Consider the following 57,671-nt stretch of genomic DNA (forward strand, 5'->3'; position numbering starts at 1 on the left):
ACGTGGTTGACATGGGCGATGCGCTGTACATAGCCAGATACACGGTGGGACTGGAGGTCGCACCTGATGAATTCGTGGCCGGCATCGTGCCTGCAGGCAGCTGGGACGGCGTCGACATGGCAGATGCACTCTACATAGCGAGGTACACGGTAGGAGCGGAAGTGGCGCCATAACGTAGCCGGCACCGGCCCAAACCAGAACAAGGTGATATTCTCAGGGGAATGTCGCTAGATGGGGAAAAAGATATGCAAATAACAGGAAGATATACAAATAACAGGAAAAAAGACATGCAAACGACAAGAAAAGCCTACGGACTAATGCTCCTGATCTTAATGCTCATGGGCTCACTGACAATTACAGCTGCTCAGGCAACAACAGTTTCCATACCTGAGATAACGACATCAGCGGGCTCTTACGTTACTCTCCCTGTTACCCTCAACGATGTGCAATCCTACGGCACCGGCACCATAAACATCACCTATGACCCCTCAGTGGTTCATGTTACGGGCGTTGCGAATGGACCGGCATCTACGGTGATCTCTTCGAACATCGACAATACCCTAGGCATCGCCAGAATATCTGCCTGGAACATAGCAGGGGTGAGCGGTGACATCATTTTTGCAAACGTCACCTTCAACGCAGTTGGCACTGCTGGCAGCTCAACTCCCCTAAACCTTCATATCACCACGTTAAAAAATACCGGCTATAATAGCATCCCGGCAACGGTGATCAACGGCTCATTTACCCTAGAATCCGCTGGGATTCCCTGGGACGCCTATCTCGTCCCTTCGGATAGCACGGGTGACTACGGTGAGGACACCCCGGTAGAGCTCTGGGTGGACTATGATGACACAGGCTTGACATACGGTGCCCTTGCCTACCAGTTTGACCTTCACTTCGATCCGAACTGCGTGAACGTCACTTCAGCAGACTTCAGCACGAGCCCCTTCGGCTCGCATGTGTTCAACCCCTACGCTCCTGGCGTGGTTCGCGTCCTGGAGAACAATTACCTGACCATGGCCCCGATCTCCTCGGGCACCTACAAGCTGGCAACCTTAACGCTGCACGGTGAATGTTTGGCAGACAGCACCTCGGACCTCTTGTTCGATCCAACCTGGTGCACCGTATCTGACACCGATGGCAATCCCATAGAGAACAGATACACGAACGGCACCTATACCTGCACGGGACCCGAACCAGAAGCCGAACCAGAAGTAGTGATAAATGAATTCAATTCTTACAACACTTCAGGTGATTGGATTGAGCTATACAATAAAGGCACGAGTGAAATCCTCTTGGATGGCTGGTCAATCAATGACAGCGATAGTGAGATGCACTCGTTTGGTGCGAGTGACAGTATTCCTATAGATAGCTATCTGGTCGTTGAAGTTGGTAGCAGGCTCAATCGAGATGGCGATACCATTACACTATTAAATGGTGGTGAAATTATTGATGAGGTTACGTACGGCTCGGGAGCATATGAAGCACCTGCACCCGGTGGAGGTAATTCAACGGGAAGGTATCCAGATGGCGTTGACACGGATAACGATGCCGCGGACTTCATCGAGTTCGGTGCACCAACGCCTGGAGAGCAGAACGTAATTTCAATTTCTGAAGTCACCATCAGCATCGGCACTGTCATAGGGAATGGAAATGCCCAGATTTGCATCGATAACGCATCGAACATCGGTTCCGTGGACATAACCATCACCTACGATCCTTCTGTATGCGTGATTACCGAAGTAACGGATGGTGATTTTGACTTTACCATTCCAAACCTGGAGCAGAATGAAGTGGGCCTGGTACGTATCGGTGCACTTCAGATGGAGAATCCCGGGCTGGAGGGCAGTATTGTCCTTGCCCACCTCGCCTTCCTGAGCACCAGTGCCAGTGGCACATCTGCGCTCAATCTGACCGTTAACGAGCTTACCGATGCCACACCGGAGTGCAACGATATACCATATATCGTGGTAAACGGAACATATCTCGTGTTCTTGAACGGCGATGTCAATGGCGATGGTGAGGTAACGCTCTACGATGCAATGTATCTCTCAAAGCACGTGATTGGTCTCCAGGGATTCGAAAACATCGTTGAAGTAGCTGCAGACGTCAATGGCGATGGTGAAATAACGCTTTCTGATGCCATGTATCTCGCAAAGCATGTGCTCGGCATATCAGGATTCGAAGAGCTCAAGTGATAAAATAAAATAAATCGCACCGACGGCTAAATAGCAAACGGTCATTCATTTATTTTTACCAATAGGGAAGATAAAATGCAGTGTAAAATCAAAACAATTGCAAGGATAACCACGCTTATTTTTATTATTGCATCTGCACTGGCCATGCCCGCAATGGCAACCAGGGTTATAATTAATGATGCTTGTGCGTACCACGACAATAGCACATTCACCTATATCATGCTTGAAAATACCACAAATGTCGGGGTAATCGATTTAAATCTCAGTTACGATCCGTCAACGGTCATCGTAACCGACGTAAACGATAGTGATTTCGACATGGTTATGCTGAATAGCGACAACAACGCCTCGGGCTTCGTCAGGATAGGGGCATTCCAAATGGAGAATCCGGGATTAAATGGTTCTGTAATTGTGGCAAACCTCACACTCAAGGCAGTGGGTGATTCGGGCAACACCAGTCCTCTGAACATCTCTATTAATGAACTCAAAGAACCTCAAGGTAAAAATATCCCTTACGCCATAACCCATGGAACGTTCAATGTTACTCTGCCTGTTGAACCAGCTCCAACCCCGACGCCAACACCTACCCCAACACCAGAACCAGAACCAACAGCAACACCTACACCCACCCCTGCTCCAACATCAAAACCTGGTGGAGGCGGCGGTTTGTCCCCCAAACCAACACCTACTGCAACACCTACCGCAACACCTACCGCAACACCTACTGCAACACCTACTGCAACACCTACCGCAACACCTACCGCAACACCTACCGTAGAACCTACCGCAACACCAGCACCTGTGGCAACGCTGGAACCTGTAACAATACTAGGACCTTTAACAATACCGCCACCTGTGCCAGAAGCAATACTTGAAGGAACACATAAAGAAATCGCAGCTATGCAGGCTGGTGCACAGGTAACGCTAGGAATTGAACAAACGGATATATCCGAGATTACTATTAAAGTCAAGAACGAGGTGAGCGATACCGAACTTAGTGTTCAGGAATTTATCGAGAAGCCAGTGGAATTACCCAATACGCCAAGAGGGGTATCATACAGTTACCTATACGTTGATCATGGGAATATCACGGAGGAGGATATTGATGTTGTGAAAATCCAGTTCAAAGTGGAGAAGTCATGGATAGACGAAAATAACATCGATGAGTTAACGGTTAAACTGAACAGATACTATGATGGGGTGTGGCACCCATTACCGACTGAGAGACTCAGCGAAAGTGACTTACATATCTACTACCAAGCAGAATCACTTGGACTTTCAGTTTTTGGAATAACCGGTGAGAAAAAGGGAACAGTTCCAACCCCAGCTCCAGCGCCTACACTAACACCTACGCTAATACTTACTCCGGCCCCAACAGCACCATCTACACCTGCACCTGCGCCAACGCCGGCGCCCATACCTCAACCTGCTCCTGCTACTGTAAGGCCTGTGCTAACCCCAGCACTCACAACACCGACACCACGTATACCGGGCTTTGAGGCAGCCTTCGCAATCGTTGCGCTCCTGGTGGTCACATATTTGATTAAACGAGAGGACTAAAAATGAAATGGCAAGCACTTTTTGGGATTTCACTGTTTTGCTGTTCTGTTGATATGATATTGGTCACTTGTCCTGTTCAAGCAGCCAGAGAGGTTCATGTGATAAAGTATGCAGCGGATGGAAAGATATTGAAGGAGACAACGGTGAGTTATCAGTGGATGGAGGCAAATTTACTGATACATCCAGCCAATTACCATCACGACATCTAACCCATGCTATCACAAACACCTAAATCTGCATCGCAAATACACGAATAGACCCTAAATAATGTAATTGATGTACGTTGAATCTGATTGATTGGGGGGTCATAGGGATGGACCCTAAGGGTAATATTCTTGATAGCTCACTCTGTGCAGTCTACGATAGTGCATCTCTGCTTGAGATGCAAGCGCATCAAAATAGCAATTGACAAGGTATGCCCTCCTTTTTAAAAGCCTCAGATAGCTCAGCTTTCTTCTGGGTAAAGAAGGTGTGATGCATCGCATATTCTAACTCGTTGCTCTTGTATATCCGATCTGCATAATGGTAGTTCATTTTGTCGATCAGCACATAATCCACTTTTTCACTTAATTGCTCCACGAGTACCTCCGCCTTTGGAAGTATGGGCGCTATCATCGCGAAAACTCTGATACCCGCAGAATGTAGTTTCTCCAATGTTTCAATTCTTTGTTTAATCGGGGGTGCCTTCGGTTCAAAAATTTTTCTAATATTCTCGTCAGCAGTGGTGATTGTTAGTCCCACTTCGATCTCATCGAATTCCCTCAGCAATTCCGAATCACGCAATACAAGAGGGGATTTCGTCTGGATGGTGACAGGCCAACCTCTCTTTAATAAAATTTCGAGACATCTTTTCGTAAGTTCATATTTTCTCTCAAGTGGTTGGTAAGGATCGCAAACCCCACTTATCCAAACCTTTCCAACCCGTTTCTTTTTTACCTCACGCTGCAGCAAACCCGTTGCATTAATTTTTACATCAACAAACCCGCCCCAATCTTCTTCATTGTGACTTGTGAACTTTTTCATAAATCGCGCATAACAGTAAGTGCAGCCATGCTCACAGCCAATGTAAGGATTAATAGCATAATCCAGAACTTTTGATTTCGATAAGATGGTTTTTGCATAAACCTCTTTTACGATCATAATGCCCTCGATGTCCTTGGAATCTCCCCCTTTTCTCGTCCCACCTCCGTGATTGCTTACAAGGTTTTGGCAGTATGTGAAGTTGGCTAACGGGGTGATGTAACGAAGTTGATTAAGCCGTATGTCCGTCTTTAGGTGATATGGTATATTATTTATTTATTTATCCTTCCTTTCTGAACCAGCAGCTGGGATCCGTTGACAGCATATCTCCAGTTTCTTCATAAGATCTTCCACGGCAACCACTGCATTTATCCCTGTAGATGCATTGGCTGCACTCCCCCTCCAATAAGTTTCGATTTCTGAGCTTTAATAGAACCGGGGAATTGTTCCATATCTGTGTGATACTTTCCTCTCTGATGTTCCCAAGCTTTGTCTGAAGAAGCATGCAGGGTATCACGTCCCCATTGGGAAGGATTGTAAGATAACCATGGGGCATTCCTGCTGCGCATCCTCTCCCGTAATATGGGATTCTTTTCAGCAAATCCACTGGGAAATATTTGGGCCGTATGTCTTTCTCCTGCAGCAGTATGGTATACATGGGACAGCCTGGCACCCTTATTATTAGGAGGCAATCTTTTTGCGCTTTTGCCAGCCATTCCATGACTTCTTTTCTTTCGTCTGGTGCTAATACCTCTTCAGGAATCTCCTTTTTGACCCTTGGAACCTGGACCAAGTCAAAGAATTCTGCGGCTGTCGCCCCGGAATCCACAGCCAATTTTAACATATCCGGGATTTCATCCAACGTGCCTCTTCTGATGGTCATGCCAAATTGAAAAGGCAAACCCACTGCTTTACATGCCTTAGCGCCTTCCAGCGCTTTATTGAAAGAGCCCCCATCCCCACGGAACCAATCATGCGTCTGAGTTTTAGCACCGTCAATAGATATCTGCACAGCCATGATGCCTGAAGATTTCAATCGTTCAGCCACCTCTAAGTTGATCAGTGTGCCATTACTGCCGATGACAACTCTTAAACCCTTTAGGGACGCATATCTACCAATATCCCAAAAATCATTCCTACAGAGGGGTTCACCGCCATCGAAGATCAAGAGCTTTATTCCCCAATTTACAATGTCATCTAAAAGTCTTTTTGCATCTGCTGTTGAAAGCTCATCAGGCGCTGAATCTTCGGTAGCATCACTGTAACAATGCTTGCACTTGAGATTACATTTTCTTGTGATAGAGTATGAAATCAGATATGGCGGTGGTGTGATAGTTTCGTGAATTTCGCTATCTATCTCTATCTTACTCTCTTTCATAATGTTTCCTTCTTTATGGTTTATGGCATATTAAATAAGGCATGTCATGTGGTGTGCTTACACTTCCTTTTTAACATTTCGCCTAACGTTTTGAGTACGTTTGGAGTCTCCCTTTGGCGAAGGGCATGCATACGGTTTTTTCATTTTACTGTTGATACTATTTGATAAAAAAAATTTGGTATGGGGGTCTATGGAAGTCCTTTGCAAAAAAGCGTGGGATCCCTTAATATGTTGCACATGGTTAGCTTTATAAGCCAAGCCATAAAAAGTCTTTTGAACATGTTTCAAAGATTGAATAATAGTCAAATCGAGATCATAAAGTTCCTGCGTGAAAATGAAAAGCGCTCTATAAGGGCTATGTCCAAGGCGCTGGGTCAGACATATACAACTACCCGGAGGAACATGATCCAACTTAATGCCCTTGACATTACAGAGCTTGAGACCGTTGGAAAAAGTAAAATCTGTACATTGAACAAAAAGGCAATTTCTTATCCAATCGATGTCGCTGAAGCTTTGGCTTCTAAGCTAGATTATAAAGTGCAGCCTGGACTGGTTGTCGCAGTTGCCAGGGATTGGCTGTTCGGGGATATTTTAATGGTCGCTTTCATGAACGAAGAGGCAGTAATAAAGACATTGGCTGAGGGGAAGGTGCACTACTGGTCCCGGTCTAGGGAGAAGTTGTGGATGAAGGGCGAAACCAGTGGAAACATCCAAATCCTGAAAGATATTTATGTGGACTGCGATGGTGATGCCCTGCTCCTGGGTGTAGAGCAAGAAGGAGTAGCATGTCATACTGGCAATAGGAGCTGTTTTTACAGGATTCTGGATGAGCTATAAACTACTTAAATTGGCACTGACCAGATTAGATTGGAACCAGTGAACTTGATCATAATGGAAAAAGTTTTATGTGTGGGGGGTTTTGCATCTCTCTTTGCTCTTCTTTAAAGCTTCTTTAGACTAATTCTTGTGATATGATGGAATAGATATCATTATAAAAAAATTATAAAAAAATCAGAATCTAACATAAACTACAAAGCTTTTAATTAGGTAGTCCATATCTGTATGGAGGAATGAAGTTGAAAGATGTAACCAAGATATTTGAAAAATCTGGTTCCAGACTTATCAGTGCAGTCTTGGGAAGGGGTGGAGTTGTCTTGGGAACGAAAGTGGAAAACTTTTCCGGCATTCTGGCTGAGGACAAAGTATATGCAGAGAGTCTGGCGAAAAAAGTTGAGAGTCAAACAGGTGTAAAGGGTTACATATCCACAGATGAGCTCCCATCTTATGGAATATCAAGAGCTGAGAAGGAATCAGTGGAAGCAGAATTTGGTGTCAAGGAAAACGATGTCGTCATACTGGTAGTGGATGATAAGGAAAAGGCAAAGAAGGCATTGGATCTCATAGAAAAAGAGATAGCTGCAAAAGTCGGTTGAATTTCTTCTCCCTGAACATTATCCCAAAAATTTCTCCATGAGCCTGCGCTTGGCATCTCGGATTCAATAATAAATACTTTCCATGATTTGCTTTGACCTAGGGGATTCCTTTTTGCGGCGCAAAAATCCTCAGTAGACTTTTTCTATTTAGGGGATCTTCCCATTGCCCCCTCCAAGTAACTAGTAATTTTGATCATGACTTCTCTCTCCATTTCACTCAACTCTTTTTCTGCGTCGATTTTTATGAAGCGTTTGGGATCCTCCTCAGCCAATTTGAGATAGTTGTGTTGCACTTTCTTCAAGAACTCGATTTTCTCGAATTTTGCCTTTTTGCGATTGCAGCGAGCCAGTGCTATGGCAGGATCAGCTAAGAGCAAGAACGTTAGATCCGGTTTTAGGGTCCATCCATCATGAATCTGTTTGATCCATCTAATCGGATCATCAAAGCGATCTGCGAGCAATGCGCCCTGATATGCATATTGGCTGTCTGAGTAACGATCGGAAATGATGATCTTCCCCAGGCTCAATTCTTTTTTAATCATGGCAACGTGCTCTGCGTGGTCTGCGACAAAAAGAAATAGCTCCACTAAGGAATCAGTATCAGAATCTATCGATTTGCGGACCATTTCCCCCACCCATGTTGTGGTCGGCTCTTTCGTGAAAATGATGTCATGATCTTTTCTTAGGAGTCCTGCAACACGCTTGGATAGGGTGCTTTTACCAGAACCGTCGATACCCTCAAAAGTTATCAATCGACCTTTCATCATCTCACAACTCTGCTTGGGAGCAAAAAGCATTTCGGTCTTTAAAGCGCTCCATATGTTTATTTTCATGCATTATAGTACAATGTTAAAAACCTTTAAATAGAAATCAAACTGAGAACGGAGAGGTGAATTTGATGGAAGCTACAAAGATCCTGTTGGATGAAAACGAGATACCAAGGAAATGGTACAATATCCAAGCAGACCTCCCAACGCCGTTGGATCCTGTGTTGAATCCCGGAACAGGCGAACCGATTGGTCCAGAGGATTTGGCACCAATTTTCCCCATGGAGTTGATCAAGCAAGAGGTCAGCACAGCGAGATGGATTCCCATTCCTGAGGAGGTCAGGGAGATCTATCGCTTATGGAGACCTACGCCGTTATATCGGGCCGTGCGCTTAGAGAAAGCCCTGAAAACGCCAGCCAAGATATATTATAAATGGGAGGGGGTCAGCCCCCCTGGAAGCCATAAGCCGAATACTGCTGTCGCTCAAGCCTATTATAATATGAAGGAAGGCGTCGAGAGAATTGCAACCGAGACCGGGGCGGGTCAATGGGGCTCTGCATTGGCTTTTGGGACCTGTCTCTTTGGCCTGGATTGCACGGTCTACATGGTAAAGGCAAGCTATGAACAAAAGCCCTATCGCCGAATACTGATGGAAACATGGGGTGCCGAGGTTTTTTCAAGTCCGACCCAGAGGACGAATTCGGGAAGGGAAATACTGAAAAAAGATCCGAATACGACTGGCAGCCTGGGCATAGCCATAAGCGAGGCCGTAGAGGATGCCGCAACCCATGATAACACCAAATATGCGCTGGGAAGCGTGCTTAACCATGTTATGTTGCACCAAACCGTCGTAGGTCTGGAGACGAAAAAGCAGTTTGAAATAGCAGAGGATTATCCAGATGTCATGTTCGGATGCGTCGGTGGCGGAAGCAATTTTTCTGGAGCCTGCTTCCCCTTTGTCGGTGACAAGCTAGCGGGCAAGAAACCTGGGTTGGAGGTGGTGGCCTGTGAGCCTACTGCATGTCCCACATTAACGAGAGGACCTTATGCCTATGATTTCGGGGATACAGCGAAGCTCACGCCGCTTTTAAAGATGTATACCCTGGGACACGATTTTGTTCCAGCGCCGATACATGCCGGCGGCTTAAGGTATCACGGAGATGCCCCTCTTTTATGTAAACTCGTCAAGGAGAATGTCATGGGTGCTGTTGCCTATAACCAAAATGAGGTGTTCGAGGCTGCATTAACGTTTGCAAGGAACGAGGGTTTCGTAGTGGCACCTGAGACCGCCCATTGCGTAAAAGCCACCATAGACGAAGCGTTGAGGTGTAAGAAAACCGGGGAGGAGAAGACGATTTTCTTCGCCAATTCCGGGCACGGGCACTTCGATTTGGCAGCCTATGACGCTTACCTTGCCGGCAAGTTAGTGGACTATGCTTACCCTGACGAAAAGATAAAGGAGTCTTTGGCTAATCTGCCGAAGGTGTGAGAGGTTACCTTTCAAGGGGATTGTATGTATAATTAGAAGTAGGTAGCCTTGGCTATGGGCTTGTTTGGAATTTTTTATGGAGTTTCAAGGTCTTTCCAAGAATAGGGAGTCGAAAATAGTTAGAGATCATAGGGGCGTTAAGATAGTGGTCTAACAATTAAGACCTCTCACCTACCACATTTTTAACAGAAATCTCAAGAGAAGCAACATATTTAAAAGGGTTGGGACGATGGGGATTATTGGGGAGAGGTCAATTAAAATGAAAAAGGCAGTGACCATTGTGCTTTTTTTGGCGTTGGTTACCTGTGCTTTTTCAGGGTGCGTTGAAAATGAGTTTACACCGACTTCGACACCCACTCCAAGGGCTGAAGTTGGCCCTATACCAACATCAGCTCCTACTACAGTAACGGTGGTGGGTGCAGGCTTGGTTGAAAAGCTAACCTTAGAGCAACTCACTGCTAAAGCGGATTTTATTTTAGTGGGAACAGTCACCAATATTGTCACCCAACGGGATACTGAGGACAAGAGCATTCATATCCTAGTGAGCATTTCTATTGAACAGAGCATCAAGGGAAATTTGGGACAAAGGATTACTATTACCGTTCCAGGAGGAGAATTAGAGGGAGCTAAAGAATTGGTGGAAGATACTCCAAGCTTCCGAGTATCAGAAAGGGTGTTAGTTTTCCTTCATCAAGAAGATGTTGATACCTTTTCTGTTGTTGGTGGCTTCCAAGGAAAGTTCAGCATTTATGGTGGTAACATGGTCAGTGGCAATACGTCGCAGACTGAATTTATTGATCAGATTAAGAATATAATGGCAAAGTAGCTAGGAGAGGCGTTGGAAATTAGGTCCATTGCGCATTTGGGCATAGGTGGTAATAGGTTTACTGTTAACAGTGGTAGGAAGCGCTTCGACACTGGTAGAGCAGTTAAGCCTTGATGAGCTAACAGTTAAGGAAGGCTGACCCCCTCTTAGTCGGCGAGGTCACTGATATTACCTGCTACCAAGAGGTCGAAGGCAATATCTATGCTCTGGTTACCCTCTCTGTGGAACAAACTATTGAAGGGAAAACTCCTGGAAGCGCGGAGTTTGTGGTGGAGACGGATATTCGATAGAACCTACTGTTTGTTCAATATGTGGTGGTACCGGCAAGATAGATCGTGTCACATGCGGAGGAGTCGGCATAGTTATATAGAAACAGGTCCATGTTCAATATGTATGTAGAAACAGGTCCATGTTCAATATGCGGTGGTACTGGCACGGTGGACCTTGAGGAGCCTTCAATCCCCCAAGAATTTCAAGCAGACTACTTCACATGGGTAGCGGGCATCAATAATGTGTAGAGGGAAGAAAAAAATAGAATCATGGCTCTTTATAGTCAAAATAAAAAAGAGAATACAAAACTTAAAAAATTAAATAAAATTATGGCGATTCCGATGAAAAAATGGACAAAAATAGGGGCGATTGTTGGAGGGATTTTTGGGTTGTTGATCGCTGTGGTATTAGTAGCAGGATGCGTTGAGGAGTTACCGAATAATGAAACGGTAATGCCAAGTCCGACATTATCCCCAACGCCGAGTCCAACGCCTACACCGACATTACCCCCAACGCCTCCACCGACATTGCCCCCAACGCCGAGTCCAACGCCTACCTCTACATCGACTAGAACACAATCATCAGTGCCATCTGCGGGACTGGAGGTGATCCTATCTATCTCCAACGCACCTGCGTTGAATGAGACGGCTGAATTAAGATGTACAATAATAACATTTGTTTATGATGCATCTAATGTGACGGCTCAAATCAAATTGCCAGAAGGACTGATTTTAGTGGATGGCAACCTCAATTGGGCTGGAGACATTATTGTGCCAGAAGAGGAGAAACTTAAACATCCACGCCCGAATAGATCTGATCCAGAATATGCTCGTTTGCTTGAAGAATATGAATATCCCGAAGGTAAAGTAGAGCTCAGTGCTGTAGTAAAATCTGTTGAAATTGGAAATTGGACAATTAACGCAATCGCTTGGTATGATGTATTCAATACAGAAGGTATACAATCCGCGCGACGAGGAGGTTCGGATTATGTTTATGTCGCTGTACGGGAAAATACCGCTTGGATAAGTGAAACATTATTCACAACCGAAGGCCCAGCTCCAGCACGTCAATTGAATGTTACTCCACCATTACCATCTGTAGAACCCCCCTCAGAGAACATCATTACGCCTGAACCAGTAAAACCGCCATCTATGCCATTGTTCTCTCAAAAAATAAATTTATCCATCTCCAACGCACCCGCTTTGAATCAGACAGCAGAATTGACGTGTGAGATGCTTATCGAGTCCACAAACACCACGACTGAAATCGAATTACCAGAAGGATTCGAGTTGGTCAGCGGAAATCTCACATGGAAAGATGGAGGAGGCAGCGTTACGGTGAAAGCTGTTAAAACTGGTAATTGGACCGTCACAGCAGCCGCTGAGCATTATGTGGTTACCGAAAATGGCACACTTTGTCATGATTGGGGCAGCGTAGATCGTGTTTACATAGCTGTGCGTGAAGATACTGCTTGGATAAGCGAAACTCCGTTTATAGAGATACCTCCACTGCCACCTGGACCAGTTATTGTAGAGCCTCGGGTGAATGTTACCCCTGAATTTCCACCATTTGTAGACTTCAACGTAACTAAGAAAGTCATTACACCTGTGGCTGTTACTCCACCACCTGGATACAAAAAAGAGCTAAACAAGACAGTCAAACCACCAGTGGCACCTACAGAATCCACATTTGCTTACTCAGAAACAAAAAGACTAAAAAATGAGACAATCAACCTCAGCGCAGTAAAGACACAATCAAACGACCTTATTGACGTTCGACAAAACGCTACCACAGGTGCACGTAGTACAATTGCGATTTTCTCTGAAGATTTCGAGGGGGCGTTCCCGGGTGATAACTGGGCGGTTGGTGATTCAAATCCAGATAGTGGGACAGATTATTGGGACGATACTTCTTATAGGAGTTACGGAGGAAGCTGGAGCGGTTACTGCGCTGACATCGGCGATACTGGAGCTAATCATGAATATGATAACAACATGTACGCTTTTATGATCAGAAATTTTTCCATTGACGCAAGTGATTGGAGTTCAGCCACTCTATCGTATTATACATGGTATAAAACCGAAAATGGTTACGATTATCTTCGTGTAATTGTAACGGGAGATGGAGGCAGTAATTGGGATGAGATAGGCGATGAATTTGATGGTGACGGCGGCAGGTGGGGGTATCATAGTATAAGTGTTCCTGCAGAGTATCTAACTTCTCAATTCAACATAGGATTTCTTTTTTACTCAGACTCCAGTGTTACATACGAAGGTGCTTATGTGGATGACATTGAGTTGGAGGCTGAAGTTCCTGGAGAGCTGACAATAACGGGTCAGTGGTGGTGTTGGATTAGTGAAAACACATTTACAGGAGGTATGAGAGCGGATGTAGAAGTTCCGCTTGTTTGGGGACAAGTCTGGATATGGGATGGTAATAACAATTTCTTGGGTGGTGAGCTTACAGGAACCGATGGAAGATTCAGCATAACAGTAACAAATCCAGGTGCTACCGGTTTCTATGTTCAAACACTTCCAAGTAGTAGTGCTTGTCATGTGATAAAAGAAGATAGCAGTGAGTTTTCAAGTTATACTACGCAGTTGTGGTATCCATTGCCTTCTGACACAACGTGCGACATTGGAGATTGGATAATTTTTGATGCCCTGGACTACAGGAGTGCATGGCGAATTTATGAAACGATTGCGAACGATGCCTACGACCGAGGTGCGTGGGACTTTTTGGTAAACGAAGGTCCTGGATATACACCACCAGAAGTCACAGTTCGTTTTCCCGCAGATGACACGTATTATGATGTATGGGGGTCACACGAGATACGCATTAAGGATGAGAACCACACAAAGGCTCTTGATGCTGTTCAACATGAATATGGGCACTTTATAATGCACATGGTGTATAACCTATATTGGCCCAGTACAAATTACTCTGGCCCACGACACTTCATCAATTTTGTTTCGGAGCCAAATTTTGCATGGATAGAAGGCTGGGCTAATTTCTTTCCCATATCTGTTCAGGTTGAACCTAATTTCGAGTGGGGGGATGGAAATTATGAGAACTTAGAGACACAAACTTGGGGCAGTCCTGGTTGGGATGATGGCGATGGCGTTGAGGGCAGAGTAGCTGGAGTTCTTTATGATATATTCGATTCTGTAGATGATGGCTATGACACATTTACAGATGGATTTCTTAACATCTGGGATGTCGTATATCATCAGACCGATGATAATTTTGCCGAGTTTTATACCGCATGGAGAGATCGAGGCCATGATGTTCCAAATGCCAATGCTGCGATATTTCAGAACACAATAGATTATAATAATCCGCCTTCGTGCACAATAATTTCACCTAGCGGCGGAGGGTGGTATTCGGAAACAATAACGGTGTCTGCTTCAGCATCAGACGACACAGGCGGATATATAGATGGGACCATCTCTCAGGTAGAATTCGAGTATTATGATTGGACGTGGCATAATATTGGAGCAGATATCTCTTCTTCTGGCGGCTGGAGCATTGATTGGGATACTGGCACCCTAACAAACTCTACGGTTTGGGTCATAGCAAAAGCACGGGACAATTTGGGAGAAGAGTCTGGATGGGACTTCTGTGATTACTCTTTTGGTGTTGATAACACGGACCCAGGTGGTTGGCAAGACTTCAATCCTTCCGATTGGACGAATGACCGAACGCCGGACTGTATGGTAGAAGTAGAGGACGATGACTCAGGACTGGATGTATCAACAGCGTATTACAAATACTCAACCGATGGAGGTTCTACGTGGATCGGATGGGTTTCTACAAGCTGCACAGGAAGTGATTATACCACGGATTACGAAACAATAACCGCAACTTCTGTGCCATTCAATCAGGACTCTGAAACAAAAAACAAGATAAAGTTCAAAATAAACGATATGGCTGGTAATATGGGTTACAGTTCTGTGTACACGGTCAAGATAGAAGCGGTTGTTAATGTACCACCAAATGCATCCTTCACATACTCCCCCACTTTTCCAACTACTGCTGACACAATCCAGTTCACTGACACATCAACAGATTCTGATGGCTGGATAGGAGAATGGTTCTGGGACTTCGATGATGGTAATTATTCTACGCTGCAAAACCCAACGCATCAATATGCCGAGAGTGGTACCTACACGGTAAACCTGACGGTAGCGGATGACGATGGTGCAATAGATAGTATGTTGAAAACTATGGATGTTGAAATCTCACCATCTCAGGGCCTCTGTGGCGACGTGAACAACGATGGCGTGGTGAACGTGCTCGCTGCAACCAAGGTGAAGAACCGTGCCGGGAACCCCTCCTATCCCCTGGATAACGAATGGGCCGCAGATGTCAACAGCGACGGCATCATAAACGTGCTCGATGCGACGAAGGTGAAGAACCGTGCCGCAGATCCGAACTATCCCTGGTAAAGGATACAGATGATATATCAGGGGAATGTTGTACATAGTTGATAAAAAAAGAAAGTAACGGGGGAAAAGCCACTCTGTATCTTGAAGGGTTGAGAAGTGCGCTAAAAAGAAGCCGATATTACTGCTTGGTTTATTTTTGGAGAGGCGGGATATAATTGGAGTATTGAAACTTCCGAGCCTACACCTTCCTTGATTTATATTTTTGATATCAGTGCACCACCCATCATCCAACCTATACCTATCCATCGCTGGCATGCACAACGACACCCTCACACCGTCATATAATGTCCATGTCTCTCATAGATACCGGAGACTAAGATACCGGAGACTATCACAACATAACCTTTGACGAACCTTTTATATTAAGGGCAGGCGAAACCTACAACTACACGATCAGGACAGGCTCCTATCCGCAGATAATACATGCAACCAGTAAGGCAGTGACAGGTGGAACGATCACCTGCACACCGTTCACCGATGCAAATGGTGTCACCTATAACGACTGGATTCCTGCGATTAGGTTGTTTTGGTAAAATGCATATAAAAACATTGTAAGATTATGCAAAAACTGCTAAAAGTCAATAATCAATATCCCATCGCATCTCTCATGTCTTGGAGAACTTCCCCCATTGTTCCATGCCATAGGAAAAGATTTTGGAGTGCCGACCCAGCTCTCCTTTTTACGTACTCATCATCGATGAATGTTATATTCAGATAGTCCACCCTCTTTAGAACCAACCCAAAAGGCGGGGCAGGTGCTATGCCTTCCTCATGCTGATCTGGCCTCAGCATGTCTTTAAACCAATCGTAATCCTTGCTGCCATCCCCCACCATGCTAAGTCCTGTCACGATCTTGCGTACCATGTTCCACATAAAACCGTCAGCGGTGATGTCCAGTGTCATGAAGGACCCGTCGATGCGTATCTCAACTCGCTCTATCCTGCGTTTCGTATCCCTTTCATCCTCTTTCGCGTTCGTGGCAAAATTCGCAAAGTCATGCACGCCTATCAATAGTTTGGATGTATCCCTCATTCTCGAAATATCGAGACCTTTGCCGTAAAGCACGTACCTGTACTCTCGACTGATTGCATCTCTTCTGGGATCAAACGTCTTTGGCACTTCTGCCCTGCTCCATGCCCATATGTCAGCTGGCAGCTCATTGGTTATCGCTCTGGGAATTGCCCTATCGGGTGCATTGGTATTGAATGCGACCACCTGCTCCAGTGCATGAACTCCCTTGTCGGTTCTTCCCGCGTAAGAATAGTTTGAATCCTGTGGATCGTCCAGTATCCTCATCGTCTTCAGTGCTTTGAATAATTTTTCCTCGATGGTAGGCACCTCTGGCTGTATCTGAAACCCATGATAGTTGTTTCCTAAATAGGCTAATTTGAGTGCTATTCGCGATGTCATTTGATTCCCACATACTATGCTATGTGTTGTGCCAACATTAAAATATTGAGTGGTTTAATTGATTGTCAATGCCCAAAAAAGTTGTTTTATCTTACTCCGGGGGATTGGATACCTCGATATGCATCCCATTGTTGAAAGAGCGCTATGGATACGACCAGGTAATCACGGTCATCGTAGATGTGGGACAACCACGTTCTGAAATCAAGGAAGCCGAGGAAAAGGCCACGAAACTGAGTGACAAGCACTACACCTTGGATGCGAAGGAGGAATTCGTTCAAGACTACATATTCCCCTTGATCAAAGCCAACGGTGATTATGAGGGATATGTGCTTGGAACTGCCCTGACTCGTCCCTTGATTGCAAAAAAAGTCGTGGATATCGCACACAAGGAGGGGGCAGATGCATTAGCTCATGGCTGCACAGGCAAAGGCAACGATCAGCTTCGCTTTGATGTGGTTTTTAGAGCCACAGACCTGGAATTGGTTGCTCCACTGAGGGACCTGGATCAAACACGAGAGTGGGAGATCGAGTATGCCAGAGAGCATAACATACCTATTCCTGCTACCAAGGCAAAGCCTTGGAGTATTGACGACAACATTTGGAGCAGGAGCATTGAGGGAGGGATGCTTGACGACCCATCTTATGCACAACCGGAGGATATCTTTCAATGGACTACGTCTCCGGAAAAGGCGCCCGATAAAGCAGATGTAATTGAAATCGGATTTGAAAGGGGCATACCGATCTCTCTCAATGGTAAAGAATTGGAGGGCATTGCTCTGATACAAAAACTCAATGAGGTCGGTGGCAGGCATGGTGTCGGTAGGTCGGATATAATGGAGGACCGGGTTTTGGGTCTGAAGATGAGGGAGAGCTATGAGCATCCTGCTGCCACCATTTTGCTTAAAGCACATAGAGACCTAGAGCAGCTTGTTTTGACCCGCTCTGAGTTAAAATTCAAGGCGATTGTGGATGCTGTGTGGGGGGAACAAGCCTATAAGGGATTAGTGGATGATCCTTTGATGGCAGACCTAAATGCGTTTATAGAGAAAACTCAGGAAAGGGTAACGGGCTTTGTCAAGGTGCGTTTATTCAAGGGAAATGCAAGTGTAATCGCACGCAGGTCTCCCAACGCATTAATTTTTGAGGGCCCATTAGATCGGAAAAGTGCAGAGGGCTATTCAAAATTTTACGGCTTCCAAGCCAGGACTTTCAAGAAGATCATGAAACGACTTTGAAACTATGCTTCAACAAGACAGGCATCTTTGTTTGAGAGATAGTAACAATCGCCACGAGGTATGTGCAGGGCATGTTTACCTTGCCCGCAACTGCACCAAAGGCTGCAATTGGAGAGTTTGCGGGGGGCATATTCTCGCCGACAGAAAACTCATTAATAAGGATACGTCTTATTGGTGTTGCTATGGAAAATGATGTGGTCGTCATTGGGGCAGGTCCTGCAGGTCTTACCGCTGGAATTTATGCAGCTAGAAGTGGGCTGAGGACGTTTATACTTGAGAAGGCAACAGCTGGCGGACTAGCAAGTGAAGCCTGGTTAATAGAGAACTATCCTGGATTTGATTCCATAGAAGGCATGAAGCTCATGGATCAGATAAAAAACCACGCCTCGAAATATGTTAGTATCCTGTATGAAGAAGTCAAGAACATTGAGGTAGACAAAAAAATGACTCTTTACACGGATCAGAACGCATATACGGCAGATGCAGTGATACTGGCTACCGGTTCCTTGCATAAAAAACTCGGCATACTAGGCGAGGCAGAATTTCTTGGTAGAGGGGTATCCTATTGTGCTGCATGTGATGGTTTTTTCTTTAGGGGGAAAAAAGTCCTCGTGGTAGGTGGTGGCAATACGGCAGCAAGTGAGGCCATCTACCTCCAGAACCTTGGCTGTGATGTGACTTTGGTGCACCGCCGAGACCAACTCAGGGCTGAGAACTCCCTGCAAAAAAGACTTCTTCGATCTGGTGTGAACGTCATCTGGAACTCAGTAGCAGAGGAAATAAGAGGGAAAGAGCTTGTTAAAAGTGCCCTAATTCGTGATTTGCGAGAAGACGCATTGCACGAGTTGGATGTTGACGGCGTGTTCATACTGGTCGGGGAGTCTCCCAATAATGCATTGGCAAAGGCAGTGGGTTTAAAACTTGATGGGCAGGGCTATATCATCACCGATAAAAAGCAGAGAACGAATCTGCCCAGAGTATACGCTGCGGGTGACGTGACCGGTGGTGTAAGGCAAATCGTTGTAGCCTGTGCTGAGGGAGCGATTGCGGCGTTATCTGCATATGAAGATTTGAGTATGTAAAAAAAATATGACATAAATTTAATAAATAGGTTCATAGATTGAGAAACAATGAAAATTAATAATATACCCTCACTCGTATATTCTATCCTAATTTGCCAACTAGCAGGAATTATCGGCTCATTTTTTACTTTTCCCTCTATTCCAACATGGTATGCTGCCTTAGAAAAACCAAGTTTTAGCCCTCCCAACTGGCTATTCTCTCCTGTTTGGATTGCGCTTTTTCTCTTGATGGGAGTCTCCTTGTACTTGGTATGGATTAGTGGAGCTAAAACAAGATATGTAAAAATGGCACTAACCCTATTTGGAATTCAGCTTGCGCTCAACGTCCTATGGTCCATTATCTTTTTTGGATTAAAATCTCCATTCTATGCCTTTATAGAGATGGCAATCTTGTGGGTTGCCATATTGTTAACCATTTTTCAGTTTTTTAAAATATCAAAAACAGCGGCTTATCTGTTAATACCCTACATTCTCTGGGTTAGCTTTGCAGCAGTGCTTAATTTTTCAATATGGATTATCAATTTATGACCGACCAGCTTTTCTAACGTTTCTACTTTTTATTTTTAGAACTTCTCTTAAATTGGAGTTATCATAAAGCGATTTATTGTTAGCGGTATTCAAAGTTGTTACAGTTCTTTATGTTGCACTCTGCTTTTTTAGAACTCTCTGATTTTTTAGAAGAGAATTTATGTATAACAACAAGGATGTGACATTCTTTAAAATAAGCTCGGTTTCTTCTTTTGTAGTTACTCCTTCATGTGGTCCTCCAATGGAGGCGAAAGAGTATTGAGAAACAATAACTGATTTCAGTTTGTCGCATAAACTCTCGCTTCCATCTACAGTTTTCCATTTACTACTGATTTGCTTGATATATTCAAGGATCTTCCTGCAAGAAGTTTTGGTAGAAGCATACTCTTCCTGCTCAAATAACGAGAGAGCATCCTTTAGAGTTGAAACCTGCTTCTCCAACTGTGGATAAAAAATAGTTCCTTCTAAAATTAAGCCTGCTTCCTCCTCTTTTAATATTCTTTTAACCTCATCCTCAAAAGTGTACGTGCTGCCCTTCAACATAACATTTTCAGCTATTGGAAATTCCCTTCTCGCTCGATCCTTCTCTTCTTTATACTTACAAGCAGTGAAGAGCAAAGTGGATGGCATGGGCAATCCTATAGTTTTTAGTGGATTAGGCTCTAAAACTTCCCCAATAACAGTATTAGTATTGTCGCTTCGAATTAGCTTACATTTGAACTCTTTATTAACTCGTATCGTTCTACCATCCCTATATATGGATGTGAATTTTCCAGTCATGATCTTTCCTTCTAAAAAAGGGAAGTTAGACATCAAATCAGCAGGATTATGAAGTATATACTTGCCGTTCTCATATCTTACTTCAACAGTAAAGAGATAGGGCATAATTAGGACTACGAATGCACCTAAATAAACTTAACCCTTACATTTGGTGTGTAATATTGGTGTGTAGTATTTGCTTAAGCTAGATACGATTCCAAAACGACAAAAATGGAGCTTGTGTGCATCCTAAAATGCTCTTAACTGAACAGCACCAGGTTGGGTTTAATATTTCTTCAACTCGAGCCTCTTTCTCATAAAATTTAGCGAGACCTATTAATCCTCTATTATCTCCGGTGTTTTCCGTCCCATTATCCTTTATACCGTTATACTAGTGTCCTCATCTCATCCAAAGCCTCTCACGATGTCCATGGGCAGAGTAATCATATAACTCAATCCAACATTCAGAGTTTTTCGGTCTTTGTTTTAATAATTGTTTAAATCATTATTGAAGTTTTTGGGGTAGATGACGAGTGTATGTTTATTTAAAAAATAAAAGGTAATTGTAGGGTGAAGTCAAAAAGAGGTTTTATTAAGTTGAATTGATTTTTTGATATGACGTTGGAAAACGAAGCATCCCAAAAAATATTTAAGACATAAGTTATCTTACAACTAAGAAAGAAATAAAGAAATGATAATTTTTTAGGGACTATGTAATCAAGGAGAAAAATTACTTTGAGCGATCAACATTCTTTTACAAGAATCGTACTTTTTATTTTGGTAGTTGCCTCTCTTTTCGCAACAGCATTTATTCTTGGCAACTTGCTGGGCGGCGAGCCGTGGGTTCATACAAGTGGTCCTACCAATGGTGTCATTAATGTCCTAGGGATCGATCCCGCTAATCCGGACATAATCTATGCCGCCGATGCAGACGGCGGCATTTTCAAGACGACCGACAGAGGAAAAACCTGGAATGAAGTCTTTGCAGGCACGCATAATTTCTCTGAGGTGGTAGTCAGTCCCCATGATCCAGAAAACATCTGGAGTGTTGATGGTATGGCTAAAGTTTTTGAAACAACCGACGGTGGTGCTACATGGGACCAGATAATCGACCCTTGTGGGGATGGCTTTCGGTTTGGTTCGGTCTATGCTATTGCACCCGCTCCATCTGATCCTGATACGATTTACGCTCTAAAGAACGGCTTTGGCATTTTCAAGAGCACTGATGGAGGGCATAGCTGGCTTTTCTTGGGTCAATCCGAAGTAGATTATACCTATAGCATTGCGGTACATCCCACCAACCCCGACATCGTATATAGTGGCTACAATTCCAAGCCATCTCAGGACTGGGCAATGATCCGTAAAACAACCGATGGGGGGGACTCATGGCAGACGGCACTTATGGTTCCCCACTCCAAAGGGATTACTTCTGTGGCGATTGACTCCACAGATCCTGACACTGTTTACGCTGGCAGCATAGGTGATTGTGGCGAGATATACAAAAGCAGTGATAGGGGTAATTCTTGGTCAAGGCTTAATGAGAATTTTACCATGTGCACGGTTTGGGGTCAGCCGCAGTTGATAGTTGATCCCAATGACACATCCATTGCGTACGTTGCTACCTGGCTCGGCGGCACATGGAAAACGACAGATGCCGGCGAAACGTGGACATTGCTGAGGGATGCGCCCGTATCATCTACGGCTTTGAGCTTGAATGCCTTGAACAGCAGCATCATCTATTCTGCGGATCGTACCTCTCCAAAACTATGGAAAACGACTGATGCCGGATCGTCGTGGGAAAAAGTGGCCGATTTCACAGGAGATGGGGCTTTTATGGTGAACCGTGTGTTGGCAGAGGGTGACACAATATATGTCGCAACCTTTGGTCCAGATTTGCATGGGGGCAAACTGTATAAATCGATTAGTTCTGGTTCAAACTGGACCGATATCAGCAGCACTCTGCCACGGGCCGTACTCGATGTGGCAGTTGATCAGGCCAATCAGGATATTCTCTATATAACGTTGCACCCCCATGGTGCAAACAAATCAATCGATGGTGGTAAGACATGGATGGAGCTGGAAAATTTTCCGAATATCGGTGCTTATGATATCGAAGTGGACCCTGTTGATCCAACGGTTTTGTATGCTTGTGGTGCTGGTGGTTTTTGGGTACCAGACTGGTGCAGGGAACCGGAGGGTTATACTTTTAACGATGGTTCAGGCGTCTATAAGTCGACTGACTCTGGCCTGACATGGAGCAAGATACTGGAGACCAGCAACGAGTGCAGGGCGATAAGACTTCATCCAAGCGATCATAATGTGTTATTTGCTGCAGCCATGGATGATGGCTTACAGATCAGCACCGATGGAGGCCGTAGCTGGACCAGCTATAATACGGGTCTTGATACCACCGTTCTTACTTCTTGCGCTGTGAGCCAAGACAAAATATACGTTGGCACCCAGGGTTGTGGCGTTTACTCAGGCACAGTCGATAGGGACAATTGGTCAGTAGTTTGGCAACCCGATCTAAGCAATAAGCCAGTGCCAGAAGTCTATAGTTTGCTTATCGGAGTTGATCCGATGAACTCCAATCGCATCTTCGTCGGAGCATATCCCGGCGGATTATATCGTTCTGATGATGGTGGGACAACATTCTATGACAAAAACTTCCTCACCCCCAGCGTCATTTCCGATGATCCTTTTCGACATGGATTTTACACCTTTGCGCTTAATCCAAACAACACCAACGAGGTTTGGTTGGGTACATGGGGCAAAGGGCTATACAAGTCCTATGACGGGATGGACTTCGACATAGGCGCCCATGGAAAGCCTTTCTCAATGAGGTGGTGGGCTATGATGGATGTGAAGGATCTCGGAATCAGCACCAATATAGCGGATATGAAGATATATGGCACTCATATCAATCAAATCGTCATCGATCCCAAACCACCTCACACCGTTTATGTGGCTACGGAAGAGGGCGTATTTAAAACGAGTGATGGTGGTGCTACGTGGATCGACTTCAATAACGGTTTGGACACCCCCCAAATTAGAACAATAGCAATAACTGCTGATGGAAGGTTATTATGCGGCAGCTTGGGATACGAACTTTACTGCTATGATGCGTCGAGCGAGAGATGGGTGCAGATGAATGCTTTGGGCAGCGTAGGGAACGACCTACCGCTTCACCAGCATACGTCGCTGCTGTTCCATCCCACAGAACCCAGTACGATATTCTTTGGCACCTTCCCTGCCGGCATCTACAAGAGTACAGACGGCGGTCAAAGGTGGCGGGAAAGCAACGTCGGTTGGGCCAACGAGGGCATCTTATCCATGGTCTTCCATCCGGAGAATCCCACCGTCATCTATGCCGGAACCTGCAACGGGATAAGTCGCTCAATGGATGGCGGTGAACACTGGCAAACATTGAGTCAGGGATGGTCAGAGGAGCAATGGGTATCTTCGATCGTTTTTGATCCCGTCTATCCAAATGTGGTGTATGCCTGCTCAAAGAACGGGGGGATAAGTCTTGAGGGAGCCCATGGAACGGTAATGAAAAGCACAGATGGAGGCTCCAGTTGGTATTCCATCAACAACGGGTTGAACCTTAATCAGGATTTCTACAAGATTATAGTTGACAAGAACGATCCTTGCACACTTTATCTTGCCACCCAGAAAGAGGGTGTTTTCATCAGCCGTAACGGCGGTGCTTCATGGTTACCTTGGAACGAAGGGTTGACCAACCTCGCAGGCAATAATGTTACTCATCCAATGGTACAATCAGTTGACGGGCGCTATATTTACTTTGGAAGTGCTGGATCGGGTGTGTTTCGGAGAATGAGCGCTAGTGCAGATGCGGATAAAACCTAGAAATTACATCTTTGATTATTTTTATGCCGATTGCGTTGATCACTGTTTTGATTGGGCATTCCTTTTATAAGGAATCTAAAAAATAATTTTTCGCTTCAGATACTTTTGGCTGCTCAGAAACATTTTGGATTTCAATAGTATATTGACATAATTTTAAGAAAAATTACATTTCGCTTGATTTTACCCCGAATGTTGTCGTCAATAATTTCCTGGAGATCTCTCATCTCATGGCTCGGTGTGTTAAATGAAATGCTCACTTCTGGGTAAAAAGTAAAGAAAGCTCTTAAAACAGCCTTTGAATTAGGTTTATGGAGCTCCCAAGAGTTTTATGCTTGGTATGTTATTAACGGCAGAGCAAAAATATAGAATTTTTTTGGTTGATAGCTCCAGCAAACTTTATGGGACTAGAATCTCCTCAACAAACGCATTTTTAACAGAAAAGATTAAGAAAAGATTTATGTTAATTCAAATGGAGGCTTTTTTTAAAACTCCAAAAAGATAAGCCCCCTCGAAGGGTAAGAAAATGAAAAACAAAAAGATTAACCTGATGGTTTTGGTAATTGCAATTACCGCTTTCGCCTGCATGGGCGGCGTGGCAGAAGCTGTGACTTGCTTGCCCGATGGAATAGGAGATAACAATGCTCTTTCCAGTGGACCTTATTACCACCAAATCTATTCGGCCACTTCAACTGATGGGATTAATTGGACTGTGGACGACACCCTGCTTTTTGACCATGCTTCAGTTCCGGGCGCAATCTACTTTGAGAACAAGCTATATCTCTATTACGTCAATGCTGAAGACCCTGAGCATGAGAAATTGAGCGTGGGAATCAGCAAAGACAGGGGGATGACTTTTACCGTCTATGATGTGCACATCAGCGGTTCCAACAGCCCCCATCCAGTGGATCCCAACCCCATTATCGATGGCGGTCAGATCAGGCTAACCTACTTAGGGAATTTCAACCAGGGTGAAACTAACAAAATTGTCACAGCCTTATCGTCTGATGGCATCAACTTTACGGAAGACGGAGTGATTTTCACCGGGTATGTTTACGATCCAGATTTGTTTTATGATGAAGTCGGCGGCGAGTGGGTGCTTCTCCTCAACACTGGGGGCCTGACAAAAGCAACGGCCTCTTCTCCCACGACCACCTTCACGGAAGACACTGGTTTTAACTGGTCTGAAGGTAGCATTTCATCGACACACAAAATCGGGGGCAAATACTACACTTACTACGCCGGGATGGGAGTCTCAGTCGCCGAGTATTCGAACGGGAGTCTCACGAACATCGCCGACGGTATTTTGGGGTTCCAGGGCTTGAACGCCGACCCGACTGTAGCCATCTTTGGCGAAAATGATTACAAGATGTTTTTCAAAACGATGGTTGAAGAAGGTGGCGGCGAGGAAGGCGATTGGATAAAAGAAAGTGGCATCAGACTAGGGGACGGTTCTGTTCCCTACGTTCTCAGGCTTGATAATGGGATGTACAGGATGTATTACAACAATCCTGACGGCATTTTTAGTGCAATCTCAGAGGATGGCATAAACTTCACAAAAGAGCCGGGGGTAAGGCTAACTGGCACAAACATCCCAGGTGATCCTGAATGGCAGGCTCATGGTGCAACGGTAATAGAACTAGATGACGGCTTCTATAGAATGTATTATATAGGCGCCACCGGTGAAGGAGGACCCGGGCATGCGATCCATCGCATTTACAGTGCCATCTCACCTGATGGTTTAAACTTCACCAGAGAGGGCATAAGAATAGAATCTGAGGGCACGATAGACAACGGCTGGGCATCTGTGCCCGAAATCGTGCGCACATTTGATGGAAGATATCATTTATATTATTGCAGTATCGGAGCTGAAAGCATAGCAAGCGCCATATCTGATGATGGTTTAAACTTTACAAGAGAATATGGCCCAGGACTAGGGAATGGAACGGGAGTTTATGGTGCAGATCCCGCGGTATGCAAGTTACCTGACGGCACATATTGGATGTTTTTCACCTCACCCGGGGGACCGATGCCGCCCTGGAATCTGAAGGAAGGCATCTATAGTGCCAGATCGACAGATGGGGTAAATTTCACCAAAGATGCTGGGGTTCGGGTTAGCCCCGGTGGTGTATATGACAGCGTAAATACTTATGACCCAACCGTGATTAGTCTCTCTGATGGGCGCTTTAGGATTTACTACGGTGGAGCATCAGAAGAGGGTGTTGTTACACTTAGCGCTGTCTCACCACCTATAATCTTCGATACAGGCAACGGCACTTATCCAAGTATCTCGGGCACACACAATGGCACGATCACACCATCATATAATGTCAATGTCTCTCATATGTACACATACCCATGTGCAGGAACCGGTGGACACGCAGAATACGTTAAAATATGGAATTCGACATGGAATACGACTGCAACCTGGAACGGTTACAGCGGAGATTATCACAACCTAACCTTTGATGAGCCTTTCGTATTAAGAGCGGGCGAGACATATAACTACACGATCAAAACAGGCTCCTATCCGCAGATAGTACATGCAACCAGTAAAGCCGTCACTGGTGGAACGATCACCTGCACAGAGTTCATAGATGCAAATTGCTGCGTTTATAATAACTGCATTCCTGCGTTTAGGTTAGGGTAAATAAAAAAAGACCAGTCAACGACTAATTAATCCTGGGCTTTAGTGTGTGTGGATGTTATAGCTTCGCCAGTTGCTTCATGGTAATCTCGGCTGCATAAGACCGAGGAGATATAAACTATGGGAAATATTTAACTAAATTTCTCTCAAGGGATGATGGTTTATCGATCCGATGGTGCAATCGATTGATGGAAAATATATTTACTTTGGCAGTGCAGGATCAGGCGTATTTCGGAGAGTTAGCGATAGTGAAGATGCAGATAAAACCTAGATTTTTATTCTGGTTTTCTTTATCGCTGTTTTAATTTTGTTGAATCGAATCTATTTTTACAATTTTTAAATTCCTGCTTTAGCGTTGCTTTTTGTATTTTTCAATCTTTTGTATTTTCAATTTTTGAAATATTTAAAATGTATCTTTTTTACTTTTATTACAATATCTATGGGTAATTTGGCCATTTTCAATGGTTGTTAAACCTCCTTTTGACCATGGTATTTTATGATCAGGTTCATAGTCTTCGTATTTATCTACTTTTTTATTACAAATAGCACAGGTTTTGTCTTTGGATATATGCCATATAAATTGTTTTTGTGTTTCTGTAAATAATCTTCTTTCATCAGTCTTTATAAGCAATGGTTTGATTAATTCTTTAAGAATCTTAGATCTAAATTTACGACTAGACTCTGAATCTGGAGAATTCACAGTTACTTCATAATATTTTACCATTGACGGGTTTGTAGATTCTAGTCTTGCTTCTTTATGAACTTCTATTAGGATTTTTTTTACCTCATTTAAGTCTATGTCAAATCTGTAACCTTCTTTTAAAAATTCAAAAATCACAAAAAATAAGGAATAAAAATCAGCTTTATTACGAAACCTTGTTGTTTTCAAATCATTTTCAGAAAATATTTTAGATATAATATCGTCAATAATTTTTCTTACCGTTTTGTTTAATTCCATTATCTCTAGTTCATCCATTTCCTCATTATCTGCATAATATTTATCTAATTTTTTCTTTTTATCTTGAATACCATACATCATACAACAGAGTAACTCAGAAACATATTCAGCATCAATCATTCTTCTGATTGAAGAAAGAGGGAGTATTTTGTTCTCTAAGAAGAAATCTCCAAATTCATTAGCAATATTATATGCTAATTTTTTGAAATCACCTTCATATAGTGCATTTCTTAATTCTTGGTTATTCAGTTTAACATTATTTTTATTTAATCTTACAAACATTTCCTTGATTTCAGAAGGGTTAGCATTCCTTAATTGTTCACAGGCTAGGGTATATGACCAAAATGTTTCTTGAAGAGGTTTTGGTAAAGTTTTGAAAGTAACGCCTTCTAGTTCATCATCAAACTGTTCTGGAAAGGGGTAGTATTTTTTAGATAATTCAAATGGTTTCCCTTCTTCAGTTTTTCCATCAATAAATTCAAAGATAGCATTAAGTCTCTGCTGACCGTCAACTACATTATAAATAGTCTTCCCTGTTTTAGCATCTACGATGATTTCAACAAAAAATTTTGGCATTGGTAGATTCTTTAAGATGGTATCTATTAGGTACACCTTATGTGGGAAAGGCCATACAAGTCTTCTTTGATACTTGGGTGAAAGTTTGATATTGCCTCTCTGTCTTTGTTCATTAAAGAAACCTATTGTTAGTGAACTTAAGGGACCTACATCCATTTTATAGCCTCCATATTTAGGTAGTATTTATACTTTTAAAGATTTTCTTTGTTATAAAATAATTCCACAATCCAACCTTTTATTAAACGATAATTTGTTTCAATCATCATACGTATAGACGTTGCTAATCCTTCATTAAATATTCTATCCGGCGATAAACCACAGTAACCATAACGTGCCATATTTCTAATTCCATTTAATATTTTATGAATAGCAAAAAATGGTGGCAAAACAGTTTCTGAGTATATATAAAAATTTGGATCATCTTTTTGCATTTTTTCTACTATCTTTGGTAATAAGTCTATAATATTGTGTGTTGGTTTATAGGGAATCTCATATAAATTAAGGAGAGTTTTCAAAGCATTTTCGATTAAGTCATGAAATTTGTCTACTGCTTCGGCATATTTTGATTCGTCTATACATCTTAGTGCGTCCTTATAATTTTTTTCAGCTCTATCAAAACAATTTTTTGCTTCAATATCAAACATAGGAAGGAATATAATCTCGAAATTATTAAATCTTCTCATTTTAATATGTGAACTCCAGAATTACTCATAACAACTATTCACCCCAATTATATATGCGCTTTCCGACTTTTCAACAAAAAGGCCTATTTTTAGGAGATATGATAGCGTGCAGGTAACTGAAGGAAATTGTAAAAAACAAAGCTATAAAAACTTAAAAACTTCCGGCAATTCGCCCACCTTTTTTCTAACTTGGGTGGGCCAACTCTCAACGTCCAGCCCTTTCTGAGCGAGAAAAGCTGCGCCCCATCTTTCCAGTCCTATTCCAGAGCAGCCTGACCAGAGTTCTTCTCCGCTTTGTAGTTTTACGTTGAACCCGTCTGGATACTTGCTCCCATTAACGCTCAGGTTCTGGAATTCTAACCAATCGTTCTTGTAGGGCATGTATGCCTCGTAGTCGATCGTGCCCACTTCTCTGGTCTCTGCTAGGCCCGTTAACCCCTCTTGTGCCATGAACCATGGTGTAACCCACGCCTTTCTGTATTGTATATCCAGTATCTCATCGAACAAATGTTGGTATCGCTCCTGTAATTTCTTAGAGTGCTCAACCACTTGTTCCTGTTTCCCGATCCATATGAGCTCTATACGATGGAATTCATCAACTCTCTCAATACCATGAATGCCGCCGCTCTCATATCTATGGGACGGCCCAGATCGGTCATAGATACATATGGGAAAAATGTCATCAGGTAAGGTTTCTCCCTGTAAAAACACCCAGAATGGGGGACATTGTGCATAACACATTCCCCCTATTGGCTTATCTATCTTCTCTTTGATGATGTCTAAGGGCACTTCTTGCGTGACCTTGTAGTAATCGATAACCTCCTCCCAATATTCCGGATCTCTTGTTTTCGGGGGGCAAACATAATATATCTCCGGGTAGATGCCCTTCGCATGACCAGACCTCTTCCAGACATCCCATGTTACCATCTTTGGAAAAATCATTTCATGGTAGCCCAAGGGTCGAATAATCTCCTCATCTATGATCTCTCCAAAAGCCCTGAAAACTCTTGTCATCTGGGGTCCAAATATCCATTGACCCCTACCTGCGCCATGTTTGACCCACTTGCGTTTCGTCAGCTCTTTGGTCGGATCTTCCTTGAATTTATGGATTCTCTCCTCGCTTTGCCATAGCAGTTCCCAGTGCTCTTTCTTACCATATTTCCGTGATTCAACCTTCTCCTCGATCAGACTGACAATCCTGTCTGGGACCCTGTTCTTTATTTGTTGCTCATCAACATCCAAAGTAAGTAGAATCTCACCTTTTTCATAGCGCATGTCTTTTACAAATGGAATATTCTTTTTGAGAGGCTCTTCAGATGGCATTTGTATGGTAAACCTTTCTATCTCAATGCCTCTGATCCCAATGTGATGCTTTCCCAATAATGCCGTCAAAGCCTTCCTAAGGCGAAGCAGTGCGTCATGCACCCTCACGTATCGATCCGATTGGATTTCGACCGTTATGCCATTCTTATCGATATTCCAGTTGATGACTCTTGCACCTTTTCCAGAAGGCGCGCCCTTTGTTAGAATGCCCTCGTTTGCTTTGACCATCAGATCGGCCATATCGTCTTCTGCCTTCGTGCCGTCATCACTCAACTTGAAATATCCAATCAGATGAAATTTCATCTCATCCACTGTCATCCCTTGTCATCTCCTCAGCAATCTTCAGGTTCAATAGATAATCGTCAACGGTTGCGATTAACGTTCCGATTCCATCGATCTCAAACTCTGTGATGATCTCCCCATTTTTACAGGTGGTGCGCATATTCAGAGTATTGTCTGGTCTGATGGAATCCATAATTATATGGCATCTTTTATGAGATGTAACGATTTTACCTAGACATTTACAGTCAATCATTCACTTTCACCTTTACCACCCAATTGCTCTGTTATGCAGGCATCTACATCCTTTATAAATTTTGACTCAACACCAAGGGGAATGGCTGCACCAGATGCTATGTTATGTCCTCCTCCAACTCCGCCAACCTTTTTTGCCGCTTCGGACATCACAACCGATAAATCCAGTCCTTTCTGCAAAAGTTTTCTTGTTCCTCGGGCGGAGATTTTTATCTTGCCTTTGTCCTCGGTCATTACAAGTATGGGTTTATCTGGTGCTAGATACCTAATGATCGTGCTTGCTAATGCTCCTACGATATCCTTGTCGGATGAATTAACGTATCGAACGCTGGCTCCTTCTTTTATATCCGGCTCTATCTTTTTCATTTCCAGGATAATTCTTTTTTGGTACTCTAAACATAGTTGATGTGCCTTCTCCTTGGCTCCTGCATCTCTCAAACATAATGCTACGGCAAGTCCTGTTTTTCCCAGCTTACCAGCTGCATTAGTCACCCTCACAAATAGTGAGGCATCTGATAAGACTTCATAATTCAGTTTGTAGGATTCACCTATCAAAGACTCAATGACATCTACCGATGCTTTTTTCATAAGTTTTAGCATCAATGCAGATATAAAGCGTTGCAACTCTTCTGGAGAAAGGTCGCCTAGTTTTCCACCGATGCCCAACTCATTTAGAAATCTCTGGATTTTATCAGCATCGCCGGTAATGTCTATGTATGGATCGATCGAATACATGAACAACTCTGCAAAGTCTCCATCACCGAGCGTTAAGCCATGGGTGGTGGTAACGATATTATGCTGTAGGGCCTCGTCTAGAATGTCTTTGTTCGCTCCGATCATTGTCTGGCAATCTCCAAGTGCTCCTACGATCGCAAGGCCAGAGAGGTCGATATTGTCGCCAAGATACTTTGCAACTGCATAGGTGGCTCCAGAGGCTGAAAGCTCAAAAGAGCCATCTATTCCGACTATGTGTGGGTTTAATTGTAGGTGCTCTGTATCGGTTTCAGTGGGTATGTGGTGGTCAATTATGATGGCATCATGGGGGATCAAATCTGGCTGCCCGCTCCCCATGTCGCAAAAAACTGTCGCAGTGTCATCCAACGTTCTGATAAACGCCTCATCTAGGTGACTTATGATGCTGACATGAAACTTGATATCCCTTCTGTACAGGGCGTTGCAGATTATACCTGCCGAAGTTATGCCATCGGCATCGTTATGCGATATGACCCGCACATAATCCTGCTTGGCAAGCATTTCTGCCGCCATTTCTGCCGTCTCTGATAGCCGTTCAATCATCTTTCATCTCGAGATCAGCATTTCAGCCGTTTTTAGGTCATAAATCCAATCTTTGGGGAGCTCCCCCTTATTTTTATAATACCTAACCAGTCGCCTGATTTTCGATTCCATAAGCTGAAGCGCCCTTTTGTTGTGAACGTCCTTCAGATTTAGATCGAGATGTTTTTTTAATTCCAGAGCCTTTGTGATCAAATTCTGTAGGTCCTCTGGAACCTTTGGTCCTACGTTTTTTTCCTTGAGTATTTGGGTTATCTTCTTTTCCGTTGCAAGTTTCACGTCTGGGACCCCATACTTATCTCTTAGGATCAACCCGATCTCAGAAGATGACATGCCCTGTCCTCTTAGCTCAACAACTATCTGTTCGATATCCTTCGCCTTTAGTTCCAACCATTCAGGTGCCTTACTGCTAGTTTGTTTTTTCTTCATGAAAATCCTCCATTATACATCCTCCTATGCATTAAATATCTTTGCAAAACCACTCTGCAAATTTCCTCAGTGCAACACATCTGTGCGATACTTCGTTCTTCTCTTCGGTGGACATCTGGGCAAACGTCTTGTTTTGATAAAGAAAGATCGGATCGTAGCCAAAACCCATCTTTCCACGAGGCTCATTAGATATCTCTCCTTCCACGGAACCACTAAAAGTGATCACCTCTTTGTCAGGTTCACAGAATCCAATCACAGATCTGAACTGAGCATTGCGATCTTCTACACCTCTCATCAACTTCAATATGCCTTCATTGCCAATGCATTTGAAAGTGAACGACGAATATGGTCCGGGAAAACCCTTCAGGGCAGAGATAAACATCCCAGCATCCTCCACCATAACCGGCCTTTTCAAATGCATGGCAGCATCCCTTGCGCCATATTTTGCAATGCTCTCCAAATCATCAGATTGGATCTCAGGGTATTCATAATGGATTTGCTGGACCCCTATGCCCAACTTCTCAAGCATCGCTTTTGCCTCTCTAACCTTTCCAGCGTTTCCGGTTACAAAATAAACGGTCTTCATAGTCTTTCGGTCCTGTATCTGCCCCTTGATTCTATCGCTTTTACGCGTTGAATGATCTCTTTAGCGCCATCAAACGTCTTTTCATATCCCTCGATGAACGCATTTATCAGCGCTTCATGCTCATCATGAGTGCTTTCGAATGTTTGGAAGAGCACATGCACGTCCACGCCTCGTGCCTCAGTGCTGTGGTCAAAGTATGCCAGTCCAAAGTCGATCAGGTAAATCCTTCCTTGCGAAAGAATCATGTTTGAAGTGGTCAGGTCGCCATGAACGATGCCTGAGGTGTGGAGCCTCCCTACCAGTTCGCCGATTCTCTTGCATAGGCCTACATCAAGTACATGTTTGAGCTGTGCCCCCTCCAGATATTCCATCCTTATATCATAATCGGTGACGTCATAGATGATGGGTGTCGGAATACCTGCTCTGCGAGCCTCTGAGATCAGTTTTGCCTCTGACTTCGTGCGATCTCTTCGAAGCTGCTCGTCTACTTCTTTGATCCTATAGCGCTTGGGCATTCGCTGTTTTAATATATGCCCGTCACATGATCTGACGATTGCCTCGGCGCCACTCGTCTTTAGATTCATTCAGTTTCATTAAAGTATCGCTTGCGTAGCGTATATATTTTCTGTTTTGGACTTATTGACATTGACTTCTTAGTTCTGCAGTTCATTCAGGTAGATATGATCTAAAAACAGAAAATAATGGCAGTCTCTAACTTGTGACATGAATCTGTCTAAAAGGGTTGTTAAACACTCTAATTGATCTTGAAGTAGCGTAGAAGTCGCGAAAGACATTGAAAATATGTTACACGCACATACGAGAAACACTCTTAGTATTTGGCACTGAGATACAGCAGTATGGCTAATGCTCCGCACGTAAATAAGTTCGGCAACATGGCAAATGGTCCAAGGCCAGAGGCACGAAAACCAAAAATTTGATGCACTAAGGGATTGGAGCTAAGCGCATAGAAAAGTAAGACCATTGAAAATATCATTAATCCGATTGTGAACTCTGACTTTATCTTCCTGTATATGCCGATATATGTGACCAGTAGGAAGATTAAAATTGTCACATTGATCGATGAAATAACCGTGTTAAGTGTATAATATAACTCCATATCCCTTATAGGGGGTGGTGGGGGGCCTCGCCTAGTTTCCAGTAAAGGAGAATGGGGTGAATACGTGGTGGCCCATAATGCTGTCAGTAAAGCCACTGCTACCAATGTTACCAGCATTAACGAAATCTTCGCATTTTTGTTCATATGGTGTCTCATTTGTTTTCCTCCCTTTTTTCTTTTTTCCACATTTTTACCATAATCTCTTCAAATAGGGTGTAATTATCCTCCATTTCTTGGGACAAGAAATACGTCAGACCATACCTGTCTCCTACGGACGTGATTATCCCGTTCTTCTGAAGGATTTGGAGATGATGCCTTATCGTTCTATAATCCATTTTAAGCAGATGCGCCAATTGATTGGCGTTTTGCGGAGTCTCCTTTAAAGCCTTAATCATGTGGGCACGGGTGATACCACCTCTTGTACCTGCAATTAGCCATCCCAGCAAATGCTTCAATGTGCTCACACGATCGGGCATCTATACTTCTCCAGACGATTAAAGTAAGGATTTTTCATTTCGCTTATCAGTTTAGATTATGGGGTATAAATAAGTCCTTCCTATTCTTGTTTTTCACGACCAATGATTAAACATTTTCTGATTGAATTGTGGTTAGAATTGGGCATAATCCTGAAAAATTCTTTAATATGTATGATGCTATAGGTAAGCCCAAGCTAATAAAAAGAGGGATATTAGGGAGCAAACTGAATGTCTGAGCCCATGATCCAAACCCAAGACCTGACAAAAATCTATGGAGACCTTACAGCAGTCGACCATCTGAACATGACAGTTGATGAGGGGGAAATCTTCGGTTTTTTGGGTCCAAATGGTTCTGGAAAGACGACTACCATCCTTCTGCTCCTGGGACTATCAACGCCTGCATCTGGAACCGCAATGGTAGGTGGCTATGATGTGGTCAAGAACTCCAGGGAAGTGCGGAAGATTGCGGGAAGTCTTCCGGAATTTGCAGGTTACTACGAAAACCTAACTGCCAAGCAGTACCTGGACTACATCGGGCAGCTAAATGATCTACCCCTAATCGAAAGAGAGAGAAGGACAACAGATCTCCTGGCTGAAGTGGGCCTAACGAAGTGGGGGGACGGGAAGGTAGAGACTTTCTCTCGTGGAATGAAACAACGCCTCGGCATAGCTCAAGCATTGATGAAAGACCCAAAGGTCGTTTTCCTCGACGAGCCAACCATTGGTTTGGATCCTGAGGGGATAAAGGAGATACGTGACCTCATCTTTCGCTTGAACAAAGAGCGTGGCTTAACTGTATTTTTATCATCGCACTTGTTGCATGAGGTCCAGGTGACATGTAGCAGAGTAGGCATTATACGTCAAGGGAAGTTGGTGGCCACAGACACGATAGAGAACTTCACCAAGGAGCTGGCGGGAAAAGAGGAAAAGAGCATAGAGTTCAAGTTAGTTAATTTGACCCCCAAACTTCTAAAAGAACTGAAAGACATTGATGGGGTAACGTCGGTAACTAAGGAAAATGACAGGCTATATGTGCATATGGCAGAGGATAATACCGAAGAGGTTTCTAAAACGATCACGAAGAATGGGGCGATAATTCTACTCATGAAACCCAGAGAATACACGTTGGAGGAAGTTTTCATGAAATACTATCAGGAGGCATAATAGCGATGGCTGGCATATTTACTGTGTATAAGAAGGAGCTTTCAGACCATTTTGGAAGCAAACGCTACTTGATATTATTTGCCGTGATATTGCTTCTCTCTTGTGTATCTGTCTATCAGGGAGCAGACTTTATAAGGAATAACACTGAAGCAGGATTCTTAGCCATATTTTCCGGAGCTCGATCCGGATACTCGTTCGTTCAGTTGATGGTCTTCTTCGGCCCCATATTGGGATTAGCCTTGGGATGCGATGCCATCAATAACGAGAGGACCAGCGGTACCCTCTCGGTGCTTCTCTCCCAGCCGATATTCAGAGATGCAGTCATCAACGGTAAGTTCCTGGCTGGCACTACTGCGTTGGCGATGTTGACGCTGGGCACCATCGGTATAATGTGCGGCTTGGCAATACCTCTCTTAGGCTTTGGGCCAACCTTGGGACAGGCTTTGAGCATCGTTTTCCTATCATTAATTACAATACTCTACCTGGCTTTCTGGCTCAGCTTGGGGGTGCTCTTCTCCGTGCTAACTAAGAAGGTGTCCACATCTACGTTTGCATCTATTGCAACATGGCTCTTCTTCGCGGTTATGCTCTCCATTATTGCTTCGCTCATCGTAAACACGATAGCACCTTTCCCGAGTGGTCAGAGAATGTCCCCTGAAATTCGAGAATCTACTGAATTTCAGGCGTTGATGCAAAAGAGATTCGTCCTACAGGACAGCATCTCAAAGCTGTCCCCCACCTATCTATACAGCGAAGTGGCTTCGCAGATTCTAGGTGAGACACAGGGTAGGGCAGCGTTTGGCTTGAGCTTAGGTGGCCCTCCTTCATTCGGGTCGCCAACGCTGACTCAGAGCGTCGCTGCGAGCTGGCCAAGCATCGCCGCCATAACGTTAGGTCTAGTGGTCTGCTTTGCAGCGTCCTACCTGTTTTTCATGCGCTTAGAGATCAGACCGGGAGGATAAGCGAATACTGAACTGAAAATAAAAGTAATGAGGAGGGGGCTTCGGCGGTTCTTTACTCCATATCTTCCATTCCCCTCGCTTCAGCCTCCTCTTGCATTACCATTGATTAGATGAAAATGTGAATGAATGGGTGATGAGAACAAATGGATGATGAGAACATGAGGAAAAACCACAGTATAAGGAACCACAGTATAAGGAATTTAAGGCACTTAGGGCAGGTAGTTGCTTGCCATCTTATCGTTTTAACGTTATGCTCGGCAATTTTTCCTGTTAGCGTAGTGGGTCTGCAGGAAACAGCTACCGTCGCAGGTAGAGTCGTAGATGAAGATGGTCAAGGGTTAAGTGACATTGAGATCAAAGTGTATTCTTCTGATGGAGCCTATGTCCAGAACAAGCGCACATATTCTAATGGATATTTTTTTGTCTATGGTCTGCCACTCGGCAAATACACCCTTCATTTTTCAGATTTGGATTCAAAGTACGAGTCATATGACATAAGCGTTTCATTGACTAGTGTTGGGCAGACCGACCTCGGAGACCTAGTTTTGCTTAGGGCCCTGAGATCCTCCTCGTCAGCCTTGAGCCGTGTGGAAAGTCCTGGAGACAAAGTGCTCCTTCCCTTCACGGTCAGCAATATAGGCGAGGAATCAGAAGTAGTGGAATTCTTGGTATCCAAGCCAGAGGGCTGGTCAACGAGGGTTTTGGATGCAACCGGCGAGGTTACAAAAGTGTACCTATCATCCGGCTCAAGCCTAAATCTCCAGTTAGAAGCCAGGATTCCTTCAACATCCACAGGAAACAACAGCCTAACGCTCACCTCAGTCGGGAAAACGAACTCAACGTTAAGCTTCACGATATTGGTCAAGCCGCTCGACGAGCCCATAATATCCTGCAGGGTTGTGGACGAAGGGGGCGAAGGGATAGGGGGCGTCAAGGTGGAGGTGTACTCTTCTGACGAATCCTACGTTGAGAGCGGGCAAACAGACTCTAAAGGCTATTTCAGCATTCACCACCTGCAAACCGGCACATACGTAATCCACTTTTCGAAGCTGGGATACGTCGAGGTGACTAAAAGCGTTACTATAGGTGATGACGTAGTCCACCTCGGAGACCTAGTTTTGCTTAGGGCCCTGAGATCCTCCTCGTCAGCCTTGAGCCGTGTGGAAAGTCCTGGAGACAAAGTGCTCCTTCCCTTCACGGTCAGCAATATAGGCGAGGAATCAGAAGTAGTGGAATTCTTGGTATCCAAGCCAGAGGGCTGGTCAACGAGGGTTTTGGATGCAACCGGCGAGGTTACAAAAGTGTACCTATCATCCGGCTCAAGCCTAAATCTCCAGTTAGAAGCCAGGATTCCTTCAACATCCACAGGAAACAACAGCCTAACGCTCACCTCAGTCGGGAAAACGAACTCAACGTTAAGCTTCACGATATTGGTCAAGCCGCTCGACGAGCCCATAATATTTTGTCAATTTCCTGGAAAGGCGGTTGAACCCGGTGAAACTGTCACATTCCAGTTGAGAGTGGAAAATCCCTTCGGCATGGAAATGCGGTTTAGAGTATCTGTTGATTCAGTCCCGCTCAATTGGACAACCTTTGTCAAAAGCGCAGATGGCGAGGCTGTGACAGAAGTGACTTTGGATAGTGGTGAGTTCGCAGACCTCATCCTTGAGGTCACTCCCCCTGTTACTGCGATGTTAGGTGAATATGAAATATCGGTCAAAGCAGAATCCTCTGATTTGAAAGTAATTACCTTCTTACCACTGAATATAAACATAACAAAGGCCGAAGAGGAAATTGAGGTTACCGCAACATTTCTGGAAGTGACTGCTAAGGCGGGCGAGGTCGCGAAATATCCCATAACGATAATCAACTCAGGCAAGACGGATACGCGTCTGTTTCTATCTGTCGTGGAACCTCCTACGGATTGGGAGGTGGCTTTCAAGTCTGACACCGTCGAGGTGTCAAGTCTATACCTAAAGGCGGGAGAATCAGAGAATCTGGTTGTTGAGGTCACTCCGCCCAGCACTGTTAACATTAGTAGTTATTTGGTACCAGTTCAAGTCGAATCAGCGGATGGCACCAGTAGCATTCGGCTGGATTTGAAGGCCAATATCATAGGCTCTTACGATCTAAGTCTGGCGCCTTCTACGCTCCTTACCAGCGCTACTGTCGGAGATACCACCACCTTTACGGCAAAGATTACAAACACAGGGGAAACACCTATGACAACCCTCAAGCTTGATATTGAGGTACCAGAAGGCTGGGATGCATCCGTTACTCCTGCGCAGATAGAGTCGCTTAAACCGCGCGAATCCTTCACCTTCACTATAGTCGTGGAGGTACCGGACGATACCGTTGCTGGGGACTATTTGCTCACCTTGAAGGGTTTAAGTGACCAAGTCGAGTCAGATGAAGTCCAGATAAGGGCGACAGCCTCGGCTTCGACTTCCTGGGGGCTTGCAGGAATAGGGATAATCGCCGTGATATTGGGGGGCCTAATAGTCGTGTTCAAGAAGTTCAGTAGGAGGTGAAGGAAGGAAAGAAAAAAACCGGCAAGGTTTGAAATCGGATGGCAGTGAAATTACAACGGCGACCTTTAAGGTCGTTTTTCTTTGTTATTTCACTCCAATCTAATCGCAGGAATCCAGTCATTATGGGTGACACCGTTTACATCGGTGAACTGTGTGCAGGTGATTATCCCTCCTGTCACTGCCTTGCTGGTCGCATGTATTATCTGCGGATAAGAGCCCGTCCTGATCGTGTAATGGTATGTTTCACCTGCCCTTAATACGAAAGATTCGCTAAAGGTTAGGTTGTGATAATCGCCTGCGTATCCATTCCAGGTTGCAGTCGTATTCCATGTCGAATTCCATATTTTCACGTATTCTGCGTGCCCGCCGGTTCCTGTGCAGGGATATGTATAAATCTTGGATACGGTTATTGTTTGGTTTGGCGTGATTGTGCCATTGTGTATACCTAAGATGCTTGGATATGATCCTTCACCTGTGTCGAAAATAAATTCTCCTATTTCTGAAACCGCTATTATCTTTAGAGTTGTACTCGTTGCTCCGTCATTATCAGTTACTGTTAGACCTACGTAATAATCGCCTGCTGAGGTATAGGAGTGAGTGATGACTGATTCTGTCGTACTTGTGATATTTCCATCGTCGAAGCCCCATTCGTAATTTGTGATGCATCCATCTGGGTCTATTGAATTAGAAGCGTTGAAAGTGATTGTTTGGTTTGTGATTAGATTCTCTGATGAATATGTGAAGGATGCGATTGGTGGGTCATTCACAGAAAATATGGTCACGGTGATATCCTGAGATGCTGATAGGCCGTCAGAATCGGTGAGCGTCAAGGTGACGGTGTCTGAGCCATACGCATTACATACAGGCATGATTGTAAGTACATCACTCTCAAGGGATATAGATACATTAAATAGACTTATATCCACTCCACTGATACTCCAGATGAGATCGGTATCGTTATCCTTCAGATCGAACTCATGAGAGGTGAGGTCGCAGCTATAGGGGGTATCCTCATCAGTATAGGCGGGTGGAATTGTTCCTATGATGAACGGGCTATCGCGTTGAGAACTGCTCATAATATCGACATTGGTGGTCAAATTATAGTTCAGATCGAATGAGTAGCCAGAATTTTGGTTGTAGCCCGTAAGGTCAATGCGGTTCCAGCCAGTTTCAAGGTGAAGAGTAGCTGGGAAAGTATGAGGTGAATCAAAAGCGTAATTGAGGAAGCATCGGGGGACACAATCCCCGCTTGCGGGAATGGTTATGTTCTTCGGACTGCTCACATATACATAGGTCCAAGCATGCCATTGATGATCTTTACTGGCGGATATATGTAAATTCCCGTTGCCCAGCGTATCCCAATTTAAGTTCCCAACTGAGCCGGAACTCTGCGTGTAATTCTGGCTCCACGGCACCTCATACGACCACTCCCCAACCCATCTTCCCCAGCCATCCTCGTAGTCATGTCTCCATGGCCTCAGCCACGGTTCGTTGTCGTGGAACCGGTCATCAGCATTGTATCTAATGTTCCAGAGGTTATCGGCAAAGCCGACGGGGGCGTAGAGGTAGGGATTATAGTCTACAATCCCTTTGCTGGAATCATCAAACCAATCGTATATCATCGCTTGTATTTCCGTTTCATCAGTGGTGCCCCACCAGTTGTTGGTGGCATTGAGATTTGGTGAACCTTGGGGATTGCCGTTGTATAATTCGTAGGTGGCGGTGTTATCAAATATGTTATTTTTGTTAAAGAGTGGATGGCTAGAGATGAAAACTGCATAGGTTGGTGCAGTACCCATTGCTATGTTGCCTATTATAGTGTTGTATTTGAAATCCTGATTGTCCGCATAGCTATAATAGACAGCCGAAGCGTTTAAAGCAGCGTTTCTAATTATAGAATTATTAGAGATGGTGGCTATGCCATAATAGACGTATATTCCACCACCAACTTGTGGCTTCCCATCATATTTACTATGTAATGCATTGTTTTCACTGACAAGATTATTAGAGATGGTGGCTGTGGCCGAGCCGAAGACTATGATTCCACCACCGCCACCGTAAGAGAATCCGCCCGATGAAAGTTGATTATTACTGATGGTATTGTTTAAAATGGTAGTAGTGCCCCCATAAACACTGATTCCACCGCCATCACCTGATACAATATTATTACGAATATTATTATTAGAAACGGTGGCTGTGGCCGAATGGATACCAATTCCACCACCACTGTTACCACTACCATATGGGGCATTTGCTGTATTTTGACTAATAAAATTGTTGGAGATTATGGCTGTGGCCGAATAGACATATATTCCACCGCCACCCAAAGATGCCGTATTGTTATTGATGGTATTATTTAAAATAGTGGCTGTAGCACCACTAAAGACGTATATTCCGCCACCACCATCACTACCGCCATAATAATAATATGATCCGCCTAATGCCGTGTTATCACTAATAGTGTTATCATAGATTATGGCTGTGCAGCCACAGACACTTATTCCCCCACCACCTCCACCATAACCATGATAGGATGCCTTGTTATTACTGATTGTGTTATTGGAAATGGTGGCTATACCACCAGTTACACCGATTCCGCCACCAGATGATAAGGCAATATTATTTATAATAGTATTATTTGTAATCTTAAGATTCTCTGATAGACTCCATGCATAAATCCCTGCTGCATTATTGTTTCTTATCGTACAATAGTTGATAAACGGATGGGCATTATTCATCCTCACTGCTCCATTATTATCAACACTCACACCACCTGCGTACTCAACAACGCAGTATTCTAAGATAGACCCCTGCCCATCATCGTAGTCAGTGCTTGAATCGCTGAACAGAACATAGCCCCAATCTCCTGCAACAGGCGTCGTTTGGTTTGAGGTAAATGTAATCATATTGTCACTCGTTCCCTGTGCAATTAGTGTGCCATCTATCTGAAGGGCAAAACCGCTGTCAAATTTCACTGTAACTCCTGGTTCAATAGTCAATGTAACGCCATCATTAACTAAAACGCCACCAACAACAATGTACGGGCTGTTTGCCAGCGTCCAGGTAGTATCGAAACTTATCATACCGCTGACACAGGTTGGATCACTTGATACGGTTATCGTTTTATTTGTGGAATTCGTTGCTCTAGAAGCAGAAGATACGTCTGTGGTTACTACTTTATTCGATGATTCTGATGCTATAGACGGTATTGCCACTGTAACAAAAGGTAGTGTAACATTCCCCATGCCATCTGGGGCATCATCCATTAGGTTCACTGGATTATTCGCTGCGATAGCTATACCATTAAGTGAACTGCCCACAACAGCCAAAATTATAAACAAAGCATAAAGCTTTGTGATTTTGTTTTTCATCTGCCTCACCCTTTAAAAGGGATTATATTTTTTTTGGCCTTATGGGGCATATTCATCCGAAACAATATAAAAATCTTTTCCTAAATACTGTAGCTGCAAGGCCATAGTTGCTTAGATTTGGCAATATTGTTGAAGTTTGGCAGTATTTTTGAGAGTTCCAACCGAAAATTCTACAGTACAGTCGTGTTGTGATTATCCCAACAACTAAAGACAAGCGCATAATGAACTAATTTTAAGAGTCACAATTAGCTAAAAATAGAAACTAATTTTTGATTTTATTTAGCATTAAGTAATCATGCTTCATTTTGTTTTAGACCGCAAGATACTATTATATGAGATGAGCAAAAAACATATGACATCACATTACTCTTGTTGGAGGAAGTCAAAGTTTGAAACAACCCAGTGTTAATATCGGCATTGTGGGGCATGTGGACCATGGTAAAACCACTCTAGTTAGCGCTTTATCTGGTGTTTGGACTGATCGGCATAGTGAGGAACTCAAGAGAGGTATATCGATACGTTTGGGATATGCAGATATCACCTTTCGAAAGTGCCCCAACTGCGAGGAGCCCAAATGTTATTCCATAGAAAAAAAGTGTCCGCATTGCGGTTCGGATACCAATGAGATTCGAACGGTGTCCTTCGTTGACTCTCCTGGTCATGAAACATTGATGGCAACCATGCTAAGTGGTGCTGCGATCATGGACGGCGCTGTACTGGTCATTGCAGCGAGTGAGCCCTGTCCACAGCCACAGACCAAGGAGCATCTGATGGCATTGGACATAATTGAGGTTAAAAATGTCGTAATTGCTCAAAACAAGATTGATATAGTGTCAAGAGAGGACGTTCTCAAGCATTATCATCAAATAAAAAAGTTTGTGAAGGGCACGGTGGCCGAAAATGCACCCATAGTGCCCATCTCAGCGCAGCACAAGGCGAACATCGATGTTCTGATTAAAGTGATCGAAGAAACGATTCCGACACCGGTTCATGATTTAAACAAACCAGCCCACATGTCCATCGCCAGATCATTTGACGTAAACAAGCCAGGGGTTACGCCAAATAAAATCATGGGGGGAATCATAGGAGGGGTACTAAATCAGGGCTTGCTGAGGGTTGGAGATCAAATAGAGATTAAGCCTGGTAGGAAGGTAGACTTTGAGGGCAAGATAAGCTGGGTTCCGATTAGGACCCAGATAACGAAAATAATGGCCGGGGGGCAAAGTGTCAAGGAGGCCATACCTGGAGGATTATTGGGCGTTGGAACGAAGCTGGATCCATCTATGACCAAAAGCGATGCGCTTGTAGGGCAAGTAGCAGGTCACTTAGACTCACTTCCCCCGGTTTGGGAGGAGTTTGCAATGAGTGTCAAATTGCTTGATAGGGTTGTGGGTTCGCAAGAAGAATCTGATGTAGAACCCATACGCACAAGTGAGTTGTTGATGCTTAGTATTGGAACAGCCACCACGATAGGGGTTGTATCCTCTGCTAGAAATAATGAAATGGACGTCAAACTAAAGCGGCCGGTTTGTGCTCAGCCTGCTTCAAGAGTTGCAATCAGCAGACGAATTGGTGCTAGATGGCGTTTGATTGGGGTTGGAGTGCTCCTATGAGGGCAATTCTCGATACCAACGCATTGATGATTCCCGGGCAATTTGGCGTTGACATCTTCTCTGAATTGGAAAGATTGGGTTACGACCAATTCATCGTTCCTGGACAAGTCGTATGTGAGTTGGAGAGTCTGTACAAAAAAGGTGGCAACAAAGTTGAAGTATCTATAGCGTTATCACTCCTGGATAGATGTGAGGTCGTCGATGCAAAAGGACTCACAGACGATATGATCCTCCAAACCGCCGGGGAGATGAACGCCGCGGTCGTCACGAATGATGCAGAATTGAGAAAGCGATTAAAAGATAAGGGTATAACTACCATATCCCTACGCCAGAAAAAGAGGTTGGACTATGTATAGGAAAATGAGGCTTATAGATACCGTGCGCATCCCACCAGATAAATTGGGTGGTAAAATAGAGCAGGTTGTCAAATCAGCATTAGAGGAGAAACTTGAGGGCAGAACTGACAAAACGCTTGGCTCCATCGTAGCCGTAACAGATGTAGTTGAGATAAAGGGGGGACGCATCCTTGTGGGTGATGGGGCTGTATACTATGACACTACCTTTGATGCAATTGTCTACAAACCGGAACTGCAGGAGATCATTGAGGGGGGCATAGCGGAGATCGTTGAATTTGGGGCGTTCGTTAGCATGGGGCCTGTTGATGGACTACTCCATGTCAGCCAAATTGATGATGATTATATCTCCTACGATGAAAAAAATGCGCGCTTAGTCGGCAAGAAAAGTAACAGGGCGTTAGCTGAGGGCGACAGCCTTAGGGCGAGAGTTGTGGCAGTCAGCTTAAACGAGAGGGACCCCCGGGAGAGCAAGATAGGGCTGACCATGCGCCAAACAGCATTAGGCAAGCTGGAGTGGTTAGAAGAGGCACGTAAGAAGTTGGAAGAATGACTGAAAAAGCGTGTAGAGAATGTCACAGGATTACGAGAGGGCCAACATGTAGCTGTGGCTCCACCTCGCTGAGCACGGATTGGGTGGGATACGTCATTATAATCGATCCCCAAAGATCTGAGGCGGCAAAGAGGATGAATATCAGTCAGCCTGGCAAATATGCGCTGAAGGTGCGATGACTTGGCTCTAACTTTAACCCAAGAATTGAGAGAGCATTTTAAAAAACCTTTTGGCACCCTTTATAAAGGAGATGAGCCCATTGAGAGCCTAAAGCGGGATCTTTGTAATCCGACTAAACTCATCTCCGTCGGCGACGTCGTGACGTTTTATTTGATCAAATCCGGAAAGATTCCTGACATATGCGTGGTGGACGAAAAAATCATGAGGAAGAAGGCTCCTAAAGAGTTGATCCAAGGTACTCAGATGCAAGAGTTCACGCAAAAGTCCCTAGCTAATCCCGCAGGTCAGATCACCAGAGAACTCGTCCTTGTCTTGCATGAAGCTATGGGGCACAGCAAACCGATAAGAATATTTGTACGTGGTGAAGAAGACTTAGCTGCGTTGCCAGCAGTCATTATGGCACCCTTGCATTCGGTCGTCATCTATGGTCAACCGGGTGAAGGCGTGGTATTAGTGCCTGTTGACGAGGGAAAGAAATATGAAGCAATGTCTCTACTTCGACAAATGAAAGGAGATTCGTTGTGCTCTTTGCTGGAGGACATGATGAAAGCAACCCAAGGGAGGCAATTATGAATAGCGAAGTCATAGAAAAGAGATTAAACCCATTGTTGAAAAGGCTGGAAATAACGTTCAAGGTGGACCATGAAGGCGCTACCCCATCTAGAGAAGAGATCAGAAACAATTTGGCTGCCATGCTCAATGCGAAAAAAGAATTGGTCATTATCGAGCGAATGCGCTCGGAGTATGGCAAAAGAGAGACGCGCGGTTACGCAAAAATTTACAACTCTGAGAAAGATCTCAGAGATATTGAGCAGGCACATATAATCCAACGAAACGTCATCAAGGCAGAAGAAAAACCGGCAGAAAAGGTTGAGACCAAGAAGGAAGTTGAACCTGAACTCAAAGAGAAGACACCAAAATCAAAAGAAATCAAAGCTAAACCTGAGATATCAGCAGAAAAGGTTGAGACTAAGAAGGAAGTTGAACCTAAACCCAAAGAGAAGACATCAAAATCAAACCCCAAATCAAAAGAAGCCAAAGCGAAACCTGAGACTAAATCCAAGGGAGAATGACCATGGTCAGCAAATTCTATGATACTGGTGATAAGACGCTAAAGCGAACGAGGCAAATCTGCCCGCGCTGTGGAGATGGTACTTTTCTAGCTGAGCATAGCGACCGGCGCTCATGCGGCAAGTGTGGTTACACGGAGTTCAAGTCTAAAAAGAATGAAAAATAGATTTGTCCTGGGTATAGAAGGGACGGCTTGGAACCTAAGTGCTGCCATTGTCGATCGTACCAATATTGTTGCCGAGGCAGAGTCGCAATACCTGCCTCAGAAAGGTGGTCTGCACCCCAGAATGGCAGCGCAACACCATGCATCTAACATCGGAGATCTGATAAAAAAGGTCTTAGCTGAAGGGGCTGGCAAGGATCTATCTGCCGTCGCCTTCTCGCAAGGTCCGGGATTTGGGCCTTGTCTTAGAACGATAGCGACCGCTGCCAGAGCTCTCTCTCTTTCCTTAGACATTCCGCTGATAGGGGTAAATCACTGCATTGCTCACATCGAGGTTGGCAGGAGGATATGCAATGTGACGGATCCGGTTATATTGTACGTAAGCGGTGGCAATTCTCAGGTGCTTTCTTATAGGGCAGGCAAGTACAGGATATTCGGAGAAACCTTGGACATCGGTATAGGCAACGCACTCGATAAGTTTGGTCGATATGCCGGATTTCAACATCCCGGTGGACCAAAGATAGAGCAGCTGGCTAAAAATGCGAAGAAGTACGTTCCTTTGCCCTATGTTGTCAAAGGCATGGATTTCTCGTTCTCCGGGCTGACGACTGCGGCGAAGGATGCTTTGGAGCATGCATCCCAGGAGGACGTATGTTACTCCTTCCAGGAGACGGCATTTGCGATGCTCGTGGAAGTGACGGAGCGAGCTCTGGCTCATATAGGAAAAGACGATGTTCTCCTCGTAGGGGGGGTCGGAGCCAATGAAAGACTGAAAGAAATGCTCGGCATCATGTGTAAGGATAGGGGCGCAAGATTGTATGCGCCAGAAAAGAAGTTTATGCGGGATAATGGAGTCATGATTGCCCATACCGGGCTGCTCATGCTTGAGAGCGGCGTAACTCTTCCCATCGAGGATTCTGCGGTGCGCCCAAACTATCGACCAGATGATGTTGATGTGGTATGGATATAGGCGGATGCCATTGTTTTTTGATATTACTTATTTATATAACAACTGATTCCATTTCTGTTTTGTTGGATGGGGCTGGAGAACTGAAAAATCCAAATATGTAACATTACGTATTTTAGGGCACATTCAAGTATTAAGCGTAATAAAACTATGCTTAATGTATGTTAAGTTCAATAAATCTGGATTCCTAAAAAATGGAAGGGGGCAATTTCTAAACGCAAAGTTTAAAAAGTATTTAAATCAAATATAATAATACATGGTAGATTCAAAAAATAAAATTCAATTCATTCCTTTGGTTGTTGGATTAATCGTGCTATTCTTTATTGGTTATATACTCTTTATTGAGTATATTGTAAAGATTTTATTACCACCAGAATACCAAATATATCTGTACATTTTTGCAGGATTAATCGTAGTAGTTATTGGAATAATAACCTATTTTTGTATAAAAAACATTGAATTCAGAGAGAGAACCTTTTCAGTTCTCAAGAAGTTACTTGCAGGAATAAGCAAACTTGGACTTGATGTTTTAAAAAACATGGAAAAAGGAGAAAGGAAAGGTAAGGAAAAGAGGATTCCAATATCTAACAAATTAAAAAATAAAGTTTATGATATTGCTGGTGGAAAATGTCAAGAGTGTGGTAAAAAAGGTAATCTAAAGATTCACCATATTGATGGGAATCCATCCAACAACAGACTTACTAATTTAGTTCTTCTATGCGGAAACCACCATGACGATGCAGATAAAGGAGTTATTCCAAAATGGAGATTAAAAAATATTAGAGAAAAACAAGCAACTCCAGATCACACTTCTTATAGAAAATAGAAATTGCCCCTTGATTTTTTGTCTTTATGTATCACTTCGTTCTCAAGATAGATGGACTCCAGATTTACTCTGTGGACGCAGGTTTCCCACACTTTGTATGGGAAACAAGTTAACAGCGATTTAACGGTTCGCTTCAAAAATTTCCAAGAAATTTTCCGCGCTCCCAAATCGCCTTCGGCGACTTCGTTAAATCGCATACGTTATATTCAATTTTGGTCATCACAATATTTAAATAATATGTAACTAATCTATATAACATGGCATTTGACACATCCATTTTAATTTGGCTAATTCCTTTAATTATTTGGGACGCCATTTGGAAAGGGATGGGTTTATGGAAATCTGCAAAAAATAATCAACGAAACTGGTTTATTGCCATTTTTGTGTTGAATACTATTGGAATTTTACCAATTATTTATATTAAGTTTTTCCAAAAGAAGCGATGACCAAAACTCTTCAGAATTTTTTTGCTTCGCAAAAACCGTCTTGCAGACTATTCTTCGTTCCTATCGCAAGAATATAACAGTGATTAACCGACTTCACTCGGTTGCACCTCGTTCCGTCCATATTTTTCGGAGATTTATAATTTTTATATAGTCCGAAAAACATCGGTTAATCGCGCATAAGTTAGATACAGTTGGTGAAATCTCCTATTGTTAATTGCCCTTTCAATTCTTATTCTTATGAAAAGCTACTTTGTTATCACCCTGCATCCGTCCTTTTCCACGATGACCGTATGTTCTGCTTGCGATACCAAGCCACCTGCATCATCTTTGAGCACCGGATAGGAGTGCATTATGCCAGCTCTCTCCAGTTGATTCAATATGAAATCTAGGCGGGGTTGGGGAAGCCACCTCTTTGCGAAAGGAAGCATTTTGTACCCTTCGATCTCGTTCAACAATTTTCTCGCTGCTGGAAGGCGAACCGGCTTGGGTGTCTCCAACCGATATATCTCCGCCGTTCTACTCTCTGAGACATGGCCGGCGCCGTTTGTGGCAAACGGTTCGATCGCTATTATGTCGCCTTCTTTGAGGACGGCTCCATGCAGAACGGATTTGTTTGGGATGGGGGGGGAAGCATGGTGATCCCATCTCGCTAAGCCATGCCCGGTGAGATTCGCAACTGGTTTATATCCAGAGCCTTCTATGGTGCTTTCGATCGCTGCACCGATTTCTGCGGTGTTTGTGCCGGCATGAATGATCTCTATTGCAGAGAGCAATGCCTCTCTGGAAGCTTCGACTAAATCCGCATTGCCGCTCAAATCCACGGTGATGGCGGCGTCAGCGATATAACCATCGACCTGTACTCCTATGTCGAGCTTGACCATGTCTCTCCCGAAGACAGAGATATCCTTGGCAGAAGGCGTTGCATGTGCAGCCTCGTCGTTTCTCGATATATTGCATGGGAATGCAGGCTGTGCGCCCTCCTCCCTGATGGTATTTTCAACGAACTCAGCTAAATCCAGCAAAGGCGCTCCTATCTTGACCATATCCTTTGCTTTTGACATGACATCAGCTAGGATCTGCCCGGCCATTTCATATTTCTTTAAAATTTCATCTTTCATTTATTATATCACCAGTTGCTTTGGAAATCGCGTGAGATTTTTGCATCCCTTGGCGGTCACGAGTACCAAATCCTCCAACCTGACGCCTCCAATATTGGGGTCATATAACCCCGGCTCCACCGTTATGACGTTGCCAACCTTTAACTCATTTCCGTTTTCTGCCAGGGAGGGCCCCTCATGAATATCCAGACCCACCCCATGCCCGGTGGAGTGAACGAATTCATAGCCCCGTTCCCGAAACAGGTCACATGCTGCTTCATGAACCTCTTTTCCCGTCACACCAGCCCTGATCTTGCCAATGGCGATATTCTGGGCATCGCAGACTGCTCGGTACATTTCCTCTATCTCTTTAGTTGGAGTGCCTCTGAGGACGGTACGCGTCATGTCGGCATTGTAACGTTCTTTTTTGAGATATGGGAATATATCGATGATGATCGGTGTGTTTATCTCTATCCTCCCAGATCCAGAGCAGTGAGGATCAGACGCCTGTTTTCCAGAAGCTACGATGATATCATCGGCCCCACACCCTTGCTTTATCAGCTCGTGCTCTATGCTGACTTTTACCTCTTCCGCTGTCAGTCTCAAGAACTCTTTATCGATCTCGGCTTTTCTAACCAATTCTATGGCAACATCCATGGCACTTTCACACGCTCTTTGTGCCTTTTTGATGCTTTCGATTTCGGCTTTATTTTTGACCTCTCTCGATTCCTCCACCAATCTGGTTGGAACCATCTCGAAATCGCGCAACTCCCTTGCAATAAAAAATGGAAAGTTGCTGGGCACTACTATGCGTTTCACTCCCTCTTCGTTGAGCACATCTTTCAGCATTTCTGAACGCGCTTTTTGGGCATCCTTATATTTCTTCAGTAAATCAGGCAGGCCATACTCAGCAGTAGACCTTACGTCCTTGACCCTCGACTCCTTTTTCGCCCTACTGAATTCCATCTTCGAGACGATGATGAATTCTGACTCCCCTTTTCCAAGATAAAAAAACGGGTCCGGCGCCAAAAAATTTGTTAGATAGAACATATTCGCATCACGGATGCTGTCGCTTACAAGCATCAATGCATCTGCATCCATCTCCTTCAGGCGCTTCGCTAGACCTTCCATGCAATTCAATTTGCATAGGTCTTGCTATAACTTTAATACTTTCCTAAGCGCATTTATGGTATGGATTAACATGAAAAAACAGCTTACGATTTTGATAATCCTCTTGGTCATCATGACTACGGTGATCGGGTGCTTGGAGCCGAGGGAGGTGGAGGCGGCAAGGGTTAATCCTAAAACCCTAAGCGACTTGGGTTGGGTCCAGGTTGGGGATGTAACAAAAGATTCTATCAAGTTGGAGTGGTCAGTCACCCTGACGATAAATTCAGCTGCCATGTCCTACAAGGATGGAGAACTGGAGGGCAGGGTAAAGCAAGAGACACAGATCTCAGGCATCACTTCTCAGCTGATGACCGTGCGATTGGCCTTGCCGGTTGGTCTGGATTTCTTGACAAACCAGTTGATTGATAGGGCATTTGATCTGATCGATAGCCAGCTGATGAGCACGGTCCAAGGCATGGGTGTGTCAGACTTTCATAGGACTGGCGACCTGACATTCACAAACGTGCATGGAGAAACTGTGAAAGCGCGTGTCTATGAGGGCATCATGAAATATGAGGGCGGATCTATGGCGGTAAAAGGAGCTCTGGCGGTATGGAGTAGCGACGGCTCCATTGTGGCCACTGCAGGATTGGTGCCCTATGAGGACGTAACATATACTGCAGAAATTGGGGGGACGAAAGTAACTCAAACTTTAGTCCAAATAGATGGAGATGCGGAGTTCGGCGAATTGATCACATTGATGCAGAACGTGATTTAGAAGTCATCATCTTGGGTATAACTCCTCCCAAATCTTAGCGCGAGTTCCGCCTTCATAAGCTCCCTTCCAAGATAAGCGGCATGCTCCGTCAAAGACACCAATCCGAGGTCAGATATGGTGTCGCAAATGGCTTTCGCACTGGTGCCAACGATGGAAGCATCCTCATGATTGGCGATGATTTTTCCATCTCGGAGAGCGATACTGAAAAAGCCTTTTGGATCCTGTCGGGCTGCATGCGGCTTTGCTTTGATCGGTTTGTTGATTTCCATATCGCTTGTTCTGTGCCTTTTTTCCTTGACGACCAGCAGGTCCAGCCCAAGGTCCTTCGGTGGCGTGCACCTGTCTCTTGCGAGGAGCATCATTTGCGCTGCTGTCTTCAACTCAGAAATGCTTCCGCTGGTTTTAGCGCTATATTGGGGGGTGAAAAGTATGTTGGCACCTACTTCCATCGCGACTCCAGCTAAGATTGCATTGATGCCGATGGAATCGGCATCTATCAGCTCGGTGACGTTTCCAACCCCGAAGAATAGGGGCAGATCGCTCTTTTGCCTGAAACTGTGGTAAGCAACCAAAGAATCGATCAAGCCTTCTCCAATAGGTCGCAGGATGGGATCTGCAATGATATTTTCAAGCCCGGTCTCTTGGGCCAGCCTGATGTTTTTCTGTAGGGATTCTAGGTCGCTATCTGGTATGATGACTGCCGCTGTGCCTTGATCTGCAATTGCCTTGCCTGCTGCTTTTAAGCCATCGCTGTTCAAACTGAGCACCATATCCACATCTGTGGTTTCTAGAGTAGCTAGGATTAAATCCGGGTCTAGGGTATCGATGCTGATCGGAGTTTTCAAGTGAGATACGGCATCTACCGAATTTATGACCTCTACGGGGGTGGCATCCATTGCAACTCCCATGTCTATAATGTCCGCACCTTGTGCGATGAAATCCCAGGCAATCCTCTGAAGTTTCTCCTCCGGCATGCTCGTCGCATCTACGATTTCCCCCATCACCTTCATCATCGAGTTGCCGCCAATCTTCAGATCTCTGAGCTTAAACTTATATCCTGCACTCTTTTCTAGTTCATCGGCTTTTTTCACCGCTTCTTCATATTTTTTGGTAGACAATAGCTGGCAGGCTGGTACTGTGTGAGAGAACTCAATACCGTCCGCCTGAGAGAGCACTCTATTCAAGTCGCATGCATGTTTGGGCCCAAGTCTGATTTTCACGCCAGTCTCCTCCTCCAGCTTTGAAAAATCACCGGCAGATAATCCAGGGACAAGTATCAAATCATAATTGTCATTGGAGACGGGCACGGAACTTAGCAAATCCGGCGTAATAAACGCCGCTACATCGACATCCAACAATAGCACATCTGCACTATCGCCCACTGCTTTTTTTACCGTCTGATGGGCCTTGCGTCCGCTAACCACTAGGACTTTCATGGTATGTATTATATCTTTTTAAGACAAAACCCTATTCATGGTGCTCAGATTTGATCTTCATATCCACTCATGTTACTCACATGACGGTTACGACTCTGTTGATAGGATTCTCATGCGAGCCAAAGAGATCGGACTGGATGGAATCTCGATCACAGACCATGATACTGTCCGTGGCGGACTCGTTGGAATCCGGATGGCAAAGAAGCTAGGTCTTGACTTGATGGTGATACCCGGCGTGGAAATCTCAACTGCCCAAGGCCACATAATGGTGCTGGGCATTAAGGATGATATCCCTCTGGGCATGCCTCCGGATAAGACAATTGATATGGCAAAGGCTCTGGGCGGAACTGTAATAGTGCCCCACCCGTTTCATCCGTTTCGCCATGGATTGGGCTACATTCCAGATGGCATAGATGCGGTTGAAATATACAATTCAAGGTTTATCCTGGGCCATTTTAATGAGAAAGCAAGAAAACAGGCTGTGGATAAAAACCTGTCCATGGTTGCAGGATCCGATGCCCATATTTCAGAGATGGTCGGATATGGCATAACGAAGATTGACTCTGAGCCTTCCGTGGATAAGGTACTTCAAGCCATTCAAGCAGGCGATACTCAGATTGAGGGTAAGAAGACCCCAACGAGGTCATTCGCAAAACAAACGTTAAAGTCTAATCTTCGCCATATGCGAAGATTTTTTTCAGAACACCTTTAGTAGGTCAATGGGAGCATCCAAAACGAAGACATCTTCCATAGAGCGCAAAGCATTCACATTTTTAGCATCTATGTCCCGCACGTGAAATTCGACAAATCCTTTTCTGATGGCGTTATGGGGGCAGTATTTCACGCAGATGCCACATCCGTCACATTTTAGAAGATCGATTTGCTCTGCAATAGCGGGGCAATGTCTTTTTGGAATGCAATCCTCGCATTTTTCGCAAACTTTTCTGTCCATAAAATAAGGCGTCTCAGATTTGATGCTGCCGGATACATCCACAGGCATGATATGGACGGGGATTCTTCCTTTAGACGCCAGTGCTACTGCATTTGTGATCAGCGAGTCTGCAATTCCGTGTACTATCTTTGCAACGGTGTTTGATGTCGCGGGCGAGATTACCAGTGCATCATACCTTCCCAAAAGAAAGCGGCCTGTCTTTGGAAAACTCTTACCCATCTCGCTTTCCAGGAATATCTCCTCCAGATATCTGCCGCAAGATATAGTGGTCAATTTATCCAACAAGCCATACATTTGTAAAACCTCTTCTCCTGCCGAGGAAACGAGAATCGTGACTTTGTGTCCCCCTGCTAACTTCTTGAAAACCTCATAACTCTCTCTCAGAAAATGTCCTGCACCCGTGATGCCCCACGCAATATTCATTCCTTTACCTCAGTTCTTTGTATTTTTTCTAACTTGGTTATCGTATCCAAGTAATCCTCTATTAGCTTAAGAAATATTAACTCGTTGCTTTGTTATGTTTTTGTTTTTTACGATTTTCCTCGTTCATGCGCTCCCACTTATTTTGACCAAATGATGTTATAGAATGGTGTAATCATTCGTAACCGAAAGTCATTTATATGGAGTAGTAAATATCTTCATATCGTCAAATAGTAATCTTGTCGCCAAACGGCAATATTGTCGGCAAATGGCAGCTATTTGCATATCAGAGAAGCTGAAAAGCTACGAGATGGAGATTAGGAAAGGGATATGCGATGAAAATTGGGAAAGGGACGATACTGGCAATGCTGTTGGTATGCATTGCAATGGTGATTTTAGTGATGCCCGTTCAGGCATATACGACGGAAGTGCACGTGGTAAAGTATGCCTCGGATGAAACGACTATACTGAACGAGACGAATGTGACCTATCAGTGGATGAGAGACAACCTGCCCATCATGGACGAAGGGAACCTTTACGGTACTACTTACACGCACCACTACTTCCAGGGCCCCACCTTTGATCTGGGAAATCTCTGGGATCCGCCAGAGAGTGTCAACGTGGATAGCAGGGATTACGGAGCTGTTGCCGGGACGGATGTCAAGGACCTGTGCGAGTTAGTGGGGGGCATGTCTCCCGGCGATAGGGTGAAGATCAAGTCACCTGACGGCTTCTACAAGTGGTTCGACTACGCCGTCGCCTACAACGACCACGGCAACGAAACGCTGGACAGCAGACAGGGACCGATGGTCCTCGCCTGGTATAACGGCGAGGAATCAATCACAGGTGAGCACCAAGGCGTGGGCTATCCCGATACAGGCTATACTGTGGGCATGAGGCTCCACTTCTTCGCTGATACTAGTACGAATCCCTGGGGTTATCATGCATTCGGTCTTTGGGACATGCACGAGTGCATGGATGAACAATACTGGCATTACTATTACGACGGCACCTTATGGCCGTCCTCAAGTGGCCTCTCGGTGAAATGGGTCGGCTCTATTTTGATCTACAGCAATGAGTCGCCCCAAGGTCTCCTCGGCGACGTAAACAATGATGGCGTGGTGAACGTGCTCGATGCGACCAAGGTGAAGAACCGTGCCGGCAACCCATTCTACCCCCTGGATAACGAATGGGCCGCAGATGTCAACAGCGACGGCATCATAAACGTGCTCGATGCGACGAAGGTAAAGAACCGTGCCGCAGATCCGAACTATCCCTGGTAAAGGATACGATGGATGCGAGGATGTGACTCTGGGCGGTAACAGCAAAAAAAGAAAAGAAAAACAAAAACAGACCCTGAAAGTGATGAATAATTGAGAAGGTAAAAGAGAATGGGAAAACACACGCCGTTATTGGTGTTGTCATGCCTTGCCATCGCACTGCTGCTCTTAGCCTCTCCGGCCCAGGCATCGACGATCTGGTACGTGGATGATGACGGAGGTGCGGACTTCACCACCATTCAGGACGCGGTGAATGCTTCCGCTGAGGGGGATACGATCATCGTGAGGGATGGCACCTACTACGAGAACGTGGTGGTGAACAAGTCGTTAACGATCAAGTCTGAGAACGGCTCAGATGCGGTTGCGGTGATAGCTGCTGTCTCCAGTACGCCCGTATTTGACGTGAACGCCAATAATGTAACGATCGAGGGATTTGCCGTGAGCGGCCCCACAGACGAGCACGTTGCAGGCATCGAGCTTGTTGACGCAAACTCCTGCACGATCGTTAACAACGACTGCTCCGGATGCTACAACGGCATCCACCTCGGCGGCACTGCGACCAACGACACCGTAACAAGCAACTACTGCCATGACAATACGAGAAGAGGCATCAGCCTCAGGGATGATGCAACGGGCAATTTCGTATCCGAAAACACCTGCGAGAACAATGCAGACGATGAGATCTGCATCAAGGATCAAACCCACGACAACTTCATCTGGCTGAACGACTTCATGGGCAGCGTTGAATGCTTAACCGATAACACCTACCACTCACCCACACAGCTCGCCTATAACTACGAAGGTGCCCCCTATACGAACTACTTAGGCAACTACTACAGTGGTTACGCTGGAGTGGATAGCGATGGCGACGGCATCGGTGATACGCCCTACAGCTTTGACGATTATCCCCTGATGGAGCCCTTCGAGAACTACACCATTCTGACATCTGTCATCATCTCACCATCATCCGCGACCTTGTATCCTTGCAATACACAGCAGTTCACGGCAACCGCATACGACCAGAACCATGAGGAGATGTCTGGCATTGTGGTTACCTGGTCGAGCAGCAACGAGACAGTCGGCACTATCACTGAAAACGGCTTGTTCGAGGCGAATGCGACTGGAACTGCAACGGTTACCGCGGCAAACGGAACCGTGAACGGAACGGCAATGGTGTTGGTGATCCCCGCTCCAATCACGCTCTGGGGACCCTACGTCACGAAGACCACGACGAACTCAACGGTGATCAACTGGAAGACCGAGAATGCGACGTCTGGAGTCGTCAGCTATGCAACGGATGCTTATTACCAGGAGCACGGCGGCTACGACCATGCCGTTGAAGATACCGAGGAGAAAGAGCTGCACCACCTCAACATCACCAACCTGACGCCCAACACGGTTTATCACTATCAGGTATGCATTGGAAACGAGTCCACCAGCGACTGCACCTTCAGGACGTTTTCCACTCAGGGATCGTTCACCTTTATCGTCTACAGCGACTCGCA

General features: G+C 44.6%; 51 protein-coding genes (1 of these 51 running past the window's edge). 31 read left to right on the top strand and 20 right to left on the bottom strand.

Annotation, left to right across the window (positions count from 1 at the left end):
* Nucleotides 1-245 precede the first annotated feature (245 nt).
* From PHI74_06865 to PHI74_06875, 3 genes are all read left to right on the top strand, one after another.
* Nucleotides 246-2,198, top strand: coding sequence for a cohesin domain-containing protein (locus PHI74_06865; GenBank protein MDD5485729.1), 1,953 nt, complete (start codon nucleotides 246-248; stop codon nucleotides 2,196-2,198).
* A gap of 75 nt (nucleotides 2,199-2,273) precedes the next feature.
* Entirely contained in the window at nucleotides 2,274-3,758 is a 1,485-nt protein-coding gene (locus PHI74_06870) for a PGF-pre-PGF domain-containing protein (protein ID MDD5485730.1), read from the top strand.
* A gap of 2 nt (nucleotides 3,759-3,760) precedes the next feature.
* Nucleotides 3,761-3,967, top strand: a complete 207-nt coding sequence (locus PHI74_06875; protein ID MDD5485731.1) for a hypothetical protein — start codon at nucleotides 3,761-3,763, stop codon at nucleotides 3,965-3,967.
* 184 nt (nucleotides 3,968-4,151) lie between these two features.
* Here PHI74_06875 and PHI74_06880 read toward each other — a convergent pair whose 3' ends face one another.
* Together PHI74_06880 and PHI74_06885 are read right to left on the bottom strand one after the other, a co-directional pair.
* A complete protein-coding gene (locus PHI74_06880) occupies nucleotides 4,152-4,898 on the bottom strand; it encodes a radical SAM protein (GenBank protein MDD5485732.1) in 747 nt (248 codons plus the stop codon).
* Between the two features lie 160 nt (nucleotides 4,899-5,058).
* Nucleotides 5,059-6,156, bottom strand: a complete 1,098-nt coding sequence (locus PHI74_06885; protein ID MDD5485733.1) for a radical SAM protein — start codon at nucleotides 6,154-6,156, stop codon at nucleotides 5,059-5,061.
* 279 nt (nucleotides 6,157-6,435) lie between these two features.
* Here PHI74_06885 and hisI point away from each other — a divergent pair, with 279 nt between their 5' ends.
* Nucleotides 6,436-6,993, top strand: coding sequence for a phosphoribosyl-AMP cyclohydrolase (gene hisI, locus PHI74_06890; GenBank protein MDD5485734.1), 558 nt, complete (start codon nucleotides 6,436-6,438; stop codon nucleotides 6,991-6,993).
* A 233-nt stretch (nucleotides 6,994-7,226) separates the two neighbouring features.
* A complete protein-coding gene (locus PHI74_06895) occupies nucleotides 7,227-7,589 on the top strand; it encodes a hypothetical protein (GenBank protein MDD5485735.1) in 363 nt (120 codons plus the stop codon).
* 143 nt (nucleotides 7,590-7,732) lie between these two features.
* Here the strand turns inward: PHI74_06895 and tmk are convergent, their stop codons facing one another.
* Nucleotides 7,733-8,422 (bottom strand): dTMP kinase, encoded by a 690-nt coding sequence (gene tmk, locus PHI74_06900; protein MDD5485736.1) that lies wholly within the window; start codon nucleotides 8,420-8,422, stop codon nucleotides 7,733-7,735.
* Between the two features lie 65 nt (nucleotides 8,423-8,487).
* Here tmk and PHI74_06905 point away from each other — a divergent pair, with 65 nt between their 5' ends.
* The 4 genes from PHI74_06905 to PHI74_06920 all read left to right on the top strand — a co-directional run bounded on the left by PHI74_06905 (nucleotide 8,488) and on the right by PHI74_06920 (nucleotide 15,390).
* Nucleotides 8,488-9,846 carry a TrpB-like pyridoxal phosphate-dependent enzyme gene (locus tag PHI74_06905; protein ID MDD5485737.1) on the top strand — a complete coding sequence of 453 codons (1,359 nt, stop codon included), beginning with the start codon at nucleotides 8,488-8,490 and terminating at the stop codon, nucleotides 9,844-9,846.
* A 259-nt stretch (nucleotides 9,847-10,105) separates the two neighbouring features.
* Complete coding sequence (locus PHI74_06910; GenBank protein MDD5485738.1) at nucleotides 10,106-10,672, top strand: hypothetical protein; 567 nt, start codon at nucleotides 10,106-10,108, stop codon at nucleotides 10,670-10,672.
* 389 nt (nucleotides 10,673-11,061) lie between these two features.
* A complete protein-coding gene (locus tag PHI74_06915; GenBank protein ID MDD5485739.1) occupies nucleotides 11,062-11,190 on the top strand; it encodes a hypothetical protein in 129 nt (42 codons plus the stop codon).
* 93 nt (nucleotides 11,191-11,283) lie between these two features.
* On the top strand, nucleotides 11,284-15,390 hold the full coding sequence (locus PHI74_06920) for a PKD domain-containing protein (GenBank protein ID MDD5485740.1): 4,107 nt from the start codon (nucleotides 11,284-11,286) through the stop codon (nucleotides 15,388-15,390).
* A 585-nt stretch (nucleotides 15,391-15,975) separates the two neighbouring features.
* On the opposite strand, the gene truA is transcribed toward PHI74_06920, so the two are convergent.
* A complete protein-coding gene (gene truA, locus PHI74_06925) occupies nucleotides 15,976-16,800 on the bottom strand; it encodes a tRNA pseudouridine(38-40) synthase TruA (GenBank protein MDD5485741.1) in 825 nt (274 codons plus the stop codon).
* A gap of 68 nt (nucleotides 16,801-16,868) precedes the next feature.
* Here truA and PHI74_06930 point away from each other — a divergent pair, with 68 nt between their 5' ends.
* From PHI74_06930 to PHI74_06940, 3 genes are all read left to right on the top strand, one after another.
* Nucleotides 16,869-18,035, top strand: coding sequence for an argininosuccinate synthase (locus PHI74_06930; protein ID MDD5485742.1), 1,167 nt, complete (start codon nucleotides 16,869-16,871; stop codon nucleotides 18,033-18,035).
* 71 nt (nucleotides 18,036-18,106) lie between these two features.
* Nucleotides 18,107-19,117, top strand: a complete 1,011-nt coding sequence (trxB, locus tag PHI74_06935) for a thioredoxin-disulfide reductase (protein ID MDD5485743.1) — start codon at nucleotides 18,107-18,109, stop codon at nucleotides 19,115-19,117.
* A gap of 48 nt (nucleotides 19,118-19,165) precedes the next feature.
* Nucleotides 19,166-19,645, top strand: a complete 480-nt coding sequence (locus PHI74_06940) for a tryptophan-rich sensory protein (GenBank protein ID MDD5485744.1) — start codon at nucleotides 19,166-19,168, stop codon at nucleotides 19,643-19,645.
* A gap of 108 nt (nucleotides 19,646-19,753) precedes the next feature.
* Here PHI74_06940 and PHI74_06945 read toward each other — a convergent pair whose 3' ends face one another.
* Nucleotides 19,754-20,530, bottom strand: coding sequence for a hypothetical protein (locus PHI74_06945; GenBank protein ID MDD5485745.1), 777 nt, complete (start codon nucleotides 20,528-20,530; stop codon nucleotides 19,754-19,756).
* Nucleotides 20,531-21,139: 609 nt separating this feature from the next.
* On the opposite strand from PHI74_06945, the gene PHI74_06950 reads away from it, so the two are divergent.
* Together PHI74_06950 and PHI74_06955 are read left to right on the top strand one after the other, a co-directional pair.
* The gene (locus PHI74_06950; GenBank protein ID MDD5485746.1) at nucleotides 21,140-24,274 is read left to right on the top strand and encodes a hypothetical protein; all 3,135 of its coding nucleotides are present in this window, start codon (nucleotides 21,140-21,142) and stop codon (nucleotides 24,272-24,274) included.
* Between the two features lie 523 nt (nucleotides 24,275-24,797).
* Nucleotides 24,798-26,921: a hypothetical protein gene (locus PHI74_06955; protein MDD5485747.1), complete on the top strand. Its 2,124-nt coding sequence runs from the start codon at nucleotides 24,798-24,800 to the stop codon at nucleotides 26,919-26,921.
* Between the two features lie 400 nt (nucleotides 26,922-27,321).
* Here the strand turns inward: PHI74_06955 and PHI74_06960 are convergent, their stop codons facing one another.
* The 10 genes from PHI74_06960 to PHI74_07005 form a co-directional block, all read right to left on the bottom strand.
* On the bottom strand, nucleotides 27,322-28,608 hold the full coding sequence (locus PHI74_06960) for a DUF262 domain-containing protein (protein ID MDD5485748.1): 1,287 nt from the start codon (nucleotides 28,606-28,608) through the stop codon (nucleotides 27,322-27,324).
* A 35-nt stretch (nucleotides 28,609-28,643) separates the two neighbouring features.
* On the bottom strand, nucleotides 28,644-29,096 hold the full coding sequence (locus PHI74_06965; protein ID MDD5485749.1) for a HEPN domain-containing protein: 453 nt from the start codon (nucleotides 29,094-29,096) through the stop codon (nucleotides 28,644-28,646).
* Between the two features lie 180 nt (nucleotides 29,097-29,276).
* Complete coding sequence (locus PHI74_06970; protein MDD5485750.1) at nucleotides 29,277-30,776, bottom strand: serine--tRNA ligase; 1,500 nt, start codon at nucleotides 30,774-30,776, stop codon at nucleotides 29,277-29,279.
* On the bottom strand, nucleotides 30,763-30,993 hold the full coding sequence (locus PHI74_06975; protein ID MDD5485751.1) for a KEOPS complex subunit Pcc1: 231 nt from the start codon (nucleotides 30,991-30,993) through the stop codon (nucleotides 30,763-30,765). The genes PHI74_06970 and PHI74_06975 overlap by 14 nt, the downstream gene beginning before the upstream one ends.
* Entirely contained in the window at nucleotides 30,990-32,288 is a 1,299-nt protein-coding gene (locus PHI74_06980; GenBank protein MDD5485752.1) for a DHH family phosphoesterase, read from the bottom strand. Before PHI74_06980 ends, PHI74_06975 begins: the two co-directional genes overlap by 4 nt.
* A gap of 3 nt (nucleotides 32,289-32,291) precedes the next feature.
* Nucleotides 32,292-32,714: a 30S ribosomal protein S15 gene (locus tag PHI74_06985; GenBank protein MDD5485753.1), complete on the bottom strand. Its 423-nt coding sequence runs from the start codon at nucleotides 32,712-32,714 to the stop codon at nucleotides 32,292-32,294.
* Between the two features lie 31 nt (nucleotides 32,715-32,745).
* Complete coding sequence (locus PHI74_06990; GenBank protein MDD5485754.1) at nucleotides 32,746-33,300, bottom strand: XTP/dITP diphosphatase; 555 nt, start codon at nucleotides 33,298-33,300, stop codon at nucleotides 32,746-32,748.
* A complete protein-coding gene (locus PHI74_06995; GenBank protein ID MDD5485755.1) occupies nucleotides 33,297-33,884 on the bottom strand; it encodes a Kae1-associated kinase Bud32 in 588 nt (195 codons plus the stop codon). The genes PHI74_06990 and PHI74_06995 overlap by 4 nt, the downstream gene beginning before the upstream one ends.
* Before the next feature lie 245 nt (nucleotides 33,885-34,129).
* A complete protein-coding gene (locus PHI74_07000) occupies nucleotides 34,130-34,573 on the bottom strand; it encodes a hypothetical protein (GenBank protein MDD5485756.1) in 444 nt (147 codons plus the stop codon).
* Nucleotides 34,570-34,893, bottom strand: coding sequence for a winged helix-turn-helix domain-containing protein (locus PHI74_07005; GenBank protein ID MDD5485757.1), 324 nt, complete (start codon nucleotides 34,891-34,893; stop codon nucleotides 34,570-34,572). The genes PHI74_07000 and PHI74_07005 overlap by 4 nt, the downstream gene beginning before the upstream one ends.
* Nucleotides 34,894-35,121: 228 nt before the next feature.
* Between PHI74_07005 and PHI74_07010 the strand changes: the two genes are divergently transcribed.
* The 3 genes from PHI74_07010 (at nucleotide 35,122) to PHI74_07020 (ending at nucleotide 39,550) form a co-directional block, all read left to right on the top strand.
* Nucleotides 35,122-36,057 carry an ABC transporter ATP-binding protein gene (locus tag PHI74_07010; GenBank protein ID MDD5485758.1) on the top strand — a complete coding sequence of 312 codons (936 nt, stop codon included), beginning with the start codon at nucleotides 35,122-35,124 and terminating at the stop codon, nucleotides 36,055-36,057.
* 5 nt (nucleotides 36,058-36,062) lie between these two features.
* Nucleotides 36,063-37,019 carry an ABC transporter permease subunit gene (locus tag PHI74_07015; GenBank protein MDD5485759.1) on the top strand — a complete coding sequence of 319 codons (957 nt, stop codon included), beginning with the start codon at nucleotides 36,063-36,065 and terminating at the stop codon, nucleotides 37,017-37,019.
* Between the two features lie 143 nt (nucleotides 37,020-37,162).
* A complete protein-coding gene (locus PHI74_07020; GenBank protein MDD5485760.1) occupies nucleotides 37,163-39,550 on the top strand; it encodes an NEW3 domain-containing protein in 2,388 nt (795 codons plus the stop codon).
* Nucleotides 39,551-39,639: 89 nt separating this feature from the next.
* Here PHI74_07020 and PHI74_07025 read toward each other — a convergent pair whose 3' ends face one another.
* The gene (locus PHI74_07025; protein ID MDD5485761.1) at nucleotides 39,640-42,921 is read right to left on the bottom strand and encodes a PKD domain-containing protein; all 3,282 of its coding nucleotides are present in this window, start codon (nucleotides 42,919-42,921) and stop codon (nucleotides 39,640-39,642) included.
* Between the two features lie 389 nt (nucleotides 42,922-43,310).
* Between PHI74_07025 and PHI74_07030 the strand changes: the two genes are divergently transcribed.
* From PHI74_07030 to PHI74_07075, 10 genes are all read left to right on the top strand, one after another.
* Nucleotides 43,311-44,534 (top strand): translation initiation factor IF-2 subunit gamma, encoded by a 1,224-nt coding sequence (locus tag PHI74_07030; protein MDD5485762.1) that lies wholly within the window; start codon nucleotides 43,311-43,313, stop codon nucleotides 44,532-44,534.
* Nucleotides 44,531-44,890 carry a DNA-binding protein gene (locus tag PHI74_07035; protein ID MDD5485763.1) on the top strand — a complete coding sequence of 120 codons (360 nt, stop codon included), beginning with the start codon at nucleotides 44,531-44,533 and terminating at the stop codon, nucleotides 44,888-44,890. Before PHI74_07030 ends, PHI74_07035 begins: the two co-directional genes overlap by 4 nt.
* Nucleotides 44,883-45,440 carry a DNA-directed RNA polymerase gene (locus tag PHI74_07040; protein ID MDD5485764.1) on the top strand — a complete coding sequence of 186 codons (558 nt, stop codon included), beginning with the start codon at nucleotides 44,883-44,885 and terminating at the stop codon, nucleotides 45,438-45,440. The genes PHI74_07035 and PHI74_07040 overlap by 8 nt, the downstream gene beginning before the upstream one ends.
* Entirely contained in the window at nucleotides 45,437-45,619 is a 183-nt protein-coding gene (locus PHI74_07045; protein MDD5485765.1) for a DNA-directed RNA polymerase, subunit E'', read from the top strand. The genes PHI74_07040 and PHI74_07045 overlap by 4 nt, the downstream gene beginning before the upstream one ends.
* Nucleotide 45,620: 1 nt before the next feature.
* Entirely contained in the window at nucleotides 45,621-46,193 is a 573-nt protein-coding gene (locus PHI74_07050) for a DUF359 domain-containing protein (protein MDD5485766.1), read from the top strand.
* Entirely contained in the window at nucleotides 46,190-46,693 is a 504-nt protein-coding gene (locus PHI74_07055) for a hypothetical protein (protein MDD5485767.1), read from the top strand. Before PHI74_07050 ends, PHI74_07055 begins: the two co-directional genes overlap by 4 nt.
* A 2-nt stretch (nucleotides 46,694-46,695) precedes the next feature.
* A complete protein-coding gene (locus PHI74_07060; protein ID MDD5485768.1) occupies nucleotides 46,696-46,857 on the top strand; it encodes a 30S ribosomal protein S27ae in 162 nt (53 codons plus the stop codon).
* Nucleotides 46,847-47,824, top strand: a complete 978-nt coding sequence (locus PHI74_07065; GenBank protein MDD5485769.1) for a bifunctional N(6)-L-threonylcarbamoyladenine synthase/serine/threonine protein kinase — start codon at nucleotides 46,847-46,849, stop codon at nucleotides 47,822-47,824. Before PHI74_07060 ends, PHI74_07065 begins: the two co-directional genes overlap by 11 nt.
* Before the next feature lie 253 nt (nucleotides 47,825-48,077).
* Nucleotides 48,078-48,647 carry an HNH endonuclease signature motif containing protein gene (locus tag PHI74_07070; GenBank protein ID MDD5485770.1) on the top strand — a complete coding sequence of 190 codons (570 nt, stop codon included), beginning with the start codon at nucleotides 48,078-48,080 and terminating at the stop codon, nucleotides 48,645-48,647.
* 257 nt (nucleotides 48,648-48,904) lie between these two features.
* Nucleotides 48,905-49,093, top strand: a complete 189-nt coding sequence (locus PHI74_07075) for a DUF5652 family protein (protein ID MDD5485771.1) — start codon at nucleotides 48,905-48,907, stop codon at nucleotides 49,091-49,093.
* Nucleotides 49,094-49,338: 245 nt separating this feature from the next.
* On the opposite strand, the gene map is transcribed toward PHI74_07075, so the two are convergent.
* Together map and PHI74_07085 are read right to left on the bottom strand one after the other, a co-directional pair.
* Entirely contained in the window at nucleotides 49,339-50,211 is an 873-nt protein-coding gene (gene map, locus PHI74_07080) for a type II methionyl aminopeptidase (GenBank protein ID MDD5485772.1), read from the bottom strand.
* A gap of 3 nt (nucleotides 50,212-50,214) precedes the next feature.
* Nucleotides 50,215-51,321, bottom strand: coding sequence for a Xaa-Pro peptidase family protein (locus PHI74_07085; protein MDD5485773.1), 1,107 nt, complete (start codon nucleotides 51,319-51,321; stop codon nucleotides 50,215-50,217).
* Between the two features lie 70 nt (nucleotides 51,322-51,391).
* Between PHI74_07085 and PHI74_07090 the strand changes: the two genes are divergently transcribed.
* Nucleotides 51,392-52,078: a hypothetical protein gene (locus PHI74_07090; GenBank protein ID MDD5485774.1), complete on the top strand. Its 687-nt coding sequence runs from the start codon at nucleotides 51,392-51,394 to the stop codon at nucleotides 52,076-52,078.
* On the opposite strand, the gene PHI74_07095 is transcribed toward PHI74_07090, so the two are convergent.
* On the bottom strand, nucleotides 52,075-53,514 hold the full coding sequence (locus PHI74_07095; GenBank protein MDD5485775.1) for a dihydropteroate synthase-like protein: 1,440 nt from the start codon (nucleotides 53,512-53,514) through the stop codon (nucleotides 52,075-52,077). The genes PHI74_07090 and PHI74_07095 overlap by 4 nt on opposite strands.
* Nucleotides 53,515-53,551: 37 nt before the next feature.
* Here PHI74_07095 and PHI74_07100 point away from each other — a divergent pair, with 37 nt between their 5' ends.
* Nucleotides 53,552-54,226 carry a PHP domain-containing protein gene (locus PHI74_07100; GenBank protein ID MDD5485776.1) on the top strand — a complete coding sequence of 225 codons (675 nt, stop codon included), beginning with the start codon at nucleotides 53,552-53,554 and terminating at the stop codon, nucleotides 54,224-54,226.
* Here the strand turns inward: PHI74_07100 and PHI74_07105 are convergent.
* Nucleotides 54,212-54,889, bottom strand: a complete 678-nt coding sequence (locus tag PHI74_07105; GenBank protein MDD5485777.1) for a dihydromethanopterin reductase (acceptor) — start codon at nucleotides 54,887-54,889, stop codon at nucleotides 54,212-54,214. The two genes, PHI74_07100 and PHI74_07105, sit on opposite strands and share 15 nt — an antisense overlap.
* Before the next feature lie 332 nt (nucleotides 54,890-55,221).
* Between PHI74_07105 and PHI74_07110 the strand changes: the two genes are divergently transcribed.
* Nucleotides 55,222-56,169, top strand: coding sequence for a dockerin type I repeat-containing protein (locus PHI74_07110; GenBank protein MDD5485778.1), 948 nt, complete (start codon nucleotides 55,222-55,224; stop codon nucleotides 56,167-56,169).
* 108 nt (nucleotides 56,170-56,277) lie between these two features.
* A protein-coding gene (locus PHI74_07115) for a metallophosphoesterase (GenBank protein ID MDD5485779.1) crosses the window boundary here: on the top strand, nucleotides 56,278-57,671 show its 5' portion. It continues 952 nt past the right edge of the window; the window shows 1,394 of its 2,346 coding nt (coding positions 1-1,394); the start codon lies at nucleotides 56,278-56,280; its stop codon lies beyond the right edge, outside the window.

This window comes from Methanocellales archaeon (assembly GCA_028715985.1).
Taxonomy (GTDB): domain Archaea; phylum Halobacteriota; class UBA148; order UBA148; family UBA148; genus UBA148.

Bases quoted from the DNA above. Each gene is read 5' to 3' on its own strand.
- PHI74_07025 (MDD5485761.1), bottom strand. From the start codon at position 42,921: ATGAAAAACAAAATCACAAAGCTTTATGCTTTGTTTATAATTTTGGCT.
- PHI74_07095 (MDD5485775.1), bottom strand. From the start codon at position 53,514: ATGAAAGTCCTAGTGGTTAGCGGACGCAAGGCCCATCAGACGGTAAAA.
- PHI74_07060 (MDD5485768.1), top strand. From the start codon at position 46,696: ATGGTCAGCAAATTCTATGATACTGGTGATAAGACGCTAAAGCGAACG.
- PHI74_06865 (MDD5485729.1), top strand. From the start codon at position 246: ATGCAAATAACAGGAAGATATACAAATAACAGGAAAAAAGACATGCAA.
- PHI74_07065 (MDD5485769.1), top strand. From the start codon at position 46,847: ATGAAAAATAGATTTGTCCTGGGTATAGAAGGGACGGCTTGGAACCTA.
- PHI74_06930 (MDD5485742.1), top strand. From the start codon at position 16,869: ATGCCCAAAAAAGTTGTTTTATCTTACTCCGGGGGATTGGATACCTCG.
- PHI74_07090 (MDD5485774.1), top strand. From the start codon at position 51,392: ATGAAAAAACAGCTTACGATTTTGATAATCCTCTTGGTCATCATGACT.
- PHI74_06905 (MDD5485737.1), top strand. From the start codon at position 8,488: ATGGAAGCTACAAAGATCCTGTTGGATGAAAACGAGATACCAAGGAAA.
- PHI74_07020 (MDD5485760.1), top strand. From the start codon at position 37,163: ATGGATGATGAGAACATGAGGAAAAACCACAGTATAAGGAACCACAGT.
- PHI74_07015 (MDD5485759.1), top strand. From the start codon at position 36,063: ATGGCTGGCATATTTACTGTGTATAAGAAGGAGCTTTCAGACCATTTT.
- map (MDD5485772.1), bottom strand. From the start codon at position 50,211: ATGAAAGATGAAATTTTAAAGAAATATGAAATGGCCGGGCAGATCCTA.
- PHI74_07075 (MDD5485771.1), top strand. From the start codon at position 48,905: ATGGCATTTGACACATCCATTTTAATTTGGCTAATTCCTTTAATTATT.
- PHI74_06875 (MDD5485731.1), top strand. From the start codon at position 3,761: ATGAAATGGCAAGCACTTTTTGGGATTTCACTGTTTTGCTGTTCTGTT.
- PHI74_07040 (MDD5485764.1), top strand. From the start codon at position 44,883: ATGTATAGGAAAATGAGGCTTATAGATACCGTGCGCATCCCACCAGAT.
- PHI74_06995 (MDD5485755.1), bottom strand. From the start codon at position 33,884: ATGAATCTAAAGACGAGTGGCGCCGAGGCAATCGTCAGATCATGTGAC.
- PHI74_07010 (MDD5485758.1), top strand. From the start codon at position 35,122: ATGTCTGAGCCCATGATCCAAACCCAAGACCTGACAAAAATCTATGGA.
- PHI74_06985 (MDD5485753.1), bottom strand. From the start codon at position 32,714: ATGAAGAAAAAACAAACTAGCAGTAAGGCACCTGAATGGTTGGAACTA.
- PHI74_06870 (MDD5485730.1), top strand. From the start codon at position 2,274: ATGCAGTGTAAAATCAAAACAATTGCAAGGATAACCACGCTTATTTTT.
- PHI74_06970 (MDD5485750.1), bottom strand. From the start codon at position 30,776: ATGACAGTGGATGAGATGAAATTTCATCTGATTGGATATTTCAAGTTG.
- PHI74_06880 (MDD5485732.1), bottom strand. From the start codon at position 4,898: ATGATCGTAAAAGAGGTTTATGCAAAAACCATCTTATCGAAATCAAAA.
- PHI74_07000 (MDD5485756.1), bottom strand. From the start codon at position 34,573: ATGAGACACCATATGAACAAAAATGCGAAGATTTCGTTAATGCTGGTA.
- PHI74_07005 (MDD5485757.1), bottom strand. From the start codon at position 34,893: ATGCCCGATCGTGTGAGCACATTGAAGCATTTGCTGGGATGGCTAATT.
- PHI74_06940 (MDD5485744.1), top strand. From the start codon at position 19,166: ATGAAAATTAATAATATACCCTCACTCGTATATTCTATCCTAATTTGC.
- PHI74_07055 (MDD5485767.1), top strand. From the start codon at position 46,190: ATGAATAGCGAAGTCATAGAAAAGAGATTAAACCCATTGTTGAAAAGG.
- PHI74_06920 (MDD5485740.1), top strand. From the start codon at position 11,284: ATGAAAAAATGGACAAAAATAGGGGCGATTGTTGGAGGGATTTTTGGG.
- PHI74_06990 (MDD5485754.1), bottom strand. From the start codon at position 33,300: ATGAAGACCGTTTATTTTGTAACCGGAAACGCTGGAAAGGTTAGAGAG.
- PHI74_07035 (MDD5485763.1), top strand. From the start codon at position 44,531: ATGAGGGCAATTCTCGATACCAACGCATTGATGATTCCCGGGCAATTT.
- PHI74_06975 (MDD5485751.1), bottom strand. From the start codon at position 30,993: ATGATTGACTGTAAATGTCTAGGTAAAATCGTTACATCTCATAAAAGA.
- PHI74_07110 (MDD5485778.1), top strand. From the start codon at position 55,222: ATGAAAATTGGGAAAGGGACGATACTGGCAATGCTGTTGGTATGCATT.
- PHI74_06910 (MDD5485738.1), top strand. From the start codon at position 10,106: ATGAAAAAGGCAGTGACCATTGTGCTTTTTTTGGCGTTGGTTACCTGT.
- trxB (MDD5485743.1), top strand. From the start codon at position 18,107: ATGTTTACCTTGCCCGCAACTGCACCAAAGGCTGCAATTGGAGAGTTT.
- PHI74_07100 (MDD5485776.1), top strand. From the start codon at position 53,552: ATGGTGCTCAGATTTGATCTTCATATCCACTCATGTTACTCACATGAC.
- PHI74_07070 (MDD5485770.1), top strand. From the start codon at position 48,078: ATGGTAGATTCAAAAAATAAAATTCAATTCATTCCTTTGGTTGTTGGA.
- PHI74_07105 (MDD5485777.1), bottom strand. From the start codon at position 54,889: ATGAATATTGCGTGGGGCATCACGGGTGCAGGACATTTTCTGAGAGAG.
- PHI74_06965 (MDD5485749.1), bottom strand. From the start codon at position 29,096: ATGTTTGATATTGAAGCAAAAAATTGTTTTGATAGAGCTGAAAAAAAT.
- PHI74_06915 (MDD5485739.1), top strand. From the start codon at position 11,062: ATGTATGTAGAAACAGGTCCATGTTCAATATGCGGTGGTACTGGCACG.
- hisI (MDD5485734.1), top strand. From the start codon at position 6,436: ATGTTTCAAAGATTGAATAATAGTCAAATCGAGATCATAAAGTTCCTG.
- PHI74_06960 (MDD5485748.1), bottom strand. From the start codon at position 28,608: ATGGATGTAGGTCCCTTAAGTTCACTAACAATAGGTTTCTTTAATGAA.
- PHI74_06980 (MDD5485752.1), bottom strand. From the start codon at position 32,288: ATGATTGAACGGCTATCAGAGACGGCAGAAATGGCGGCAGAAATGCTT.
- PHI74_06895 (MDD5485735.1), top strand. From the start codon at position 7,227: ATGAAGTTGAAAGATGTAACCAAGATATTTGAAAAATCTGGTTCCAGA.
- PHI74_06955 (MDD5485747.1), top strand. From the start codon at position 24,798: ATGAAAAACAAAAAGATTAACCTGATGGTTTTGGTAATTGCAATTACC.
- PHI74_07045 (MDD5485765.1), top strand. From the start codon at position 45,437: ATGACTGAAAAAGCGTGTAGAGAATGTCACAGGATTACGAGAGGGCCA.
- tmk (MDD5485736.1), bottom strand. From the start codon at position 8,422: ATGAAAATAAACATATGGAGCGCTTTAAAGACCGAAATGCTTTTTGCT.
- truA (MDD5485741.1), bottom strand. From the start codon at position 16,800: ATGACATCGCGAATAGCACTCAAATTAGCCTATTTAGGAAACAACTAT.
- PHI74_06885 (MDD5485733.1), bottom strand. From the start codon at position 6,156: ATGAAAGAGAGTAAGATAGAGATAGATAGCGAAATTCACGAAACTATC.
- PHI74_07085 (MDD5485773.1), bottom strand. From the start codon at position 51,321: ATGGAAGGTCTAGCGAAGCGCCTGAAGGAGATGGATGCAGATGCATTG.
- PHI74_06945 (MDD5485745.1), bottom strand. From the start codon at position 20,530: ATGCCCTATCTCTTTACTGTTGAAGTAAGATATGAGAACGGCAAGTAT.